Raw genomic sequence first — 52403 nt, 5'->3', positions numbered from 1 at the left:
GTTGCAGCGGTTCATCGGCCGCCCGGACGACATCGACGCCCTGCTGCGGGACATCGAGGCGCAGAAGGCGAACATCTTCCGCTGATGGCCCCCAACAGGCGCTATTCGGCCGGGGACCGGGCCGTCATCGCGGTGGGCCTGGGCCTGGCCGTCGCCCTCGAACTGGCCCTGATCTGGGGACCGGCGCTCGCCTCCGTCGCGCTGTCCGGCACCGACTGGGACGGCATCGGCCGGCCGCGCTGGATCGGCGGCGGCAACTACGCCGACCTCGCCGCCGAATATCCGCCGTTCTGGCCCGCGGTCCGCAACAATCTGCTCTGGCTGGGCTTCCTCGCACTGGTCGCCACGCCGTTCGGGCTGCTGTGCGCGGTGCTGCTGGACCGGCGGCTGCGCCTGTCCCGGGTCTACCAGAACGCGCTGTACCTCCCGGTCGTGCTGTCCCTGGCGGTGGTCGGGTTCATCGCCCAGCTCGTCTTCTCCGCCGACTACGGCGTGCTCAACGCGGTGACCGGGCTGACCACCGACTGGCTGGGCGACTCCTCGATCAACCTGTGGGTGGTGATGCCGGCCGCGGGCTGGCGGCACACCGGCTACGTGATGATCATCTACCTGGCCGGGCTCAAGTCCGTCGATCCGGCGCTGAAGGAGGCCGCGGCCATCGACGGGGCGAGCGAGGCGCAGACGTTCTTCAAGGTCGTCTTCCCGGCGCTGCGCCCGGTCAACGTGATCGTGCTGGTGATCACGGTGATCGAGGCGCTGCGCGCGTTCGACATCGTGTACGCGATCAACAAGGGCCGCAACGGCCTGGAACTGCTTTCGGTGCTGGTCACGGAGAACATCGTGGGCGAGGCGGCGCGGATCGGCTTCGGCTCGGCCATCGCGGTGATCCTCCTGGTGATCTCCACGGGTTTCATCGTCGTCTACCTGTCGCAGATCTTCCGGGAGGACCGGTGAAGCGGGCGGCGCTGCACGCCTTTCTGGGCCTGGTCGCGCTGGGCTGGGTGTTGCCACTGGCGCTCGCGGTGTACGCTTCGCTGCGCCCGTACGCCGAGACCGCCAGGCTCGGCTACCTCTCCCCGCCCGAGTCGCTGACGCTCGACTACTACGCCCGCGCCTGGACCGAGGCCGAGCTGCCGAAGTACTACCTGAACACGCTGATCGTGGTGCTGCCCGCGCTGGCGCTCACCCTGCTGCTCGCGTCCTTCACCGCGTTCGCCGTGGCCAGGCTGCCCATCCCCGGCCGCCGGAGCCTGCTGATCGTGTTCACGGCGGGCAACCTGCTGCCCCCGCAGGTGCTCATCACCCCCCTCTACAGCCTCTACACGCTGGTCCCGCTGCCCTGGTGGCTGTCGGACTCGATGTCGCTCTACGACTCCTACCTTGGGCTGATCCTCATCCATGTGGCCTTCCAGTTCGGGTTCTGCGTGTTCGTGATGGCCAACTTCATGCGCACGATCCCGATCGAGATCACCGAGGCCGCGCTGGTGGACGGGGCCGGGGTGTGGCGGCGCTACTGGCGGCTGACCCTCCCGCTGTGCCGCCCGGTGCTGGCCGCGCTCGGCACCTTGCAGTTCACCTGGATGTACAACGACTTCCTGTGGGCGCTGGTGCTGATGACCTCCGGCGACAAGCTGCCGATCACCTCGGCGCTGAACAACCTGCGCGGCCAGTTCTTCACGGACTACAACCTGCTGGCCGCCGGTTCGCTGCTGGTGGCGCTGCCCACGCTGGTGGTCTTCCAACTGCTGCACAAGCACTTCCTGGCCGGGCTCACCCTTGGCGCCGCGAAGGGCTGAGCCGCTGGTTGCTGGGGGCGGCGGCCACCAGGCCCTTGATCAGCAGGTCGAGTGCGTACTCGAAGTCGGCCTGCGGGTCCACGCCCTCCCGAGTGCCGTGCATCAGCCTGCTGAAGTGCGGCAGCCGTTCGGGGTCGAGCCTGCGGACGTACGCGCTGGCGCTCGGCTCGCCCGCGTGCCGGGCGGGATCCCCGGTGAATCCGCCGGTGGACAGCAGCAGCGAGCCGTACACCAGGCTGTTGACCGCGCTCAGCGCCCGCCACGCCCCCTGCTCGTCGAACCCGGCCGAGAACAGCGCGCCGACCAGGTCGTCCAGCGGCTTCAGCGAGCGTTCGGTGGAGGGGTTGGACTGGTCGGTGACCAGGGCCATCGGCACGGCGGGGTGGCTGCGGAAGACCCGGTACATGCCCAGGGCCAGCGTGCGGATCTGCTCCGGCCAGGGCAGGCGCGGGTCGGCCGGCTCGATCTGGCCGAAGACCCGATCGGCGATGCCGTCGAGCAGGTCGGACTTGCTGGCGACGTGGTTGTAGAGGGACATCGCCTCGACGCCGAGCACCTTGGCGAGCCGCCGCATGGACAGGCCGGCCAGGCCCTCGGCGTCGGTCAGGGCGAGTGCCGCGTCCAAGACCTTCTCCCTGTTCAGGGTCTCCCGCCGGGCCATGCGCGTGTCCTCTTCCGCCGGTGCCGATTGACAGAGCTTACGCCGTATGTGTTATTACTTACGACGTAAGCGTACGGTGTATGTAGGGAGAGGTCATGGCTGACGTCATCATCGTCGGCGGCGGGCCCGTGGGCCTGCTGCTGGCCTGCGAGCTGAAGCTGGGCGGGGCCGAGCCGCTGGTCCTGGAGGCCGCGACCGGCGACGGCCGGGCGGCCCGGAGCCTCGGGCTGCGTTCGCTCAACGCCCGCAGCCTCCAGTCGCTCGCATTACGCGGCCTGGCCGAGCCGATGGCGGCGGCGCAGCACGCCCTGTTCGACGAGCTGAGCAAGCTGCGTAGCCCCGGCCCGGACGACATGATCGGCCTGCTGGTGGAGTTCACCGGCAAGGGCATGATCAGGGGGCACTTCAGCGGCCTGCCGCTGTTCGACGCGTCGGGGAACGCCGAGTACGTCATGCTCAAGCAGGACGAGCTGGAGGCGATACTGGCCGCCCGCGCGGCCGGGCTGGGGGTCGAGGTCCGGCAGGGGTGCGCGGTGACCGACGTCGTCCAGGACGATTCGGGCGCGTCGGCCGTGCTCGCCGACGGGCAGGTGATCACCGGCCGCTTCCTGGTGGGGTGCGACGGCGGGCGCAGCGTGGTGCGCAAGCGGTCCGGGTTCGCGTTCACCGGTACGCCGCCCACGATGACCGGGCGGACCGCCATCGCCGAACTGACCGACCCGGGCCAGATCACCTCATCGATCCGCGCCCCCGGCGGGCTGGTCACCCCGTCGCTGGTGCCCGGCGAGATCTCCACCTTGGAGTTCGGCGGCGGGCCGGACGACCGCGACGAGCCGATGACGGCCGCCGAGCTGGCGGGAAGTCTGAGCCGGGTGACCGGGCTCGACGTACGGGTGGCCAAGCTCACCACGGGCATCCGCTTCAGCGACAACACCCGCCACGCGGACACCTACCGCAGGGGCCGCGTCCTGCTCGCGGGCGACGCGGCGCACGTCCACTCGCCGATCGGCGGGCAGGGCCTCAACCTGGGCCTCCAGGACGCGATGAACCTGGGCTGGAAGCTCGCCCTGGTGGCGGCGGGGCGGGCCGCCGACGCGCTGCTGGACACCTACACTGCCGAACGCCACCCGGTGGCGGCAAAGGTCCTGCGTAACACGCGCGCTCAGGTGGCGCTCATGCGCCCGGGCCCGCAGGTGGACGCGCTGCGCGAGGTACTTGCGGAGACCCTGCGGCTGCCCGAGGCCCACGAACACTTCGCCACGATGATGGACGGCACCGCCGTGGACTACGCCCCCGGCACCCCCGTCGGCCGCTTCGCCGGCGCTCACGACCTCACCGACGGACGCGCCCTCCTCCTGAACGCCGGCCCGGTCCCCGTGGGCTACGAGGACCGCGTCCGCGCGGCGGTCTCTGACGAGGAGCAGGAGGTACTGGTACGCCCGGACGGCTACGTCGCCTGGACCGCCGGGCACGGCGACCTGGGCGAAGCGCTCGCCACCTGGTTCGGCGAGGGTGGCATGCTGGGAGCCTGACGATCACCAGGAGCTCAGCGATGACCAACCCCGTCAACACACGGCGCACCCCGCTCTCCGCCGACGAACGGCCCCGCGCGGAGGCCACCTTCACGGCGCTTGTGGCGGAGACGCTGACCACCAAGGGCCGATTCCGGGTGACGGCCGATACTCCGGACATGATCGAGCTGTTCCAGACGGCGGCCCGCCGGACGGGCGAGAGCCTGGGACGGCCGGTGGTCAGCTACGCCAACGGCCGGGACATCGTGATCACCTTCGCCGACGACGCCTGAACACTATTCGCCCGCGAATACTCGCGGAAAAGGCAGAGTAGCGAACACGGTTTTGCCGGGGGCTCCGTCTGAATAGTGGTAACCCGTCTCTTTGGCGATGGATCGAACGATGAAGAGCCCCCGGCCGCTCTCGGCCTCGAAAGGGACTTCGGTGGGGGGTTCGGGGAGGCGGGGGTGGGAGTCCCATACGTTGATGGTGAGGGAGTCGTGGTGTTCTGAGAGGGTGATGCGGATAAGGGAATCTTTGGCGAGTAGCGTGCGGGTTGCGGGAGGGTTGTCCGCGTATCCGAGGGCTTGGATGGAGTTGGTGATCAGCTCCGACGCGATGAGCTGGGCGTCCTCGATGAAGGCGGCGGCTCGGTGACCCCAGCCACGCAGGACGGCCGCCGTATGCGCCCGGCCGATCCAGACCGCACTGGGCAACGCGACCAGCATGAGCGTGTCGGTACGGAGATTATCCTCGTTTTTAGGCGTCATGTGAGCCCCAAATTTGATATGTCGCCAATATCCGCTTTGGCTAGATCCTGCCTTTGCCGAATTTTGAATTCCGGCTGCTTCGCGACAAGACTGCCGTGCATACTGCGCCCAGCGGGAAGTTGTGCCGCGACCGTTGGCGACGGAATGCGACCTCGGGCAGGTCTCCAGGAGGAGAGATGGCGCAGGAGCACGAGTTCGGAAAGCGTGCGACACAGGTATACGCTGCCGAGCTGGCCAGGCTTAGGCAGGAGAAGGGGTTCATCCAGGCTTCTCTAGCTACTCGCCTGCGAGTACACCGCTCGATGATCTCGCATATCGAGCATGAGAGGAAACTTCCCACTAGGGCCATATCTGAGCAGCTTGACCAAGTCTTCGGATTGACGGCCACCAAGCACTTTGTGACCCTGTACGAGCGCATCGTCCAGGCCCGCGCTTCACTCAAGTGGTTCGTCGAATGGCTGGAGGCCGAAGAACGGGCCGTCATGTTGCAGTCGTGGGACCCGCTGCAAGTCAGCGGCCTGCTCCAGACCCTGAACTACGCCCGGGCGGTCATCGGTTTCAACCCGCTGCTCAGCCCGGAGGAGGTCGAGATGCACGCGCAGAAGCGCGTGGCTCGACGGTCCATCCTGAACAGGACATCGCCCCCCGCCGTATGGATTCTCCTCGACGAGAGCGTGCTCCACCGCCCCATCGGAGGAGCACAGGTGCTCGCCGAGCAGCTTCGCTATCTGCTCGACCTCGCCCAGAACCCCCGGCTGACCATACAGATCGTGCCCACCAAGGCTGGGAACGCCGCCGGCCTGATGACCGGATTCCATATCGCCCGGCTACCGAACGGCGTAGAGGTCGTGTCGACCGACTCCATCTTCTCCGGGCAGACCTCTGCCGACACAGATCTGGTCGCAAAAGCGAAAATGTGGTACGAAGCTATAAAAGCGGATGCATACCCACAAGGTGTCTCGATACAGCTCATAGAGGATGCACTCAGCCGATGGCAGAAGGAGTAAACCTGGAAGGCGCCGACTGGCGCAAAGCACGCGCCTCCGGTTCCAGTGCTGCACACTGCGTCGAGGTCGCCACAAACCTCCCCGGCCTGATCGCCATCCGCGACAGCAAGGACCCCAACGGCCCCAGCCTCCGCTTCACCCCCACCGAGTGGACAACCTTCCTCCACAGGATCAAAGAAGGCAAGCCTACACATACCCCGAAGGCCGACCATTACAGTTCATCGAGGATGCCCTGAGCTGATGGATGGCGATCTAGCCCATGACCTGACCGGATGGCGCAAAGCACACTCATCCACCGCTAACGGCGAACAATGTGTCGAGGTCGCCATAAGCCTCCCCGGCCTGGTCGCCATCCGCGACAGCAAGGACCCCAACGGCCCCACCCTCCGCTTCACCCCCACCGAGTGGACAACCTTCCTCCACAGGATCAAAGAGGGCACCTAAATGATCATTAGTGGCTGCTGTAGTTGATGGTCAGGATGACCACGACCGGATGCGGATCTCCTTCAGGGCCAGTCGTGTACGTATCGCAATACTGGTAGTCGATACGCGCGGAACTACTAACCCTGTAGTGAAACGTCCGCGACCACCCCTCCCCCTTCGGACGTCCGGCGCGCCCCTTGAGCAGGCTGATCGACGCGATCGGGTCCGGGCTGCCCGGAGTACGCGAAACGTGGTCCCAGAACTGCTGGGCCTGCTTGAGCCCGACCCGCTCGACCAGTTCGCCCCAATGTCCGAGGTACTGCCGGTGGACGAGGACCCGATACCGGGGCGCCTCCTCCGGCCTGCCGCCCGGCCGGCGGGCCGGGCGATGCGGGTCGTACGCGCTACCCTTGCTCATCCGGCTCGCTGACCTCGGCATAGTCCCCTGGGCGGTGTTCTCCCAAAAGCACCGAACGCCGTAGCGGATCTTCCAGCTGACGCGCGGTGTTCCGCCACGCCGCGACACACTCATCCAGAATGGCCGTGTCCTCATCCGCGCTGGCCGCGACCAAAGCATCGTTGAGCTCCCCTAGAAACTCGGTCAGGTCATCCCGATCGAACGTACGCAGCCAGGCCAGCTCACCCAGCTCACCGGCCTTGGGCAGATCCTTCCGGCGCAGCAGCCGCTCAAGCTTCATGTACGCCTCCCACCACTTGCTGAGCGTCTCCAGGAGCCGCAAGCGACTCTCAGGCAACATCACCAAGCTGGTCCCGTCCTTGTCGCGGAGTCGCGCTTGCCCCTTCCGGGCGGCTTCAAGGAACTCCGTACGCCGGTTGGCCAGATCAGTAGGAAGGAAGATTATGTCTGACATCACGCTCTCCACTACTAGGATCGTGCCTAGAATCCTACCCACGATCCTGGCCGACGTACACCTCGACCGGGTGTGATCCAAAAGGACAAGGCCGGTTGGACCACAACAAACCCTTCGACGCACAGGAGTGGTATCTCTGCGATGCCCAGAACGGCGACCCTCAGCGGTGGCGGACGGTGAGCCTTGTGACCGCGATGATGGGCATTCTGACGCGGGGCCCGCACTTCCTGGACACCGCACTCCAGAGGGATCAACGGGTGATCCGCGCCGTTGCGCGCGAACTGTCGGCCAGGGGTCTGGATGCGCTGTCGCTGGCCAGGTACGGCATGAGATCAGAAGTAGCCGAGATCGTCATCGGCATACTGATGATCAAGGCGGTGTATCAGGGGAGGATGGGAGTCTTGCCGGGCGTGGACATCGCCCGCTGGCATGCCGCACTCGGGGTGCCGCCTCTCCAGGATGCCCCTGGACTTCCCGCCGAACGCTCTATTCTGGCCTACTTCGAGAAGCAGGTCCTTCCCGCGATCCCTCGAATCCACCAGTGGATCGAGACGGCCCCGTTGGACGATCTTGTCTCGCTCACCCCGCCCCACAACGGCGAACTGCCCCGAGCGACCGAGGGAACAGCCGATCATGGGCTCAATGAGCACTACACCTGGGCCGTGGACCACTTCGCGACCACCTTCTACACCGGCTGGCGGACGAAGTCGCTGCACCTCGCGCTGCGCTGGCTGGACGGCGAAGCAGTACCGCCGTGCCCCGAAGAGCTGATGCGCGACCGCCCCACCTCGCGAAGCGAGACCGAAGCGGAGATCGCGAAGCGGGCGGTCTACGGGGAACAAGATGCTGCCTCGTCAGAGGCTTCTCTGGCACATGAGATGACCCGCCATGCGGTCGGATTACTGCGGCAGGGAAGATACCGCGAGGCCGCAGCCGTCTTCGAGTTCGGTACCCGGCACCGCCCTGACGACCCGACATTGCGCAACAACCTGGGACTCTGTCTGATCCCGGAAGATCCCCGGGAGGCTCTGCGCCATCTTCAGACCGCTGAGGACATGGGATACAAAGCACCCCTCACCAACGCCTACAACCAGATGTGCTGCTTTGCGAGCATCGGCCGCTCCCGCGCCGCCCTCAATGTGGCCGAATCGGCCTGGAACCTTCCAGTGGCTCGCCACACGCCAGGCGTACAGCTTTGGCGGCGCAAGGACGAAGGCGGCTGGGAGCTGTTCGACTGCGACGACACCCGGTCCTGTCTCGCCGGGCTCGCGGCGTCCATCGCCGCTGAGGAAGGGTGGAGCGACGAGGAGGCCACCTGGCGGGCCCGGGCGGCCGATCGACCCGCCGTTTCATAGCGCCCATCAGCCCGCGCCGAACCAGTTGGGCATGTCGAGCCGGAACAGGTCCGATGGGGTGACCTTGCGTAGGTCCGTTTCCAGGGCTTGGAGGCGGTCCGCTCCCAAGATCTCTGACCAGTGGGCGCGGATGCGGTCGAAGGACTGTGCGGACTTCGCCAGGGCGTCGAAGGCGTGGGGTGTCAGGTGGATGGTTTTGCGGCGGGCGTCCTCAGGGTCAGGGGTGCGTTCGACGTAGCCGAGGTGTTCCAGGGTGTCGACCATCTTGCCGGCCGCCTGTTTGGATACGCCCAGTCTGCGGCCCAGTTCGACCGCCGTGGTGCCCGAGGGGCCGATGGCCTGGAAGACGAAGCCGTGCAGGGGCCGCATGTCCGGGTGACCCTGTTGAGCCAGTTCGGCGTGGACCTCGTCGATGATCACACGGAAGCCGAGCAGCAGGCGCAGGGGCAGCTCGAATCCCGGGGCGTCGCTTGACATTAAAGACAACCTCATTGACTATATGGACAACCTCGTTGACCATCTTAGGGAGAGCAGCCCATGCCCGTCATCCGTCACACCGAACGCCGCCGTACCGAGACCCCCAACGGCGTGATGACCACCCTCGCCACCCCCAGCCAGGGCGGTACGGCCGGGCTGGCCGTCTGGCATGTGGAGTTCGCGCCGGGCAGGCGGGGTCCCGAGCATGCCTTCGACACCGAGCAGGTGTGGACCTTCGTGGCCGGGACCGCGACCGTCGATCTACCGACGGGGACGCTCACCGTCGAGGCCGGGGACACGCTGGTCATCCCCGCCGACCAGTTCCGGCAGATGACCGCCGACCCCGAGCGCGGCTTCACCGCCATCGTCGCCGCGCCCGCCGGTACGCGCGTGTACACCCCCGCCGACGAGCGGATCGTCCCTTTGTGGGCGAGGTGACAGCAGGCTCACAACCGCTCGGTCAGGAAGTCCTCCCAGGTACGCGTGCCCAGGTCGGCCCCCGAGAGGGTCAGGTTCGCCCCCTCCCGGTACAGGCGGCCGACCCGGCCGGGCATCGGTACCGGCAGCAGTGCCCGCCGCCGCCCGCGCGCCCGCAGGTACGTGCGTGCGAGGTCGGTCATGCCGTACACCCTCGGCCCGGCGAGGTCGGCGACCAGGCCGGCGGGCTCGCCCAGCGCCAGGGTGAGCATCCGGTCGGCGACGTCACGCGTGTCCACCGGCTGTAGCCGCACCGCGCCCGGCACCGGCATGACCGGCAGCTTCGTCATCGTGCCGAGCACCGCCAGCACGAGATCGTGGAACTGCGCCGCGCGCAGCGTCGTCCACGGCACGCCTGACTCGGCCACCGCCCGCTCGGCGTCCAGCTTCGCGCGGAAATAGCCAAGCGGCAGCCGATCCGCCGCGATGACCGAGATGTGCACGAAGTGCTCCACCCCGGCCCGCGCCGCCGCCCGCGTCAGGTGCCCCGCCGCGACATCATCGCCCTTGGCCGCGCCCGCCAGGTGCACGACGGTCTCGACGCCCTTGACCGCGCGCTCGATCCCCTCGTCCTTGACCAGGTCGCCGGTCAGGTACTCGACGTCGGCGAGCGGCGCGCGGGCACCACTGCGGCTGAGCACCCGCACCCGGCGGCCCGCGTCGAGCAACATCGGCACCAGCAGCCGCCCCAATCGGCCCGTACCCCCGGTGACCAGTACAGTTTCCGGCATAATCGCTCCCCGCCCTTCGGTCGGTCTGTGTGGCTCTACGGTTACGACCCCGGGCATGGAAGGAACGTGACGACGGTGGACGACGAGGCCGAACGGCTGGCCGCCCGGTTCGAGCGGGATCGGGGGCATCTGCGGGCGGTGGCCTACCGGATGCTCGGTTCGCTGAGCGAGGCCGACGACGCCGTCCAGGAGACGTGGCTGCGGCTCAGCCGTACCGACACCCGCGACGTCGCGAACCTCACCGCCTGGCTCACCACGGTCGTCGCCCGGGTCTGCCTCAACCTGCTGCGTTCCCGCGAACGGCGGCGCGAAGACCCCCTCGATGACCGGCCGCTGGAGACGGGCGGCGGCGATCCGGAGCAGGAGGCGGTGCTCGCCGACTCGGTGGGCGTGGCGCTGCTGGTCGTGCTCGACACGCTCGCCCCGGCCGAACGGCTGGCGTTCGTGCTGCACGACATGTTCGCCGTGCCGTTCGAGGACATCGGCCCCATGATCGACCGGTCCGCCACGGCGGCCAGGCAGCTCGCCAGCCGCGCCCGCCGCCGGGTCAAGGGCGCCGCCGCCCCGGCCCCCGACCAGGCCCGTCGCCGCCATGTCGTGTCCGCGTACCTCGCGGCCACCCGCACCGGTGATTTCGCGGCCCTGATCAGCCTGCTGCACCCCGACGTCGTGCTACACGCCGACGCGCTTGCTGTACCCACGGCCCGGCCCGTTGTCGTCCGTGGTGCCCAGACTGTCGCCAAGAGTGCCGCGGCGGCGGCTAGCCGTGCCCAGTTCACCGGCCTCGCCCTGGTCAACGGCCTGCCGGGGCTGGCGATGCTCCGGCACGGCCGGCTCTGCCTGGTGCTGACGTTCACCGTCACGGACGGCCTGATCACCGAGATCGACGTGATCGGCGATCCCGCCCGGCTGGCCGCGCTCGACCTCGCCGTGCCGGAGGCATGAGGTGTCGATCGTCGCGGAGACCGGCGCGCGGGTGCGTGAGGTGCTGCGCAGGTGCGAGGGCGGCTTCCTCGAGTCGGTCGGCTTCGGCACGACCGGGGAAGAGGACCACGTTGACATCCAGATCAGCCAGGCACAGGGGTGGGAGCTGGTCACGGTACGGCTGCACGGCGTCCGGCACTTCGCGATCGGCAAGGGACCGGACATCATGGGGTCGTTCGTGGACGAGGTGTCGGCGGTGCCGCTACCGGCAGGCGACCCGGTGTGGCCGGTGGAGGTCAGCGGGCTGATCACGCGTTTTCCGGGGCTGCCCGACCTGTACTGGGTGCGTGTCGTGGGTCCCACGGAACTGATCTGCCTGGCCACCGTCCTGACGGTGTCGGTATCGGCTTGACGACACGAACGCGGAGCGCGTCCGGGTCCGGCCACAGTGCGGTTAAATGCCGATCATGGATGACTCGGCACGCATGTGGATCACCGCGGTTCCACCGTTCGGCCCGGACGACATCGGGGTACTGCTCGCGCTCGACCTCACCTCGCAGGACCCTGGCGAGCGCATGGTCTCGGTACTGCTCAACCGGGGTCACGAGGGTGAGGAGGGCGTCTTCTACCTGCTCCCGGCCGACCTGTCGGCCCGCTACGAACGTACCGGCGAACGCCTCGCGGTCAGCCTCACAGCCTCCCGCAAGGTACTCGACCACGACCTCACCGACCGCGCCGACTCCCTGCGCGACCACCTGGCCGGGCTTCCGTCCGACGCCGACGACGACGACCGGGTCACCCTGCTTCGCCGCGAGCTGGTGACCGACTTCGTCCCGGAGGTGGTGGACGGGGAGAAGCAGGCGGTCCTCCTGATCGACCACGCGGGCCCTGCCCCGCTCGACGAACTCCTCTCCGAATTCGACCAGGGCGAGGCCAGCCTCGCCGTCCTCTACGCCGAGTGACGTCATTAAGGGTCACCTACGACGCGAAGGCCAATGCCGCTTACATCTATCTGAACCAGGACGACACGGAGGCGCGGTTCGGCTGGATGTATCCCTGCGACCCGGTGGCCGTGGACGGCATGATCAACCTGGACTTCGACGTATCCGGGCGACTGATCGGCGTCGAGGTCCTTGGTGCCAGGTCCAAACTCCCCGCGCATCTCCTGGACTCCGCCGAGCGAATCGACCGATGCTGACCGATCCGGCGGCCATCCGCGCGGCCCTCGCCCATTACCAGAACTTCGGGGAATGCATCATCACCGATGTCGGATGGGCGCATTACGGCACCTCGATCGAGGTGTCGTTCGATTACATCTGGGACGGGACGCGGATTCGCGACGACCTCGGTACCCGTCCTCATATCGTCGTCGTGCGGGCGGTACTCGTCCAGGAGATGCACCTCGGCAATGCGCTCAACGTGTCCATGCTCGAGCACCCGGAAAAGCTGAACTGGGGCTTGTCCGAGGTCGCCCAGGTGGTCCTGGTCGAGGACAGCGACATGGCCCGCCCGTACTCCCACCCGAGCGGACTCCAGTGTCACCACCTCGCAATAAGGTGGGAAGCGAAGCGCCGCATCGACATGGTGGCCTTCGGCTTCGAGCTCGATGATCTTTCTACCAAGTGAGGTCGTACGTGCCGGTCATATCGGTATCGTCCGCTGGAATGTGGAATCCGGGTACATCTCCGCCGAGGAGAAGGCCGACGCGATCGCCTGGCTGAGCAGGTGATTCGGGTGGGGAGATAACCAGTGGCGATCGTGCCTGGAGCGTCGGTAGCGTCGCGCCGGTGATTCATGAGCATCCGCTGGCCTACGTACTCGGGCTCGAAGGCATCGCGCTGTTGCGGTCCTTCAGCGGGGAGCACGACCGGGCTTTCATCGAGCGGCGCTTCGCCGAGATCCGCAGGCTGCTCGACGATGAGGCCCTGGCCGATGCCGGGGTCGATGTCGTCCGGGTGGACACGGTCGAGGGGTACCGCATCTGGTCGGCCACCTACGACGGGCCCAACTCGGCGTTCGACCTCGACGAGCCGTACATCAAGGAGATCATCGGCCCGCTGCCGGTGGGCGACGCGCTGGACGCGGCCTGTGGCACCGGGCGGATCGCCGGGCTGCTCGGGGAGCGCGGGCACCGGGTGATCGGGGTGGACAGTTCGCCCGACATGCTGGCGCACGCCCGGACGCGGGTGCCCGGGGCCGAGTTCCGCGAGGGCGAACTGACCAGGCTTCCGGCGGCGGACGACGCCGTTGACCTGGTGGTGTGCTCGCTGGCGCTGTCCCACGTCAAGGATCTCGCCCCGGTGATGGCCGAGTTCGCCAGGGTGTTGCGCCCCGGCGGCAGCCTGGTGATCGCCGACATCCACCCGGAGGGGGTGGCGCGGGGCATCGTGCCGCCGGTACGGCTGCCGGACGGGCGGCCGGGGCGGGTGGCGAGCCATCTGCACCTGGTGGGCGACTACCTGCGGGCCGCGCTGCCGGTGGGGCTGCGGGTCGTGCGCTGCGAGGAGCCGGCGCCGCCGGTCGCCGACCGCGCCCAGCAGGGCGAGGCCCCTTCGATCGACGTGTGGGAGCTGTGGCCGTGGTCGCTCGCCGCGCTCGCCCCCGAGGCGGCGAAGGCGGCGGCGGCCGGGGTTCCGGCCATGCTGATCTGGCACTTCCAGAAGAGCTGAACCGCATTATGCCGAGGTCTTCGCCACGCTCCAGCCGCCGTCCACGGTGAGGGCCGCGCCGGTGACGAAGGAGGCCTCTGGGGCGGCCAGGAAGGCGACCGCGGCGGCCACCTCGTCCGGGCGGCCGAACCTCCCGGCGGGCGTGGCGGCCACGGTGGCCACCCGTCCGGCCTCGGCGACGCCGTTCCAGGCCGGGCTCATGATCGGGCCCGGCACGACCGCGTTCACCCGCACCTCGGGGGCGTAGTCCACGGCGAGCTGCCTGGTCAGCGACAGCAGGCCGCCCTTGGCCGCCGCGTACGCCCCGCAGCCGGGCAGCCCGACCCCCGCCTGTACCGACGACGTGATCACCATCGCGCCCCCGCCGTCCTTGGCCAGCAGCGGCAGGAACGTCCGCGCGCCCAGATAGGCGGCCTTGAGCGAGACGGCGAGCTGGAGGTCCCAGTCGGCCTCGGTCAGGTCGCCCAGCGGCAGCGCGGGCACCACCCGGCCGGGCCCGTTGGCGTGCAGTACGTCCAGCCTGCCGTACTCCGCCAGCACCCACTCCCCCGCCGCCGCCCAGTCGCCCGGCACGGACACGTCACAGTGCAGGTAGGCCGCCGCGCCCCCGGCGGCCACGATGTCCCGCGTCACCCGCTCCCCCGCCTCGTCGGCGATGTCGCACAGCAACACCCGCGCGCCCTCGTCGGCCAGCCGCCTGGCGGTGGCCGCGCCGATCCCGGACGCCGCCCCGGTGACGAACGCGACGCTCCCCTCGAACCTCATGCCTCCGTCGTTCCCCCGAGCGACGACGCCGTCACCATGTCCCGTCAGCGGAGGCCGGCGAAGAGGTCGTCCTCGTGGTCGGGGGCGGCGGCGACGCGGTTGTAGTGCCGGATGAACGCCTCGGTGCCGAGGCCGTGCCGCTGGAACTCCTCGGGCAGTTCCAGCAGGAACATGCTGTCGGTCTGGCTCTGGTGCGCCTTCAGGGCCTTGATCTTGCGTTCCACGTACGCGGTGGCGTCGACGACGGTGGTGATCAGCTCGTCGGGGGTGCCGAAGTCGTCGGGGAACTCCTCCTCCATCGGCATCCCGGCTGCCCGCATGTGCTCGATCATCCGCTTGATGCCCGAACGCGGCATCGCCCCGTAGTAGAGCTTGTCGGGGATCTGCGTCGCCTCGGTGGCGGCCACCGCGATGCGGTGGGCCTGGATGTGGTCGGGGTGGCCATAGCCGCCGTTCTCGTCGTAGGTGACCACGACCTGCGGGCGGTACTTCCGCATCAGCTCGGACAGCCGCGCGGCGGCGGTCTCCACCGGCACGTTCGCGAAGGCTCGGGGGTCGTCGTTGGCCTCCCAGCCCACCATGCCCGAGTCGCGGTAGCCCAGCGTTTCCAGGTGCGCGATGTTCAGGTGGGAGATCGACTCGCGGAGTTCGGTCAGCCGTAGGGCGGCGACCGCCTCGGGGTCGTGTCCGGGTTCGCCCGGCTTCACCCCGCCGGGCGCGTCGCCCTGTTCGCCGTTGGTGCAGGTCACCAGGACCGTGCGGATGCCTTCCTCGGCAGCGCGGAGCAGGACGCCGCCGGTGCTCAGCACCTCGTCGTCCGGGTGCGCATGTACCGCCATCAATGTCAATTCATGATCCATATTGTTTCCTCCCCGAATGACCCTACATATCGGGAGACGGCTCCGCGTCGCGCGCGAACGCCGCAGGGCGCGCCGCGTGGAGTAGGACTGGAAATCATGGACTTCAAGACGTTCTATCCGCCCGTCGAACCGCACGACTCCGGACTGCTCGACGTCGGCGGGAGCGACGCGATCCACTGGGAGATCTGCGGCGACCCCGCGGGCAAGCCGGCCCTCTTCCTGCACGGCGGTCCCGGCGGCGGGGTGATCCCCGACCATCGCAGGCTGTTCGATCCGGCGGCGTACCGGATCGTACTGTTCGACCAGCGCAACTGCGGGCGGAGCCGGCCGCACGCAGGCGACGCCGGCACCTCGCTGGCGGCCAACACCACGCCGAACCTGGTCGCGGACATCGAAAGGCTGCGCGAACACCTCGGTATCGACCGCTGGCTGGTCCTCGGCGGATCGTGGGGCAGCACGCTGGCGCTCGCCTATGCCCAAAGCCACCCCGAGCGGGTCACCGAGCTGGTGCTGCGCGGGATCTACCTGGCCAGGCCGTCGGATGAGGTGTGGTCCTTCACCGGCACCGGCGCGGCGCGGCTGTTCCCCAAGGAGTGGGCGGCCTTTCGCGACCTGATCCCGGAGGCCGAGCGCGACGACCTGCTCACCGCGTACGGCAGGCGCCTCTTCGACCCCGACCCCGAGGTGCACCTCCCGGCCGCCCGCGCCTGGACCGGGTGGGAGCTTTCGGCCAACACCCTGCTCCCGGTGCCCGACCCTGCGCTCGACGACCGGACCGTACTCGGCTTCGCCCGCATCGAGCAGCACTACTTCAGCAACGACTGCTTCCTCGGCGACGGGCTGCTGGCCGGCATCGATCGGATCAGGCACATCCCGACCGTGATCGTGAACGGCCGCTACGACATGAAAACGCCCCTGGAACAGGCCTGGGACCTGCACCTGGCCTGGCCGGAGGCGGAACTGCACATCGTGGAGAACGCCGGGCACGCCGGATCGGAACCCGGCACCCTGCACCACACGATCGCCGCCACCGACCGCTTCCGCTGATCAGTCCGGCTGATCAGCCCGGCTGATCAGCCGAAGTAGGCGAACCGGCCGAACAGCCGCACCGCGTCGTACAGCACACGGGCCTGGTCGCGGCACCAGTCGGCACCGTCGTGCCGGTCGCGGCAGATGGCCCGCATCTCGGTCAGGAACCGGGAGTCGATCCACTTGCGGCCGTCCTCCTCCGGCCACAGGGCGAGCCCGCCCCGGCCGTAGTTGCGGTAGCCGAAGTCGTGCTGCTCGCACGCCTGGCGGAACCGCCTGGCCTGGCGCGGCGGCGTCGCGGTGCAGCCGTCGGTGGTCCAGTCGAACGGCTCGGCCTGCGACTGCTCGGCGAAGTCGGCGTATCCGAGGTTCATGATCAGGTCGGCGGTCTCCCTGACCGACAGCGCGGACGCCGCGAACGCGCCGGGCGCCGGCAGGGCGAGGCCGAGCACGAGGGCCATGGCGGTGCTCACCACTCCGGCGGCCACCGCCCGAGTGGTCACCACCCCGGCGGCCACCGCCCGGATGCCGGGCAGAGGTCGATGCATCGCGATGCTCCCTTGGTCGGCGGTCGTGCTTCTTGGTGCGATCAGGGTGCTTCGCGGGGGCCGGGAACACACGCGACTTGGCATGGACACGCCAGTCACCGACGTTTTGATACTGTAACTTTACGTGGTCTAGAACTACCCTGTGTAGTGGTCGGATGGGTGATCACTGGGGGAGGGTCTTCGTGGACGGCACGCGGATATCCGGCAACGGCAGGCGGGCGGCGGCCCTCGTCTCCGCCCGCGCGCCGTCCCAGGTGGTGATGGGGTCCGCCCCGGTGGGCATCCTGATCAACCGGCTGGCCACCACGACCCGGCACGAGCTGCTGAGCATCGGCGCGCCGCTGCCGCGCGTCATGCTGCCCGGCGCCGTGGTGCGGCTGATCGCGGTCCCGGGGGAGCTCGCGGACGGCGGCGAGCGCTACGAGGGCGCGGAGGTCCGGCTGATCGACCCGCTGCCGTTCCGGATGGCCGTCTTCGACCGGGGAGCCGCCCTGCTGCCGCTCGACCTCGATTCCTTCCACAATGGCGTGCTGCTGGTGCGCGACCCGGTCGTGGTGCGCACGCTGGCAGGCGCCCACCAGGTGTGCTGGGAGCTGTCCGGCCGGGCCTCGCCGCTGGACGAGCCGCCCCCGCACCTCCAGCCGGTGCTGTCGTCACTGCTCGACGGGCTGACCGACCAGGCGGCCAGCATGCGCCTCGGCATGTCGCTGCGCACCTACAGCCGCCGGGTCACCGAGATCCTGGCCGCGCTCGGCACCACCAGCCGCTTCCACGCGGGCGTGCAGGCCGTCCGCCGGGGCTGGGCCTGAGCCGGGTCACTCCGTGGCGGGCGGCGGCGGGAAACGGCCGTCCGGCCCCTTGGCGTACGGCAGGGCCCGCACCACCGCGTCGGTGTTCAGCGGCCCGTAGATGTGCGGAAACCTGTCCGGCCGGTCCGGCACGCTCTCGTACCTCACCTGCGGCCCCACCTGGTCCTCGTCGATGACCAGCAGCACCAGGTCGTCCGCGCCGCCGTAGAAGGCGTCGGCCACCCCGGCCACCTGCCTGGCCGTGCTCGCGTGGACGAACCCGACCTCCGCCGGCGACAGCCCCAGTGTGGATACCGTGTACTCCCCCGTGCCCAGCGCCCGCTCCCACTCCGGCCGGGAGGCGATGTGGTAGATCAATCGCATGTTTCGATTGTGACGGGATGAAACGGGCATGCCGCACGCCTTGACATTGACATCGATGTCAAGGCTTACCGTGCTGGAAGCCACGGATCAGGGAGGGGGCCGCCCGATGCGGATCGGGGAGCTGGCCGAGCGTACCGGGGTGAGCACGCGTTCGCTGCGCTACTACGAGCAGCAGGGGCTGATCACGGCCCGCCGCACGGCCAACGGCTACCGGGAGTACGACGAATCGGACGTCCGGCTGGTGGCGGAGATCCGCGCGCTGCTGGCGGCCGGGTTCGCGCTGGAGGACGCCCGGCCGTTCGTCAACTGCCTGCGCGCGGGCCATCCGGCGGGCGACGCGTGCCCGGAGTCGGTCGCCGTCTACCGGCGCAAGCTCGCCGAGATCGACGCGGAGATCCACGATCTGATCAGGCGCAGAGCCGACGTGGCCGACCAACTGGCGCGGGCCTGTCCTGGCTGCGCCCTGACCAGGGAGCACAGTAATGATCACGTTGACCACGGAGAACTTCGACGAGCAGGTCCTCGGCGCGGACAAACCGGTCCTCGTCGAGTTCTGGGCTGAGTGGTGCGGCCCGTGCAAGATGGTCGCGCCGGTGCTGGAGCAGATCGAGGCGGAGTACGGTGACCGCGTGACCATCGCCAAGCTCAACGGCGACGACCACCCGGAGATCGTGCGGCGCTACGGGGTGATGGGCTTCCCCACGATGAACCTTTACCGTGACGGCGAGGTCGTCCGGCAGATCGTGGGCGCCAAGCCCAAGCGCCTGCTGGTGGCCGACCTCGAAGGCCACATCTGAAGCCCGCGCCAAAGGGGGCACCGCAAGGCCGAAGAGCCGCCCGCCGTACGGCGGGCGGCTCTTCGGCGCTCACCACGCCGCATCGGGCGCGGCGCCTCGTGCGGCGGGCCGTGCCGGGCTCACCCGTGGGCGTAGACCCGGTGGACGAACTCCGCGAGCTTGTTGTCCGGTAGTTCCTTGGCGAGGTCGGCCTCGCTGACCATCCCGACGATCCGGCGTTCATCGATCACCGGGACCCGCTTGATCTGGTGCTTGGCCATCGTCGCGAGCGCCTCTTCGATGCTGCTGTGGGCCTCCACCCACACCAGCCCTGCGGCGAGTTCGCCCGCTTCGGTCCGGTCGAGGTCCTTGCCCTCGGCACAGCACTTGATCACGATGTCCCTGTCGGTGATGATGCCCTTGAGCCGATCGTCGTCCCCGCAGATGGGCAGCGCGCCAACGGACAGGTCACGCATCATCCGCGCGGCCGTACGCAGGCTCTCGTGCTCACCGACGCACTGCGCACCCTGATGCATAACATTCTGGACCGTCTTGCCGGCACTTTCGGTGGTCATCGCTATCCCCCTGGAAGGATCGATTCGCGTTCCACGGCCCACTACCCAAAACCTCCGGCATCAGCGTATGGATTGGAAGGGATCTAGGTGGACGAGTCCGGCGGCACCCCCGCGCCCCCTGAGGGCGACGATATGGACGGCTTACGGCTGCGCACGAAAGGCCGTCTCGATCCCGTCGATCTGCGCACCGACCGGCCGCACCCGGCGCGCGTCTACGACTATCTGCTCGGCGGAAAGGACAACTTTCCCGCCGATCGTTCCGCCGCCGAACGGGGATTGGGCAAAGCCCCGGGCCTGCGTGATCTCGCGCGCGCCAACCGGGCTTTCCTGACCCGGGTGGTGCGGGCGGCGGTCGAGGCCGGAGTTCGGCAATTCATCGACCTCGGCACCGGAATTCCCACCAGCCCCAACGTGCACGAGGTCGCCGGGGGCCACACGCCCGGCGCCCGCGTCGTCTACGTGGACAACGACCCGATCGTGGCCACGCACGCGCGGGCGCTGCTGACCTCGGCGGGCGACACCGCCTTCCTGCTGGCGGACCTGCGCGACACCAAGGCCATCCTGGACTCCCCCGAGACGCGCGCCCTGATCGACTTCGATGAGCCGGTGGCGGTGCTGTGCGTCGCCCTGCTGCACCACATCCCGGACGAGGCCGGCCCCCGTGGGATCATCGAGCGCCTGACCGGCGCGGTCGCCCCCGGCAGCCTGCTGGCGCTCTCCCACCTCGGCGCCGACCTCGCCCCGGCCCAGGCGGCGGCCATCTCGGCGGGCGCCGCCCGGGACGGCGTGACGCTGATCCCCCGCGACCGCCACACGGTGAGCGCGCTCTTCACCGGCCTGGACATGCTGGAGCCCGGCCTGGTCCCGGTACCGTTGTGGCGGCCGGACACCCCGGTCTGGGACGACGAGGTCGCCCGCACCTGGATCTACGGCGGCATGGCCGTGAAGCCCTGACCGTCACCCTGGGCGTACGCATACACCGCGCGGCACGGGGTAGCGGGCGAGCGAGGTACGGAAGAGCCACTGTGCTCCTCGCCCCGATCGCCGGCGACCCGGCCGAACCCCACCCGGGCCGACGGCGATCGGGTGACTTCCGGACGGCGTTCCGGAAGTCACGTCGGACGCCCCCGATGGCCGTATCGGCACGGTCCTATCTCTTGTTCTTGTTCTGGTCGGTGATGACCGAGGTATAGGAAACACGGCTTATGCCGAGGCGGTACGGGTAGGCGCACTGACCGGATACCCGTGGGTGCATCGTGTCACAAGTGTAATGGCACACACCGAGGGTATAGCCGTTCATTGGGTGCTATAGTTCCGGAATCTTACGCCGAGTAGTGGAGGGACTGTGGCGAAGCGAATTGAGCAAATCTTCATAGATGATCTTGATGGTGGTGCGGCTGCCGGTACCACGAAGTTCGGGCTGGACGGCACGGACTACGAGATCGACCTGTCCGAGAAGAACGAGGAGAAGCTGCGTAAGGCTCTCGCTCCGTTCCTCACCGCGGCCCGCCCGGTGCGCCGCGAGCGGCCGGGGCGTGTTCGGCGCGGTGGCATTCGCCCCGCACGGATGAGCCGTGAGCAGTCGGCGGACATTCGCCGATGGGCCAAGCAGCACGGACTCGCGGTGAGCGAACGTGGCCGGATCCCGTCCACGGTGGTCGAGCAGTACGAGGCCGCCCACTGAGCCGTAGCGCTGAATGACGGAAGCCCCCTCCCGAAGGAGGGGGCTTCCCCGTTGCCGGGCGAAACAAGAGCCGCGCGCCCGGCGGTAAGTGGCACCGGGCTAAAACCGCCGAAGGGCGAATTACCACTTCATTGATCAAGGAGCCCCGCCGGGGGTGAGATTAAGATCACGTTCCCCTTTGCGCGGGCCGCCGGACTTGTCGGTCAGGGGCGGTGGGTGGTGTCGCTGCGGTAGTCGGTGTGGGTGTACGGGTTGTCGAGGATCTTGGTCGCGGGAATGTCAGGGTTCATGCCCTTTTCCCATGCTTCCTCCCCCATTGCCGCTCTTAGGTATTCGACGGTGCGCTCGACCTGCACGCGGGCCGCGGCGAGGTCGATGCCGACCAGCCGGTGCGCGTGCTTGACCACCCGCCCGTTGACCAGCACGGTGTGCACGTCGCCGCGCTGGGCCTGGAACACGACGTGGCCGTACGGGTTGAGCAGCGGAAACGACACCGGCGAGGCGTCGTTCCGGATGAGCACCAGGTCGGCCTTCTGACCGGGGACGACCGTGCCGAGGTCGGCGCGCGGCGCGCAGTTCGATGGAGGGGGGGCGGGCCGGCGGCTTCGTGCCAAGGGGGTCAGAGCAGTGGGCATGGTGGCCTCGTCGCCCTTCCGGACAGCGGATGAGGGACCGGTCGATCCGACCGGTCAAGGCACTCTCCCGGGTGCCGGTGACCATTTTCCCGTCCACTCTCTACTCAATCGCGGCAAAAGCCGCCGCTGCCGGCCGTATTACGGCCGGCCGGTGGGGGTGGACCGTCGCTTTCTGGAGGTGATGACGTCGTCGATCAGGCCGTAGCCCTTCGCCTCCTCCGGCATCAGGATCTTGTCGCGGTCGAGGTCGGCGGCGACCTTGTTGAGCGGCTGGCCGGTGTGCCGGGCGAGCAGTACGTTCTGCATGTCGCGCAGCCGCAGCACCTCGCGGGCCTGGATCTCCAGGTCGCTGCCGCTGCCCCGGCCGCCTTCGATCCAGGGCTGGTGGACCAGGATGCGAGAGTGCGGCAGCGCGAACCGCTTGCCCGGCGCCCCGGCGGCCAGCAGCACCGCCGCGGCCGAGGCCGCCTGCCCGAGGACGAAGGTCTGCACCTCGGGCCGGATGTACTGCATGGTGTCGTAGATCGCCAGCATCGAGGTGAACGACCCGCCCGGCGAGTCGATGTAGATGCTGATGTCACGGTCGGGGTCCATCGACTCCAGGGTCAGGAGCTGGGCCATGACGTCGTTGGCCGAGGTGTCGTCCACCTGCACGCCGAGGAAGATGATCCGGTCCTCGAACAGCTTGTTGTACGGGCTCGTCTCCTTGACCCCGTAGGTCGTGCGCTCCACGAACGACGGGACCACGTGCCTGCTCTCGAACATGCGCCTCCTCCGATCAGGAACCGTTGGACGTCAGGTGGGTCGCCCTGGGCACGACCTCGTCGAGCAGGCCGTAGTCCTTGGCCTCCACGGCGGTGAACCAGCGGTCGCGGTCCCAGTCGGCGCGGATCTGCTCGACCGAGCGCCCGCTGTGGAAGGCGATGCGCTCGGCGAGGGTCTGCTTGACGTAGACCATCTGCTCGGCCTGGATCGCGATGTCGGAGGCGGTGCCGCCGATGCCGCCCGAGGGCTGGTGCATCATCACCCGGGTGTAGGGCAGCGAGTGGCGCTTGCCCGCGGCCCCGGCGGTCAGCAGGACCTGCCCCATCGACCCGGCGAAACCGATGGCGACGGTGGCCACGTCATTGGGAATGAACTGCATCATGTCGTAAATGGCCATCCCCGCGGTGACCGAGCCGCCCGGGGAGTTGATGTAGAGAAAGATGTCGCGCTGCGGATCTTCGGCGCTCAGCAGCAGCAATTCCGCGCAGATGCGGTTGGCGATCTCGTCGTCCACCTCCTGGCCGAGGAAGACGATGCGCTGCCGGAGCAACCGCTGGTAGGTCTCCTGGGTCAGCATCTGCGCGGGGGGCTCGGTGCTGCGCGCCCGGATGGGCGCGATGTACTCGTGGGCCGCCGGACCTGGGGTGTGCCACGGGGTGTTCATGTGCCTCACCTGCTTCTCACCATGTGCCGGGTTCAAACGAATCGACGCGCAGGAAGCGCGTGTTCAAAACGCTAACCCCAGGTCCGGCCCCGGCAGGCACTTTTTAGCTGTAGGCCAATCGCGGGACCGCCGATTCCGGCCGGCGAAATCAAGCTGGAAGCGAATTATGCCGTCGGCTAATTAACCTGTCGCTCATATATCCGAAGATAACGGTCGCCGTCACGACATCTGGACGCGCTGGGCCGTCACGTACCGGGCCTGGTGGGACGCCAGGAAGGTGATCACCTCCGCGACCTCCTCCGGCCGCGCCACGTGGTACAGCGGCCCGGTGGCGCGGACCTCCTCGGCCACCTTGGGGTTCACCCACCCGGTGTCGGTCACCGGGGGATGGACGATGTTGGCCGTCACGCCGTACCGGCCGAGTTCGTGGGCGGCGGACATCGTGTAGTTCTCCTGGGCGGCCTTGGCCGCGCCGTACGACACCTCGCCGGGGAAGCCGCCGGAGCCGCCGGAGGTCAGGCCGATGATCCGGCCCCAGGTCGCGCCCCGGGCGAGGTGGCGGCGGGCGAACTCGGCGATGAGCAGGGCGGGCGCGCGCGTGTCCACCGCGAACTGCCGCTCATGCCCCGCCAGGTCCACGAGCCGCAGGCCGCGGCCGAACCGGTCGGCCGGATCGGGCAGGAAGGTGTCGGCGAGCCAGCCGCTGGCGTTGTTGACCAGGATCTCGACCGGCCCGAAGGCACGCTCGGCCCGGTCGAACAGGACGCCCGGCGCGGCGGGGTCGGCCAGATCGGCCTCGACGGCCTCGGCCGTGCCGCCCGCGTCGCGGATCTCGCGTACGACGACGTCCGCGCTCCTCGCTCGGAGCCTGCCGTACTCCTCCGGAAAGGACGGGTCGTCGGCGTGCTCGCCCGGGTCCAGCCGCTTGTACGTCAGCAGGACGGAGGCCCCCTCGGCCGCCAGCGCCACTGCCACCGCCGCGCCGATTCCCTGGTTGGCCCCCGTGACCAGGGCGACCCGGCCGCTCAACTGTGGATCGATCATCGTTCTATCATGTAGTCGCGCAGGACCCGGTGCCAACGGCCGGCCGAGGCGTCCCGCAGCAGCGCCACCGCCAGGCAGTACTTGCTGACGCTGACCGGGCGCAGCCCCATCGCGCGCAGCGCCCGGTCGGGCGGCGCGTCGCCGCTTTCGGACTTGGACTCCACCAGCGCGTAATCGCCGCGCGCCGCGAACGCCCGCCGCCCGTCGTGGCAGACCAGCCCGGTGTCGCAGGTCAGCCGCGCCGCACCGGCCCGGTCGACCAGGGTGACCCGCCGGTAGTCGGTGGTCAGGATCGGCAGCAGCGGGTCGGGCGGGGGTGTCCGCAGGCCGCGCAGCACGACGTCGGAGACGAAGTCGCGGTCCTCGGCCGACAGCGCGCGGCCCGCCGCCCGGTGCGGGGCGCGGTGCTTGTCGGTGCCGCCCCCGCCCCTGGGCCCGCCGCTGAGCTTGACCTCCAGCCAGCGTTCGCCCGAATCGGCGTAGGCGCGGGTGCGGATCTTGAACCTGCGCCGCCTGCCCTGCCGGTGCTGACGGTAGGTGAGCAGGTCCGGCGTGTCGAAGTAGGTGGAGCTGTAGCGGAACTGCCTGCGCCGGCCGATCTGGAGCACGGCGAAGCGCTCGCCGAGCCGGTCGGCGAGGTCGGCCAGCGCGGCGGCGGGCACCAGGTACTTCCGGTCGATCCTGGACATCAGGCCGGCCGCCTCCGCCAGCCCCACCGGCGGCAGCCCGGCGGCGATCCCGGTGAGCACGACGTCGGCCGGCGTGGCCCGCCCGCCGTTCACCGGGCGGCTCCGAGCCGCGCCGGGGAGTCCTTGTAGCGGACGTTCACCACCATCAGCTCGCGTACGTAGTCGACCTCGGTGACCTCCCAGCGCAGCACCGGCACGCGCAGCCGGTTCTCCAGGTCGGCGACCAGGGAGCGAGGGTCGCTGTGCACGCGGTCCAGCGTGACGAGCTGGTGGCGGGTGCCTTCGAGCAGCCGGGGGTGGTCGGCGATGTACATCACGCCGAGCAGCACGGCGTCCAGGAACAGGGCGGTCAGCGGCCAGTCCGCGGCGATGCCGTTGACCAGGCCGAGCGCGATGGCGACGAAGTAGTACGCGATCTCGCCCTGGGTGATCTCGTTGGACCGTAACCGGATGATCGACAGCACGCCGAACAGGCCGAAGCCGACCGCGAGGTCCACCCGCTGCGCCTGGAGCAGCGAGACGACGGCGAAGATGCCCACGTTCAGCGCGACGTAGGCGAACAGCAGGTCGCGGCGGTGATGCCGGCGGAAGTACAGGCCGTAGGCCAGCGCCGCTATCGCGGCGAGATCCAGCAGCAGGCCCACCACGGTCGCCGAGCGCACGATGTCCTCCCTGAGTCACTTCGGGCGATTCGATGAACAGCCTCGCCATCGCGCGTGAACTCTGGGTGAGGGGTCGGTGAGGACGCTCTCATGGAGGCGGTTTACGTGGCTTTGCGGCGCCGAGTGCTGTGCTGGAGGTCAGCCCCGGGCGGCTGCGACGAGTGCCCTGAGCCGCCCGGGGTCCCAGCCGGAATCAATCCCGCCGGAAGGACCTACGTATGGTACCGAAGTCCTGATCGGCGCGGACTCTACATGCGGTACGGGCGGCGGCGCGCGGCCGGCGGCAGCTCGAACGGCCGGTGCGGGAGGGTCTGGTACCAGTAGGCCACCGAGCTGACGTCGTCGGAACGTGGAACCGGTAGAGCGAGATGTCACCGCTCCGGTTCGGCCCCCCGGACAGGTCTCCTCCGCGGCCTTCTGTACCGACTTGCGCGGCGGCACGGTCGTCTTTGCCACCGTGCTCCGCTGGCCGTACCGGGCGGGTTCGTGTCGGTGGGGGAAAGTGCTTCGCGTGGAGGGTCGGCGGGTGACAGGCTTGGGGCATGGACTTCGTTCCGTACTTCCAGCGTGAGGTTCAGGGGTTCGAGGCCGCGGTCCGGGGGGTGGCCGGGGAGGGTGGAGCGCCGCTGACGCCGTCCTGTCCCGGATGGTCGGTGACCGACCTGGTCGCGCATCTGGGGGGCGTGCACCGTGGCGTGAGCCACATCATCAAGGACGACCTCGTCACCTGGCCCGGCATGGGCGACCTCGGCTTTCTCCGGCTGCCCGCCGAGGCGGCGGGCTGGCCCCGGCCGGAGACCGCGCCCAACCGCGGCCCGGTGCCCACCGGGATGATCGACTGGTTCGCGGAAGGGGCCGCCGAGCTGTACGCGCTGTTCCAGGACACCGACCCCGGCCGGCGGGCCTGGACGTGGTCGCGGGAGCAGACCGTCGGGTTCTGGGTGCGGGTGCAGGCGATCGAGGCCGCCGTACACCGCTGGGACGCGCAGGCCGCGACGGGCGTGCCCGAGCCGATCGACGCCGCCCTCGCCGCCGACATGGTCGCCCAGACCTTCGAGGTGATGGCCCCGGCGCGGCGGGAGTGGCGGCAGGCCCCGCCCGGGCGCGGCGAGCGGTACGCGTTCCGCGCGACCGACGGCCCATGGGCCTGGACGGCGCGCTTCGACGGCGGCGAGATCACCCTTGACGCGTCCGGCTCCGGCGATGTCGAGCTGGCCGGACCGGCCTCCGACCTGGCACTTTACCTCTGGGGCCGGGTCCCCGCCGACCGGCTCCAGGTGAGCGGCGACAAGGACGTGCTCGACCGCTACTTCACCCTGGTCCCGCCGGTCTGATCCGCGCCCGACGCGCGGGTGAGGCGGTCGCCGAGCACGCGCAGGTGGGCGATCAGCTCCGGCGGGCCGTCGACGGTGAAGTCGCAGCCCAGCCTGCCGATGCTGAAGGCCAGGTAGTCGAGCGTGTCGGCGGACGCGCGCAGGCGGCAGGCGCGGTCGTCCACAGGGGTCAGGACACCGATGCCGCCGGGCAGGCGCGGGGCGATCTGGTCGGCCGGGGCGTGCAGGGTCACGTCGGCCTCGTAGACGGGGCCGGTGGAGTAGAGCTTGGCCTTGAGGAAGGCGGCGGCGTCCGGGTCGGGGAGTTCGCGGGCGGCGGCGCGCATCCCGGTGGGGCGGACGTCCTCGATCCGGTCCACCCGGAAGATCCGCCAGTCGTCGCGGTCGGCGTCGTGGGCGATGAGGTACCAGCGCCGCCCGGTGGCGACCAGCCGGTGTGGTTCGGCCAGCCGCCTGGACGGGTCGCCCCGCGCGGATCGGTAGGCGAACCGCACCTTCTCGCGGGCGGTCACCGCGGCGGCCAGGGCGCTCAGCACCTCCGGGTCCACGGCGGGGCCGGGCGCGACCCCGAACGGGACGGTCGCCGCGCCAACGGCCGCGACCCGGTGCCGCAGGCGGGCCGGGAGCACCTGTTCCAGCTTGGCCATCGCGCGTACCGAGGCGTCCTCGATCCCCTGTACGGCCTGCGCCGTCGCGGTACGCAGCCCGACCGCGACGGCCACCGCCTCCTCGTCGTCCAGCAGCAGCGGCGGCATCGCCTTGCCCGCCACCAGCCGATAACCGCCCGCCGCCCCCAGGCTCGCCGCCACCGGGTAGCCGAGGTCGCGCAGCCGCTCGATGTCCCGCCTGATCGTGCGCGGGCTGACCGCCAGCCGTTCGGCCAGTTCGCTGCCCGGCCACTCGCGCGGGATCTGGAGCAGCGACAACAGCCGCAGCAGCCGGGCGGGGGTGTCGCTCATGGGCCAACAGCATGCCATCCGCCCACCGTGGCCAGGGCGGTCTTACCCGCTGGTCACGAAGGCCGCGATGTCCTCGACGCGGACGATCTCCCCGCGCGCTCCCCAGTTGCCCTCCGGGATTTCGTGGATGTGCACCCACGCGGTGGTGGCCTCGGCGAACCGCCCCGGCTCCGCGTCGGCGTCCGCGAGCACCTGGGTGACGCGCCGGACGATGTCCTGGCGCTTGGCGTCGTTCACCGAACCGGCCGGAACGCCCACGCGCACCACGTACCTCGGCCTCTCCCCGGCGGGCAGCCGCCGGCCGCCGATGAACCAGGCGTCGATCTCGTTCACCACCAGCCAGGAGATGGCCCTGGCCGCCTCGGTGTCCGGGGCGCCCTCCGCGACCATCACCTCGGACACCAGTCGCCCGCCGATCTTGTCGCGGCTCTCCTCGTCGAGCGAGCCCTTGGGGACGAACAACTCCACGAACGGCATGAGTCAGTCCTTTCATTGAACTCGTACAGGCCACAACGTACAGGTAGTGAGTTCAATGAATCAACCCTCTACAATGAGGGCCATGCAACGGACCAGCTTCGCGGAGATGCACTGCTCGATCGGGCAGTCCCTGGAGCGCGTCGGCGAGTGGTGGACACCGCTGATCGTGCGTGACATCCACCTCGGCCTGCACCGGTTCGACGACATCGCCGAAAACCTCGGCATCTCCCGCAACCTGCTCACCCGCCGGCTGGAGGCGCTGGTCGCCGACGGCATCGTGGCGCGCCGGGCGTATCAGGAGCGACCGCCGCGGCATGAGTACCACCTCACCGAGGCGGGACGCGACCTCGTGCCGGTGCTGATGGCGCTGATGGCCTGGGGCGACAAGTGGGTGACACCGGCGGGCGGCCCGCCGGTGCGCCTGGTCCACCGCGACTGCGGCGCGGAGTTCACCCCGCAGGTCTGCTGTTCGGGCTGCGGCCGGCCGGTGAGCGCCGCCAATGTGCGGGCGCTGCCCGGCCCGGGCGCCGCATCCGGGCCGGGGACCAGGGTGCTCGCCCGGCGCAGCGGCCTCGCGCCCGAGGAGCCGTGACCTTTACGGCTCGTCAGGGCGTGAGGTCGGTCACGCCTTTTCCGGTGGAAATGTCGAACGGGACGGAGACCTGATCGTGGGCGATCAGCCATTCACCGTCGATCTTCCGGAAGCACAACGTGGCCCGGACCCACATTCCGCTGGTCGCCGTGCCGTTTCGCAACGTGCCGCTGAGCCGGCCGAAGAAGTGCCCGTACGCCACCTCGTCGCCCACGGTGAAGGCCAGGTCGCGAACCTCGTACGCGACCTTCTCGAAGAGCGTGAAGACGTTCCGCCAGTTGTGCAGTTTCGCTTCGATCCCGACGTGCCGCAACGGCGGCTCGACGTCGAAGGACACGACGTCCGGCGTGTAAAGCCGGCGCAGCGCCTCGACGTCCTTGGCCCCGATTCCTGCGACCACCTTGCCGATGTGCCGCCGGAGTTCGGCCTCGTGCATCTCGCGTAGTGCGGTCATCGCCGCCCGTCCCTTCCGTCCGCTGTGGTGTCATGCCTTCTCGGCAGTACGACGACACGACACCCGCGAATGTCAGAGCGAGGGCAGGGCGAGCGCGTGGTCGATGCCCTGGCCCACGAAGGCGCGGGCCAGCCTGGCCCGGCGCAGCCGCCAGGCCGGTGACCTGCGGACCGGCCCGCCGTACCGCCGGTCGTAGATGTCACCGACCAGGTCGGGGTGCGCGCCCAGCTCCAGCAGCACCGGGAACGCCTCCCGCTTGGAGATCATCCCGCCGCCGCGCAGCGTGACGGTGGCCCGGCCGAGGGTCAGCACGCCGGAATCGACCCAGTCGTCGGTGAGCCACGGCCGTAGCCGGGCGGTCAGCGGACGCCAGTAGCCGTCCAGTTCGCCGCGCACGAACCGGGTCAGCTCGCCGTCGGTGACGGGCGGGATCATGCCGGTCGGGCCGGGGCCGTACAGGGTGACGCCGTCGCGGAGGAGTTCGCGCCGGATCACCGGGGAGACCGGCCGGTGGTACAGCTCGGAGAAGGCCCAGGTCAGATGCTCCCGCTCCGGGTCGTGCAGGTGGTTTTTGACCAGGTAGGAGCAGTGCAGGCGGGCGGCGAGCGGATGGTCGTCGGTGAGGCCGCGATGCACGGCGGTGAGCCGGCGGGCCTGGTCGCGGTCCGGTGTCTCGGCGATGACCGCGAGCAGGTCGAGATCGCTGCGCCTGAGCTGGAAGTCACCCGAGGCGAGCGAGCCGTGCACCCAGAGGGCGACGAGCGGAACGGCGGCCATCACCTCGGTGGCGAACCGCTCGATCAGCGCGCCCGCGACCTCCTCTGGATTCATGGTCCAACCGTCTCACGTATTTCGGACCCCGGCACCGCCCGACCGGTCTGATATGGCACTCCAGCCGTCCTGAGAATGGCATTGACACGCGGTTACCCGCGAGTAAGTATCAGCTCACGGCGCGCCGTCCCGATCCCCTGCGCACTCTCCTCCTAAGGACGGCCAAATGAGCTTACGTGTTCGCGTGAGCATGGTCTTTTTCGCCATGGTCCTAGCCATCCCGGGAACGGCGATTCCGGCCCGCGCGGTGGCCGCCGGCGATGTCGTCTCGGCGCAAAAGGTCACCCTCTACTATGACCCGGCCAGATTGCTGAAGGTGCCGGCGAAGGTGTGGAAGATCCTGTACCACTCCACGTCCGCGACGGGCGCGCCGGTCCAGGTCTCCGGGACCGTGCTCGTGCCCAAGACCCCCTACCCCGGCACCCGGCCGATCATCGGATACGCGGTCGGCACCAAGGGCCTGGGCGACCAGTGCGCGCCCTCGGCGCTTTGGCAACGCGGCAAGGACAATGAGATCGCGCTGGTCAGCCTGCTCCTGGCGCGCGGCTGGGCGGTCGCGGTCACCGACTACGAAGGGCTCGGCACACCCGGCCCGCACACCTACATGGCGGGCGTCTCCCAGGGCCATGCCGTACTGGACGCGATCAGGGCGGCGGCGCGGGTGCCGGACGCGGGGCTGTCCGCGTCGGCCGAGGTCGGCGTGCTCGGCTACTCCCAGGGCGGCGCGGCGGCGGGCTGGGCGGCCCAGCTCCAGCGCGCGTACGCGCCGGAGCTGCGGCTGCGCGGCGTCGCGGCGGGCGGCGTACCGGCCGACCTCAAGCGCGCCGCCGACCACCTGGACGGCCGCGCCCACTTCGGGCTGGCCGCGGCGGCGGGCGCCGGCCTGGACTCCGCCTACCCCGAACTCGACCTCGACGGCTACCTCACCGCCGAGGGCCGCACGCTGTTCGCCGGAATCCGCGACGACTGCACCGGCGCGATCGTCGACAAGCTGGCCGGCCGCAGGTTCTCCCAGCTCACCACGGCCGACGTGCTGAACGCCCCCGCCTGGCAGGCGCGGCTGAACGAGAACCGGCTGGGCGGGCGGACGCCCGGCGTCCCGATCTACCTGTACCACGCCGACGACGACGAGATCATCCCGATCGCGATCGGCCGGACCCTCCGCCGCGACTGGTGCGACCGGGGCGCGAAGGTCCTGTGGACCCCGCTGCCCGCGCCCAACCACACCACCGGCGCGGTCGAGGGCGCGCCGATCGCCATCGCCTGGCTGTCCAGCCGCTTCGAGGGCCTGCCCGCCCTCTCCAACTGCTGACCCAGGCGGTAACGCGTGCCGATCCCGCCAGGGCGCCCTGGCGGGATCGGCACGCGTTCGGCACGCATTTGAAGAAAGGCGGTTCAGCAGCCCTCGAACTGCGGAACGGTGACGGTCAGTTTGAGCCCGGTGGGGCCGAACCATTTGCCCAGCAGTTCCCTGGCCGTGCCGTCCAGGTACATTTCGCTGATCGCCCGGTTGATCGCCTCACAGGCGGCCACGTCGCCCTTCTTGAGGCCCACGCCGTACCGCTCGTCGGTGAACGGCGCGTTGACGAACCGGACCGACGAATTGCGCGACTCGCGGGCGAACCCGGCCAGGATCAGGTCGTCGGTGGAGACCGCGTCCAGGGAGCCGTCGGCCAGCTTGGACATGCAGTCGCTGTAGGTCTTCGTCTCGACCAGGCTCACGTTGACCTTGCGCTCCTCCTTGACCCTGCGCCAGGAGTTGGAGCCGGTGACCTGACAGAGTTTCTTGCCCGCCAGGTCGCGTACGTCGGTGATCCCGCTGTCCGCGGCGCGGACCAGGGTGTCCTGGTGGGCGACGTAGTACGGCCCGGCGAAGTCGACCTTGACCTTGCGCTCAGCGGTGATCGAGTAGGAGGCGACGATGAAGTCGAGCTGCCCCTGCTGGAGCAGCTTCTCCCGCTCGGACGACTTGGCCTCCTTGTAGACGACGTTCTTCGCGCCCAGCTTGCGGGCCAGGTAGGCGGCGACGTCCACGTCGAAGCCCTCGTTGCGGCCCTTCTTCAGCGCGCCGAGTCCCGGCTGGTCGATCTTCACGCCGACGATCATCGTCTCCTTGCCGACGATCGTGCTCGTCTGGGCGCCGGCCAGGCCGCACCCGGACACGCCGAGGACCAGGGCGGCGGCGATCACCGCGTGCCGTACGCGCATGACGGGTCTCCTTTCAGCGGTACTCGCTCAGCCGCGGCCGGACGCCGAGCAGGATCAGCACGGCGGCGGCCAGGGCGGCGCCGGGCAGCAGCCAGTCCCAGCCGCCGAGCGACGCGTCACCCTTCTTGATCTCCTCGTCGAACGTCCCGCCGTGCAACTTGATGAGGTCCACGAGCGCGTTGTCGTACGCCTGGAACCTGCGGCTCAGGTCGCCCATCCGCTCCCCGATGGCCTCCGCGCCCTTCTGGGCGTTCGCGAGCAGGCGCATCTGCCGGTCGGCCTGCTGGAAGCGCTGGTAGCCCTTCAGCACCCGCTCCAGCGCCGCCTTCTCGTCCGGGCGGTTCATGACGCTGCCGGCCTCGTCGCCGTGGAAGCCCAGGAACCCGATCGAACCGGGGTAGGCGGCCACGACCTTGTCGACGCCGACGTAGTACTTGTCCAGGCTGCCACCGGGCGTGAACAGCACCTTCTGGGAGTTGTCCAGGTAGACCTGCTCGTAGGTGTCGGCGCGCTCGGGGTCGAGCAGGTAGCGGCTCTGGTCGCCGTGCATGGTGTTGCCGATGGCGCGGGCCCGGGACATCGCGAGGACCGAGTTGAAGCCCTCCTCCTTGGCCTTGCGCAGCCCCTCGGCCCCGTTGCCGAGCAGCAGCACGGCGGTGACGGTGAGCACGCCCACCGTCACGGTGGCCACCAGCAGCGCCGGGTTGACCACCCGGCGGAACCGGCGGGCCAGGAAGACCTGGATCACCACCAGGGCGGCCAGCGTGCCGAGGCCGACGACCCCGACGACGATCCGCCCGATGTTGATCGCCAGGTACTCCTCCTCGTACGTCTGACGCACGATGGTGCCGCTCTCCAGCGTCAGGTTGTACGCCTTGGGCAGCAGGTCCAGCCGCATCAGGTCGGTCGCCTCCCGGTAGACCGAGATGACCTGGGCGGGCGGCGGGCCCGCCGGGTGCGCGGCCTGCTGGTTCAGCAGCATCGCGCGCTCGGCGAGCTGCTGGTAGCGGCCGAAGCCGTTGAGCAGCGCCTCGACCGTGCGCTTCTCCGTGGGGTCGCCCATCGCGAGGTCGCTGGCCAGCAGCAGCGCCTTGCCGACCTCCGCGCGGCGCTGCTCGTAGCGTCGCACGGCCTTGTCCTTGCCGTCGCCGAGGCTGGTCTCCCTGCCGATCAGCAGCACGTTGGCCACCTGGGCGTCCATGTCGCTGAGCGCGAAGTACATGTCGGCGGTGGCGACCACCTGCGGGCCGGCGTCCTCGCCGATGACCGAAAGGCCGTCGCGGACGTTGCCGATCGCCCAGAACGTGCCGCCGAACATCACCGCGACCGCGAACAGGCACACCGCGGCCTGCGTGCGGATGCGCCCGGGCACGGTACGGCGGCGCGGCGCCCGCGCGGGCCGGGGCGCGGGCGCCAGGCTCTGCATGGGGTCCGGCGGCGTGCCGACGACGGCCGTCGTGTTCCCCTGCGGGTGGGCGATGACGGCCGTCGCCTGCGGTTCACCGCCGGGGGCGGGCGTCAGTGGAGGCGCGGTCATGGTGCCTCACCCTTTCCGTAGCGTGATCACGGTCCACGCACCGAGCTGGATGCGGTCGCCGTCGCCGACCGGCACCGGCACGTTGGGCGGCAGCGCGTCGCGCGAGCCGTTGACGGTGGTGCCGTTGGCCGAGCCGGGATCGACGAGCATCCACGACCCGTCGGGCTGGGCGAGCAGCACCGCGTGCAGGTGGGAGACCCCCGGGTCCTGTGGCGGGCCGGTCAGGTCGATCTCAGGGCTGAGGTTGCGCGAGCGGCTGCGCCGCCCGATCCTGACCTGCGGCCCGCCCAGCGGGAAGCGCCGCTCGGGGCAGTACGGCGGGAACGGCACGCTCGCCGCGTCCGGGCCGCCCTGCCCGATGACGGTGTTGTAGTAGGCGCGGTCGGCGGTGACCACGGCCTCCCACAGGCCGGCCTGCGGCTCCGCGACCGGCGACGGCTGCGTGACAGGCGCGGGGGGCGCTTGGGACACCGGCACCGGCGGCGGCGCGGACAGCGGCGGGGGCCCCGCGAACGCGGCCGTCGCCTGCGGCGGCGACAGCCGTCCGGACTGCCCGGCCCCCCGGCCCTCCAGGATCGCCTGCACCGACTGCGCCTGCTCGGCCATCCGCACCGCGCCGGACATCTCGCTCGCGTAGTCGTAGCCGCAGTCCTCGCAGAACCGGCCCGTTCTCGGCGCGTCGCAGTCCGGGCACACCGTGCGCTCGCCCTCGCCCCCCGAGGTCGCCGCGGGGGCGGCCGGAGGAGCCGACGGCGTGGACACGACCGGGGCCGCCGCGGAGGCCGCGCCCCCCATCGCCGTCCCGCAGATGTCGCAGTAGTCCGTGGCCTCCGACTCATGGCCGGATGGACATGTCGCCATCGCTGGTGCTCCTCCTCACTCTCGGGTCTCGGGATTCGGGCCGGGCCGTCAGCCCTGGGGCTCCTTGCGCATCCGCGCCGTACGCACCGAACCGGTGTCCAGCGCGATCTCGGCGGCCTTCTCCACGTCGGGCTTGAGCCGGGCGGTACCGCTCTCCGGGTCGAAGTCGATGACCCGGTCGAGCAGCTTGGCGGTGTCACCGTTGCCGGACTGCTGGGCGATGCCCCTGGCCCGGCCGAGCCGGGCGGTCGCCAACTCCAGGTCGCCGTCCTTGCGTGCCTGGAGGCCGTCCTGGATGAGCTGGGCCAGCTCCTGCTGCCCGGTGTAGTGGGCGACCCTGGGGTTGATCCTGGTGGAGGCGACCGGGTCGGCGCTCCACTCCGCCAGCACGTTGCCCGCGGCGAGCTGCGCGCCGGTGTCGGGCACCATCACCCGCACCCACGCGGCCCGCATCTCCTGGCCGACCGTGCCCGGCTGCACCTGGATCGCCAGGTGGTACTCCCGCGACTCCGCGCCCCACGAGCCCGTCGGGTAGTCGCCGTCCAGCGGCCCCGACGCGGCGCGGCGGGCGGTGAGGTCCTCCAGCGTCGGCGAGACCTGCTTGAGGAACTTGAGCGAGGCGTTCTGCGGCGTGCGCACCCGCAGCACCACGTCGGCCACCGCCTTGCCCATCGCGGTCTGCGTCATCGCCCGGAAGTCGGCCTCCAGGTCCTTGGGGTCGGGGATGTCGCCCACCGTGCCGAGCAGCGCGGAGGCGATCTTGCGCAGCTCGGCCACCACCCAGCCGTCGCCGACGCCGCGGCAGTCGCAGACGAACTTGCCGGTGCAGTAGGCGAGGTCGGCGTCGAATTCGCGGGCGTCCTGGTGCTCGTTCTTGCCGTCGGTGAGCAGGATCGCGTGCTTGATCGCGTGCGGGAACGGCTGGAACAGGTCGGCGGCCAGCCGCAGCCAGCGGCCGATCGCGGTGCCGCCGTCGGCCTCCATCCGGCTGATCGCGGCCTTGGCCGCCTCCCGGCTGCCCCGGTCGGCGGGCACCAGGTGGCGATCGTGCGGGAAGACCATGTGCGCGTAGGCGGTGCCGGAGACGATCGCGAAGTGGACGCCGTCGCGCAGGGTGTCCACCGCGGCCATGGCCGCCTTGCGCGCCTCGTTGATCTTGCCGTAGGACATGGAGCCCGACGTGTCCACGATGATGACCTCGGCCGCCTGCTGCTCCTGCGCCAGGCGCTCCACCGGCCCCGCGGCCTCGACGGTGAGGACCGCGTGGACCTCCGTGCCGTCCATCGGGAGGTACTTGTTCTGGTCTACGCGGATGGTGAACTGCGGCTGCTCGGTCACTTGGGCGTGCTTCCCTTCTCGAACGGGATCACCAGCACGGTGATGTTGTCCCGGCCACCTGCGTCGTTGGCGAGCCGTACCAGTGACTGGGCCGTGGTCAGCGGGGCGCGGGCCGCGTCCTGGGCGGCCCTGGCCATGTCCTCGGGGGCGGGCAGATAGCCCCAAAGGCCGTCGCTGCACACCAGCACCACCCCGGGCCCGTCCGGCTCGAAGGTGCGGACCTGCGGGATCACCTCGCCGGCGTCCGCGCCCAGCCAGGCGGTCAGCATCCCGGACTCGGTGGCGTCGTCGAGGGTGAGCCTGGCCGGGGTGGCCCCCAGCCAGTACGCGCGGCTGTCGCCGACCCAGCCGATGGTGACCCGGCCCCTGCCGACCACCGCCGAGACGAACGTGCAGGCGGGCGCGTCGTGCAGGGTGCCGAGCACGGCGATGGCCTCGGCCGCCCTGGCCACCGCGGCGCGGGTGGCCTCCACCGGGCCGGTGCCGCCGCGCAGTTCCTTGACCAGGGTGACCGCGCCCGCCTCGGCGGCGGCCAGCGAGCCGTCGTCGGGGCGCGGGGAGGAGGACACCCCGTCGCATACGATGCCCGCGACGACCTCGGCGTCCACCGCGAGCAGCGCCATCGCGTCCTCGTTGCGGCTGTGCCGCTTGCCGCGGTCGCTCACCCCGGCCGCGCGGCCCGCCTCGACCTCGGCGTGGTCGCGGGCGGTCGGCTGGCGCAGGCCGCAGCGCTCGCAGTAGCCCTCGGCGTCGATGGCGGCGGCCCCGCACGCGGCGCACGCGCCGGGGACGCCGGCCTGGAGCGCCCGGCCGCACTCCTCGCAGAAGGTCTCCCCGGCCAGCACCGGATACCCGCAGTGGGGACAGTTGCCGCTCATCTCACACCCACGTTCTCGGGCGCACGGCGTTGGCCTTGTCGACGTACGCATGGCGGTCTTCGACGGCCCCCGACCCCCTGGCCAGCTCGCGGTAGACGCCTTCGAGCCGGCGCCGCACGCCGTTCTCGCTCAGCTCCGCGCCGAGCAGCGGCGGGCCCACCGTGCCCCGCTGGCCGCTCGCCGCGACCCAGCCGAGCGCGACCTCCAGCAGCTCGGCGGCCAGCCGGTTGTGCCGCCCGGGGTCGAGGTCCAGGTCGGTGAGCCGTTCGCCGGCGACCATCAGGTCGTCAGCGGGCAGCGTGTTCGGCTCGCGTCCGCGTACGGCCAGCGCCACCGCCGCCATCTGCGCCGAGATGTAGTGACTGGAGGTGGTCGGCACCTCGTCCAGCACGCGCGTCGCCGACGCCCGGTCACCGACCGCCAGGCACACCCTGGCCAGCCCGAACGCCGCGCTAACGTACGCCCGGTCGGTACGCCAGACGCCCGCGTAGTGCCGGGCGGCCTCGTGGTGGTCGCCCGCGCACTCGCGGGCGAAGGCCAGCGCCATCCGCGGCGCGCGCTCACCGGGCATCCGGTAGTAGACCTCGTCGAAGAGCCGCAGCGCCTCGGCCAGGTTGCCCCAGGCCAGCTCGCGCAGCCCGTGGTACCACAGCACCCGCCAGTCCCACGGCGCCTCGTTCGCGGCCTGCTGCAACACCTCCGCCGCCCGCGGATTGCGCTGCTCGATCAGTGCCCTGACCAGCGCCAGCCGGGTCTCCAGGGTGGCCACCGGGGCGGCGTCCAGCATGCTGACCAGGTCGTCGAGGGTGCGCGCGGTGATGCCCGCCAGGTAGCCCGCGGCCTGGTCGCCGGGATCGACCAGCGGCGTGGGCAGCGCGGCCACCGCCGAGTCGGCCGCCAGGCGGTCGAGCACCTGGCCGGTCTGCGGGCCGTCGGCGGCGAGCGTGGTGGCCGCCGCCAGGCGCTCCGGCCCGAACTCGGTGGACAGCGCCGGGCGCGGCCTGCCGTCCTCGGCCGCCCTGATCTCCCGCAGGATGCCGGTGAGCTGCTCGGACATCTCCTGGGCGCTTTGGAAGCGGCGGCTCGGCACCGGATCGGTGGCGCGGTGCAGGAAGCGGTGGAAGGACTCGTAGGCGGCGAGCAGCGGCTGGCGGTCGGGGCTGGGCAGCGGGGCCTCGCGGTTGTCCACCGCCGGGCTGAACGGCATGCACAGCACGGCCAGCATGCGCCCGACCGTGTAGAGGTCGGAACTGACCGAGGGGCCGTCCTTGGCGATCTCGGGCGCCTGGTAGCCGACCGTGCCGTAGATCGAGCTGTCCTGGTCGTCCACCCGGCGGACCGCGCCGAGGTCGATCAGCTTGAGCTGGTCTTCGACCTGGATGACGTTGGCGGGCTTGAGGTCGCAGTACAGCAGTTGCCGGTCGTGCAGGTAGTCGAACGCCTTCAGGACCTCAAGGATGTAGGCGATGGCCTGGCCGACCGGCAGCGCCTCGCGGTTGCCGGTGGCCGAAAGGCGGCCCTTCAGCATGTCCTGGAGCGACTGCCCGCCGACGTACTCCATGACGATGTAGCCGACCATCGTCCCGGTGGTCGGGTCGGGGTGCTGCACGAAGTTGAAGATCTTGACGATGTTGGCGTGGTCCACGCCGGTCAGGAACCGCCGCTCGGCCTCGGCCGCCAGCAGCGCCTCCACGTCGCCGGTGTCCAGCAGGCCCTTGAGCACCACCCACCGGCCGTCCAGGTTGAGGTCGGCGGCCAGGTAGATCCAGCCGAGGCCGCCGTGCGCCAGGCAGCCCTTGACCTCGTACTGCCCGGACACCAGGTCGCCGTCGGCGAGTTTGGGGGTGAAGGAGAAGCGGGTGCCGCAGTGCGGGCAGAAGCCTTCGGCACGGCCCGGCCGGTCGCCCTTGGCCCGGCCCACCGGTTTGCCGCACGACCCGTTGGAGCAGTAGCGCTTGTGCTCGGGGACCTGCGGGTCGCGCAGCACGACCTGGGAGGGGTCGCGGTAGGGCACCGGCGGCACCTCGACCAGGCTCGCGCCGAGCGAGCTGCGCCGCGAGCGGGTCGAACTGCTGCCACGCCCGCTCACCGGGCCGGTCGAGGGCGCGGTGCCGAGGTCGATGCCCCGGCCGCGCCAGCCCGCGGAGACGGGGGCGCTGCCGCCCTGCCAGCCGGACACCGGCGCGCTCCCCGGCCGCTGCGGCATTGACGGCGGTGCGGACTGCTGCTGAGGCGGGGGTGGAGGCGGCGGCTGGACCTGCCCGGTCTGCGGGTACGGCGGGGCGGGCTGGGCGTGCCGGCCGCCGGAGACCGGCTGCGCCGGGCCCGGGGGCGGCGGATAGGAAGGCGCGCTGCCCTGCGGCGGATATGCCGGGGCGCTGCCCGGAGGCGGATAAGCCGGGGCGCTTCCCTGCGGTGGGTACGCCGGAGCGCTCCCCGCGGGCGGATAGGAAGGCGCGCCGCCCTGCGGCGGGTACGCCGGGGGCGGGCCGCTCACCGGGGACGGGCCGCCCGGTGGGGGCGGGTAGGCGGGGCCGCTCGGCGGGGCGGCGTGCCTGCCGCCCGCGGAGCGTTCCTGCGGCGGTGCGGCCTGCGGCGCGGCGGCAGGCGGGGGCATGCCGCAGGTGTCGCAGTAACCGTCCTGCATGGTCCCGGTGCAGCCGGGCTGCATGCACGCGCTCATCCGGCCTCTCCCATCCGCTTGATCGCCCGCTGGTAGGCGGCCACCGCCACGGTGGACTGGCGCAGGTCGCACGGCGCCGTCCAGAGCAGTTCGCGCGCCTGCCGATAGAGGTAGGCCAGTGCCGAGTCCTCGCCCATGCCCAGGCGGACCGCCTTGGCACGGAACGCCTCCAGCCGGCCGCGCAGCTCGTCGCGCCGGTCCAGCAGCCCGGTGACGTGGGCGGTGGCGGCGCGGGCCTGGTCCAGGGCGGCGGCGGTGGCGCGCTCCAAGTCGGCGAGGCGTTCGGCCAGCTCGGTCCAGTCCGCCCGGCCGTACAGAGGTGTGAGCGCGGCCAGCCGGTCGGCGAGGGTGGCCGCCTGGCCGGGCAGCGCGGGCAGCACCGGAGTGGCGATCTTGACGAGCGCGTTCTCGCAGGCCGCGCGGGTCTCCGCCTCCGCCTCGGCCACCCCGGAGATGCGCATGGCCACCTCGTCGGACCGCCGCTGGTAGTCGTCCTTGATGCGCAGGGCCTGTTCGAGCACGCGGCGGCGTTCGGCCAGCTCGGCGAGCATCGCGTCGAGGGCCACCAGCTCGCACGGGTCGCCGCCGGCGTAGGCGAGCGGGTCGGCGCGGGCCTCGTCGCGCAGTCTGAGCAGGTCGGCGCCGATGCGGTCGAGTTCGTCGTCGGTGCCGCCGAGCCGGGCGAGCACGTCGCCGGCGGCCCGCAGGGCGGCCTCCGCCTCGTTCAGCCGGGGGGCGAGCACGCTCCAGGCGGCGTCGGCGGCGGCGACGGTCTGCGCGCTGCCCTGGTAGGCGGTGTCCATCCGGGCCATGACCTGGTCGAGGGTGAGCCATTCCGCGGTCGGGCGTACGAGGGAGCGCCGCTCCACGGGCACGTCCTCGACCTTCATCTCCACCGACGGGCCGCGCAGCAGGTCGGTGAGCGTTTCCAGCTCCGAGCCGCCGAGCCGCCGCCCGCCGTCGGCGATCTCCTCGGCCCGCGCCAGCACCCGGCTGTAGGCGTCGAACAGCCACCACAGCGTGGCGATGCCGGCCTGCGCCTCGTCCCAGCGGCGTCCGGTCTCCCCACCGAGCGCGGCCCCCTTGAGCAACTGGTGGCCGGGGTGCCGCTCCAGGTCGAGCAGGTCGGCGGACAGCCGGTCGCGCTCACCACGACGTCGCCGCAGGGCGTCTCGCACGTCCTCGGCGCTCATGGGCGGCCCGCTCGTGCCCACCGCTTTCCCCCGCCCCACATTTCATCGCCCCGCATCGACCGCCCCCGCTGGGTGATCTCCTCAGTCTTGGACAGTCCATGAGGCCGACTAGTTTGCCGTTTATCTCAATCTTTGTACATTGCGGTCCCGCGTGCGACCCGGTTCGTCGGCGCGCCGTACTTGTGTGACCCCTCCGTGACCCTGTCACATCACCCGCATCCCGGCATAGATCCCGCCTCCTCGGGAACGTGCCGGTACTGAGCATCCGAGCAGCGCATCTAGGGGGGAACCATGCTGCAGGGCAAGTCCATCGCCTTCCTCCTCGCGCCCGAGGGCGTCGAGCAGGTCGAACTCACCGAACCGTGGCGGGTGATCCAGCGGGCCGGCGGCACGCCACGGCTGATCTCCACCAGGGCCGGGCGGGCACAGGCGTTCAACCATCTCGACAAGGCCGACACCTTCGAGGTCGACGCGACTGTGACACAGGTCTCCCCCGCCGACTTCGACGGCCTCGTGCTCCCCGGCGGCGTCGCCAACCCCGACTTCCTGCGCACCGACCGGGACGCGGTGCGATTCGTCGGCGGATTCTTCGAGGCGGGCAAGCCGGTGGCGGCCATTTGTCACGCTCCGTGGACGCTGATCGAAGCCGACGTCGTGCGCGGGCGTACGGTCACGTCCTGGCCGAGCCTCCAGACCGACCTGCGCAACGCGGGCGCGACCTGGGTCGATGAGGAGGTCGTCATCTGCACGGACGGCCCGAACCTGCTGGTCACCAGCCGCAAGCCGGACGACCTCAAGGCGTTCGGCCAGGCCGCGGTGGACGCCATGGTGGCCGTCGAGCCCTGACCGGCCGCCGCGTCCGGTATGCGGACCGCCTGTAACGCCACGGAGTCACCGGCAGATCAACTGGTCTGACCACAGGCCAAGGGAGACTCCTGGATGCCCGATCCGTCCGCGGACCCGATCCCGCTGATCACCGCCTGGGCCGGAGGCCCGGTGACGATCACCGAGATCGAGGGCGGGCGCGGCCACCGCGTGGCCCGGGTCGAGGCGGGCGGCGGCCGGCGCTGGCTGCTGCGCGTGCTCGACCCCGGGGTGGCGGCGGCCGGGCTCGCCCTCGAACCGGAAACCGAGATCGCCAACACCCGGCAGGCGGCGGTCAGCGGCGTCGGGCCGCAGGTCGTCCACCGGCTCGCGGGACTGCCGGCGCTGCTGCTGGAGGACATCGGGGGGCGCGCGCTGGACTCCGCCGCCGTACGCGAGCCGGACCTGATCCCGGGCATCGCCCGAGCCTGCCGGCGGCTGCACGCCGGACCGGCGTTCGCGAACGATTTCTCGATCTTCGCCGAGCTGGAGGGCCTGCTGGGCCGGTGCCGGCGGCACGGGCTGCCGGTGCCGGACGGGCACGCCGACCGGCTGCCCGCCGTCGCCGACATCGAACGTGCCCTCGCGCACTGGCCGCTGCCCGCCGTGCCGTGCCACAACGGCCTGCTGCCGCAGACCCTGATCGCGGCGGACGGCGGCGAGGTGCGGATCACGGACTACCGGCTCTCCGGCAACCACGACCCGGCCTTCGACCTGGGCGACGTCGCCGCCGAGGCGGACTATCCGGCCGACCTGGTGCCCATGCTGGCCGCCGCCTACTTCGGCGGGCCCGACCGGCGGCTGTTCGCCCGGGTCGCGCTCTATCGCATCATGTCGGATCTCGTGTGCGCGCTGCGGTCGGCGGTCCGCCACGGGCTGCTGGCGGGACCGGCCGATCCCCGCGCCGAGGAAAGGACCCGCCGGGCCGTACGCGACCTGGACGACCCGGCCTTCGGACGGCTGATCGACGATGCCCGGGGGCTGCCCTCCTTCTGAACGGCCTTCTGAACGGCCTGGCTAGATGCCGGCGGTCGCCTCGAAGGCCGTGGCCACCCGCACCCGCGCCTCGTCCATGCCGGCCGGGCGGTCCTCGCGGCTCAGCGAGGTCATGTCCACGTCGGGCATGCCGCAGGCCACCGCCCACTGCCACGGGGTGAGGTCGCCATCGACGTTGAGGGCGAACCCATGGCTGGTCACGCCGCGGCTCTGGCGCATGCCGATGGAGACGATCTTGCGCCCGGTGCGGACCGTCCACACGCCGGTGAGCAGCTCCGAGCCGGGCGGGGTGTCCCGGCGCTCGGCCTCGACGCCGAGAGCCCGCAACGCGGCCACCATCCGCAGCTCGACCTCGCGGACGTAGTCGACGATGCCCTCCGTCTCACCCAGCTTGACGATCAGGTAGCCGACGAGCTGGCCGGGGCCGTGGTAGGTGAGCTGACCCCCGCGGCCCGTGGCCACGACCGGGATGTCATGGCCGTCGACGGGCAGGTGCTCCGGCAGCGTGCGCTTGCCCACCGTGTAGACGGCGGGGTGGCTGAGCAGCCAGAGCGTGTCGGGGCGCGCGTCCCGCTGCCGCTCCTCCACCAGGGCGGCCATGCGTTCCATGGCCTTTTCGTACTCGACCAGGTCGTCCTGGATCATCGACAGCGGCCGTTGCCTCATGGAGACAGCTTAGCTCCGGGATTTTCACTGGTAGTAGGGCGCGGTGGGGCTGCCCGTCACGGGGGCCTTGCGGATGAAGATCCACATGAGCAGGTAGATGATGAACTGCGGCCCCGGCAGGATGCACGAGAGCACGAACAGCAGCCGCACGAAGTTGGGCGACCAGCCCATGCGCTCGGCGATGCCGCCGCACACGCCCGCGATCACCTTGTGTCGTCTTGACCGGTACACCTTGTCCTCCCGCTGTTTTGGTCTCACCCAGGAAACGACCCGGCTGCGGATCATCGTTCCGACTCCCGCCCCTGACAAAACCCTGACCCGTCCCTGAGACCCGACCCCCCGCTACCCTGATGCCCTACGTTCCCCCGCCCAGACCTGCTAGCCACTCCCCCGCCTGCGCCACGTCCTCCCTCGTCAGCCCGCTTTCGGCGGCCACCTCGACGAGCAGGAAGTCACCCACGTCGGAGCGGGCGCGCAGATAGTCCTCATCCGCCGCCGAGACCGCGTCGTCGAACCACACGAACGGCCGCCCGGCGGCGTAGTCGGCCACGTGCGGCGTCTTGAACATCTCGCCGAAGTCGCGCCCCTGCGCGGGAACCGCCAAGGGCGGCATCGGGATCACCGGCAGCTCGGGCAGCCCGAGGCGTGGGCCGATCCAGTCGTTGGCCGCGTCTTCCCATGTCGTGGCCCAGACCAGGGCGGACCCGGTGTCTCTGGCCAGGGCGAGCAGCCAGTCTCCGTGGGCGCGATTGAGCCGGACCTTATATAACGTTCCATCGACAACGGAGTCATATGTCCGAAAATCGCCCGGTCGGTGGCCGGTCGGATTGAGCACTCCGTCCACATCTACCAGCAGCAACGGCTGTTCCGCCATGGTCGTTATGGTACGGCCGGGCAATTAGTCCGGGGGTTCTGGCGAAGCGCGGTCTGGCGGGTTAAGTTCCCCTAAGCATGCTTCGGGGGTTTGCAATCCTTACCTCGCTGGAGGAACCCTATGCGGTTATCGCTGCGCCAACGCGTGGTCCGTGCCGTCACCCTGGCCACGGCTCTCGCGTTGCCACTGGCCTTCGCGCCACCGGCGGCGGCACAGTCCGGCCCGGTGGCCGACATCTTCGCCAAACTCCTGGAGAAGAGCGTCACCGGGGCGAACGTCAAGAAGCACCTCAACGCCCTGCAGTCCATCGCCGACGCCAACGGCGGCAACCGCGCGGCGGGCACGCCGGGCTACGACGCCTCGGTCGCCTATGTCGCGGGCAAACTGCGCAAGGCCGGGTACCGGGTGAGCACCACCGATGTGCAGTTCCCCAAGAGCTGGGAGGAACTGTCCCCGCCCGTCCTGGAACAGGTCGCCCCGACACCGACCACGTACGCCACGCCCGCGGACTTCGTCACCGTGATCTCCTCGGGCTCGGGCGACGTGACCGCCGAGGTCCAGGTCGTGGATCCGACCCTGCCGCCCACGCCGACGCCGAGTTCCACGGCCGGCTGTGAGGCCGCGGACTGGGCCGGGTTCGTGCCCGGCAGGATCGCGCTCATCCAGCGCGGCACCTGCTCCTACGCGCAGAAGGCGGACAACGCCAAGGCCGCGGGCGCGGCGGCGGTGATCTTCTTCAACGAGGGACAGCCGGGCCGTACCGACGCCTACGCCTTCGACATCGCCGAGTGGCGCTACGGCTTCCCCGTGGTGTTCACCAGCTTCGCCGTCGGGTCCGACCTGGCCGACTCGCCGGGCACCCGCGTGCGCGTCCGGACCGACACCAAGGTCGAGCTGGGGACCACCAGGAACGTCATCGCCGAGACCCGTGGCGGCGACCGTGACGACGTGGTCATGGTCGGCGCGCACCTGGACAGCGTCCACGAGGGTCCGGGCATCAATGACAACGGCTCGGGCACCGCGGCCGTCCTTGAGGTCGCCCTGCGGCTTTCGCACTTCCCGGTGCGCAACAAGGTGCGGTTCGCGTTCTGGGGGGCCGAGGAACTCGGCATACTCGGCTCAGAGCAGTACGTCGCCGAACTCTCCCCGGCCGAACGCGACCGGATCAGGCTCTACCTGAACTTCGACATGGTCGCCTCGCCCAACCACGCCTACAAGCTGTACGACGGCGACAACTCCGACAACGTCGGCTCCCCGGCGGGCCCGGAGGGATCGGCGCAGATCGAGAAGCGGCTGGCGAGGTTCTTCGACCGCCGGCGCCTCGGCCACGTCGGCACCGACTTCGACGGCCGCTCCGACTACGGGCCGTTCATCGCCAACGGCATCCCGGCCGGCGGCATCTTCACCGGCGCCGAGGGCATCAAGACCGAGGCCGAGGCGAAACTGTTCGGCGGGCAGGCGGGCGTCGCCTACGACTCCTGCTACCACCAGGCGTGCGACACCATCACCAACATCAACGCGACGGCGCTGGACGTCAACGCCGACGCCATCGCGGTGGCCACCGCCACCTACGCGTTCGACCTGTCGTCCATTCCGCGGCGCGCGGCCACCGCCGCCACCGGCACCACCGTGCCGCTGAAGGGGGCCTCGGTCTCCTGACCGCACCGCGTACGACGGGCCCCGGCGCACAGCCGGGGCCCGTCCTCGTTCCCGAACGCCGACCGACATGTCTGGATACAGGGTTCGGATAACCGGTGACGAACCCCCCCGTTCCCCCCGCGAACCCTGGCCCGGTGCAACGACCGGCCGCGCGGCCTCCCAGCCTCCGCTAGCCTCGCCTTCTCACGTACTTGTCGGACCGCCGCCCTTCGGACCCGGAACGGCGCGGCATCACCGTGGAAGGTGTCTTCGCTTGATCGGCTGGTTTGAGGCGACCGTACTGGGCGTCCTGCAGGGGCTGACGGAGTTCCTGCCGATCTCCTCCAGTGCCCATATCCGTGTCGTGTCCGCCTTCTTTCATTGGCCGGACCCCGGCGCGGCCTTCACCGCGGTGATCCAGCTCGGCACCGAGGCCGCGGTGCTCATTTACTTCCGCAAGCGGATCTGGGACATCATCAGCACCTGGACCCGCTCCCTGTGGACCCCCCGCCTGCGCCAGGAGCAGGCCGCCAGGATGGGCTGGTTCGTGATCGCGGGCAGCATCCCGATCGGCGTGCTCGGCCTCGCCTTCAAAGACCAGATCGAGACCGTGGTCCGCGACCTGCGCCTGGTCGGTACCTGCCTGATCGTCTTCGGCCTGCTGCTCGCCCTGGCCGACTACATGGCCCGCAACAAGCTCACCCTGGACCAGCACCTCAACCTCCCGCACGCCGTCACCTACGGCCTGGCGCAGGCGCTCGCGCTGATCCCCGGCGTCTCGCGCTCCGGCGGCACCACGGGCGCGGGCCTGATCCTCGGCTACCGCAGGGAGGAGGCCGCCGAGTACTCCTTCCTGCTGGCGATCCCCGCCGTGCTCATGTCCGGCCTGTTCGAGCTGCGCGAGATCGACGGGGCGCACGCCCCGGCCTGGGGCCCGACGATCCTGGCCACCGTCATCTCGTTCGCGGTCGGCTACGGGATCATCGCCTGGTTCCTGCGGTTCATCAGCACCCACCGGTTCACCAGCTTCGTCATCTACCGGGTCCTGCTCGGCGTACTGGTCATCGCGCTGGTGTCCTTCGGCGTGATCCCCGCCTGATCCGCCGGGTTTCTCCTGGGTAGTCGCCTCTTGTGAGCAGGGTCCTTGTCTGGCCGCCTAAACGATAGGTTGCTATCGTTTAGGCGAAGACAAGCGTGGCCCCGAAGGTGGACGAACCCAGGAGGGAACATGAGCGAGTCTGCGGTCCTGCCGTTCCACATGCGGCGGACGGCTTTTGATCCGGTCCCGGAGCTGGCCGAGCTGCGCGACACGGACGGCGTGCGGCGAATGCAGACCCCATTCGGTGAGTTGTGGCTGGTCACCCGGTACGCGGAAGTCCGGTCGGTGTTGTCGGACCCGGTACGGTTCCCGATCATCGACACGCCTATCGAGCAGTCGGCGAACCTCTCCGCGGAGGACCTGGCGAAGTTCCGGGCGGGCAACCTGCTCGCGCACGACCCGCCCGAGCACAGCCGGCTGCGCCGGATGCTGACGCCGGAGTTCACCGTCCGGCGGATGCGCAGGCTGGTGCCGCGGGTGACGGAGATCGTGGAAGACCGCCTGGACGCGATGGAGCGGCTCGGCCCGCCGGTGGACCTCGTCACCGAGTTCGCGCTGCCCATCCCGTCGCTGGTCATCTGTGAACTGCTCGGCGTGCCGTATTCGGACAGGAACGAGTTCCACGAGCGCTCCAGCCGCATCCTGGACCTGTCGATACCGCTGGAAGAGCGGCTGACGCTGCGCGAGGAGTCGCGCGACTACATGAGCACGCTGGTCGCCCGTGCCCGGGTCGAACCTGGCGATGACCTGCTCAGCATGCTGGTACGCGAGCACGGCGACGAGCTGACCATGGAAGAGCTGACCGGCATCGGCCACCTGTTGCTGGTCGCCGGGCACGAGACCACCTCCAACATGCTCGCCCTCGGCACGCTGGCCCTGCTGCGCCATCCCGAGCAGGCCGAGCTGCTGGCCAAGGAGCCCGAGCGGGTCGAGGACGCGGTGGAGGAGCTGCTGCGCTGGCTCAGCATCGTGCACAGCGGCACCCACAAGCGGGCCGCGGCCGACACCGAGCTGTCCGGTCACACGATCCGGGCGGGCGAGCGGGTGGTGTGCGTACTGCCCGCGGCCAACCGCGATCCCGCACTGCTCTCCGGCCCGGAGAAGCTGGACATCACCCGGGAGTCCACCGGGCATGTCGCGTTCGGCCACGGTGTGCACCACTGCCTGGGCGCGCCGCTGGCCCGGATGGAGATGCGCGCCGCCTTCCCGGCCCTGCTGCGCCGCTTCCCCGGCCTGCGGCCGGTGGGCGAGCCGAAGTTCCGGGTGTTCAGCATCGTGTACGGGCTCGACGAGTTCAAGGTGGCCTGGTAGGTCCACCGGCCCCTGCTAGCGTTCGCCCTGTGCAGCAGAGGCGGACAAAGGACCAGACAACCCCCCAGACGCGACGGGCGGACGCGCAGCGCAACTTCGACAGGATCGTTCGGGCCGCGCTCGAAGCCCTGAAGGAGGACGGCCCCGCCGTACCGCTGGACGAGATCGCCCGCCGCGCCGGTGTGGGGGTGGCGACCGTCTACCGGCGGTTCGGCGACCGGGACGGCGTGATCAAGGCCGCGTTCGAGACCTACTTCGCGGAGGAGATCGAACCCGCCGTGCTCGCCGCCCGCGCGGCCGAGGACCCGAGGCGCGGGCTGGCGGAAGCGTTGACCGTGGCGGTGGAGACGTTGCCCGCGCACCGGTCGCTGCTGGCCGCCGCCCGGGAGTCGGGGGCGTTCACCGTGGAGATCGCCGAGCGGTTCATGGGGCCGCTCGGCGAGGTGCTGGCCGCCGCGCAGCGGCGTGGCCTGGTACGCGGCGACCTCATCACCCGCGATCTCGCCGCCATCGTGGTGATGACGTTGGCGACCGCCCACGAGGGCGACCGCGGGTGCGACGACCCGCGTCGCTACCTGGCCCTGCTGCTGGACGGCACCCGCCCGTCGCCCGAGCCGCTGCCCGCCCCCGCCGCCTTCCACCCTTTCACCGGGAAGGCACGAACCCCGTAGGGGGGCGTGCACACCGTCCGTCCCCGCACACACCACCGAAGTGTGCGCACACTACTGGACCGAACGCCGTTCATCGACGGGTTGACGCCGCTCGTAGAGTCCCCTGACTGGGCACGTGTGAACCGGGGATGTGGTCATGGTGGCTGAGACGTGCGCCCGGGAGGCGCGTTTCGAGGTGTCCGGCGGGCCGGAGGCGATCGGCGCGGCGCGCCGGTTCGCCGGCCGGGCGCTGGCCCGCTGGGGGCTGGCCGAACTGACCGACGACGTGACGCTGATCGTTTCCGAGCTGGTCACCAACTCCCTGGCATACGGGAAGGGGCCGATCACGCTGACCCTGCGCACCGACGGCCGTGCCGTGCGCGGGGAGGTCGGCGACCACGGCCCTGCGCTGCCCACGCTGCTGCCCGCCGACCTGTTCAACGAGCACGGCAGAGGGCTGATCCTGGTCAACGCCTACGCCGACGACTGGGGGGTCGAGCCCTGGCCGCACGGCAAGTCGGTCTGGTTCGTCCGCCACGCCGAGCCGGTGGGCGCGCTGGTGCCGCAGCCGACCTGACGCCCTCACGGATCGGGTGAGGTCGTGAGGCCGCGCAGGCCCGCGATGAGGGCCTTCGAGCCGGGCACGGCGCCGGGGTCGATGAGCGACTGGACGATGAGGCCGAGGATCAGCGCCTGGGCCGCCGCGCCGACGCTCCCGCGTTCCTCGGGGCCGACCTGGTCGCGAGGCAGGCCGAGGAGCACCGCGGCGAACGACTCACGGGCCGTGCCGCCGCCCTCGGCGAGCGCGGTCCGCATCCGCTCGTCGAACTGCGCCTGGGCGAACGCCTGGATGCTCGCCACCAGCAGGTCGCGCTCCCCCGGGATCGCGGCGAGCAGGTGGTCCAGCCACACCTCGAACCTGCGCGTCGGCTCGGTCTCGCTGGCGGCCTCGACGGCCGCTTCGATGGTGTCACCCCACTCGCCGGTGGCCTCCATGATGGCGGCGTTCATCAGGTTGTCCTTGGACCCGAAGTGGTATCCGATGGACGCCAGGTGCGCCCCGGACGCGGCGGCGATGTCGCGTGCGGTGGTCCGCGCGTAGCCCTTCTCGGCCAGGCAGCGCCGCGCGCCCGCCAGCAAGTCGTCCCGTTGGCTCATGGTGTCCGATCCTAACGTACTTGAACGTACGTACGTTTTGACGTTCGATTTGTACGTACGTACGATAATCGCCATGACCGTCGATTCCCGGGCGAGCGGCCGTACCTGGGCAGGGCTCGCCGTACTCCTCCTGCCCGCCCTGCTGACCTCGATGGACATCTCGGTGCTGTTCGTGGCCGCGCCCGCCATCGCCGAGGCGCTGCACCCGAGCGCCACCGAGTGGCTGTGGATGATGGACGTCTACGGCTTCGTGCTCGCCGGGCTGCTGATCACCATGGGCGGGCTGGGCGACCGGTTCGGCCGCAGGCGGATGCTGCTGGTCGGGGCCGTGATGTTCGGCACGGCGTCGGTGGTGATCGCGTACGCGCCGACCGCCGGGGCGCTCATCGCGGCCCGTGCGCTGCTGGGCGTGGGCGCGGCCACGCTCGCGCCGTCCACGCTCTCGCTGATCCGGCACATGTTCGCGGACGACGCGCAGCGCCGTACCGCCGTCGCGTCCTGGACGGTGGCCTTCACGGGGGGCGCGGTCGCCGGGCCGATCATCGGCGGCGCGCTGCTCGAACACTACTGGTGGGGCTCGGTCTTCCTGATCAACGTGCCGGTGATGCTGCTGCTCCTGGCCGCCGCGCCGCTGCTGATCGGCGAGTACCGGCCCCCGGGTGACAGCGGGGACGGCGGCGCGGGCTTCGACCTGCCCGGCGCGGCGGCCTCGCTGGTGGCGGTGCTGGGGCTGGTGTACGCGGTCAAACGGCTCACCGAGTACGGGCCGGACGCCGCCGGCGTGGGTGCGTTCGCGGCCGGGGTGGCCGGCGCGGCCCTGTTCGCCCGGCGGCAGCGCCGCGCCCGGCACCCGCTCATCGACCCGGCCCTCTTCCGGCGCCCCGCCTTCGGCGCGGCGCTGGGCGCGAACACCGTGATCGCGCTCGCCTCCACCGGGCTGGGGTTCCTGGCGTTCACGTTCTTGCAGACGGTCCACGGGCTCGGCCCGCTCCAGGCCGCGCTGTGGGCGACGCCGACGTTCCTCGGCACACTGGCCGGGGCCACCGCCGCCGGTCTGGCCGCCGCCCGCGTCCGCACCGGGTCGCTGATGACCTGCGGGCTGCTCGTCGGGGCCGCCGGGTTCGCGGGCATCGGCGTGTTCGGCGCGACCTCGCTGCCGCTCCTCATCGCCGGATACACGGTGCTCACGTTCGGGATCGGGATCGTCGGCGCGCTCGCCAACGACCTGGTGCTGGCCACCGCCCCGGCGGACCGCGCGGGGGCCGCGTCGGGCATCTCCGAGACCGGGGTCAAGCTGGGCGAGTCCCTGGGAATCGCGATCCTCGGCACGGTCTCGGCCCTCATCTACCGGAACGCGATGGGGCCGGGCGCGGATCCGACCGTGGCCGCGGCGCTCGCCCGCTCCCGCACGCTGGCCGAACCCGCGGCGAGCGACCTGCGACGGGCCGCGTTCGACGCCTACACCCAGGGGTTCACCGTCGCCGCCTTCACGGGCGCCGCCGTACTGACCGCCGTGGCCCTGATCACCGCGCTCCCGCTCCGCCGCCACACCCGCCCCGGCCGGACCGGAACACCCGCCCGCGAGCCGGTTCGCTGACCCGCCTCGCTACCCGGCGTGGGCGCGCAGCCACTCCAGCGCCGAGGCCGCGCCCGCGAGCGCCGAGATGTGCCCGTCACCGGGCGTGAGGCGCAGTTCGGCGGACGGGCAGCGGCGGGCCAGCCACTCGCCGTGCGCGCCGGGGGCGATCCGGTCCTGGCCGCCGTGCAGCAGCAGTACCGGGGCGCGTACCTCTGCGAGGTCCGCGCCCCAGGGGGCGACGTAGGCCAGGTCGTCGTCGATCAGGCCGGTGGACCCCGGCGCGGACCCGGCCTCGGCCACGCCGTTCAGCCACGCCCACTCACCGGCCAGCGCGGCGTGATCGGCGGGCGTGAACATCTCCGGATCGAACTCCGCCGCCGCCTCGAACCGCTCCTTGGCGGCCCGGCCCGCGACGGCCGCGCGCAGCGATGCCGCGCTCGCGGGCCCCATCCCGGCGAACCAGTCGAGGTCATCGGCATCGAACGGCGCCGGCCCGGCCACGCTGAGCACGCCGGTCACCCGATCAGGCCGGGCCGCCGCACCGGCGAGCGCGTGCGAACCGCCACCGGAATGCCCGGCCATCGCGTAGCGCTCGATGCCGAGCGCGTCGGCGACCAGCGCCGCGTAACGGCCGGCGGACGCCAGGTCGCGCCCCGGCGCGGGGGTCGATCCGCCGTAGCCG

The 52403-nt window shown here is 70.6% G+C and carries 65 protein-coding genes and 1 pseudogene (2 of these 66 only partly in view); 33 read left to right on the top strand and 33 right to left on the bottom strand.

Translation table 11 applies throughout. From position 1 onward, the window contains the following. The 3 genes in view from ACH34R_RS03950 to ACH34R_RS03940 are tightly spaced (each overlapping or abutting the next) and all read left to right on the top strand, a layout consistent with a single transcriptional unit that may run on beyond the window. Window positions 1-85 carry the final stretch of an ABC transporter substrate-binding protein gene (locus ACH34R_RS03950; RefSeq protein ID WP_397559912.1) on the top strand. Its footprint begins 1175 nt before the window's first position, so 85 of the gene's 1260 nt are visible here — the last part of the coding sequence; its start codon lies off the left edge, out of view; its stop codon occupies window positions 83-85. Continuing rightward, on the top strand, window positions 85-954 hold the full coding sequence (locus ACH34R_RS03945; protein WP_397559911.1) for a carbohydrate ABC transporter permease: 870 nt from the start codon (window positions 85-87) through the stop codon (window positions 952-954). Before ACH34R_RS03950 ends, ACH34R_RS03945 begins: the two co-directional genes overlap by 1 nt. Then, entirely contained in the window at window positions 951-1796 is an 846-nt protein-coding gene (locus ACH34R_RS03940) for a carbohydrate ABC transporter permease (protein ID WP_397559910.1), read from the top strand. Before ACH34R_RS03945 ends, ACH34R_RS03940 begins: the two co-directional genes overlap by 4 nt. On the opposite strand, the gene ACH34R_RS03935 is transcribed toward ACH34R_RS03940, so the two are convergent. After that, window positions 1771-2457 carry a TetR/AcrR family transcriptional regulator gene (locus ACH34R_RS03935; protein WP_397559909.1) on the bottom strand — a complete coding sequence of 229 codons (687 nt, stop codon included), beginning with the start codon at window positions 2455-2457 and terminating at the stop codon, window positions 1771-1773. The two genes, ACH34R_RS03940 and ACH34R_RS03935, sit on opposite strands and share 26 nt — an antisense overlap. Window positions 2458-2552: 95 nt before the next feature. On the opposite strand from ACH34R_RS03935, the gene ACH34R_RS03930 reads away from it, so the two are divergent. Then, a complete protein-coding gene (locus tag ACH34R_RS03930; protein WP_397559908.1) occupies window positions 2553-3989 on the top strand; it encodes an FAD-dependent monooxygenase in 1437 nt (478 codons plus the stop codon). Window positions 3990-4009: 20 nt separating this feature from the next. Further along, window positions 4010-4261, top strand: coding sequence for a hypothetical protein (locus ACH34R_RS03925; protein ID WP_397559907.1), 252 nt, complete (start codon window positions 4010-4012; stop codon window positions 4259-4261). 3 nt (window positions 4262-4264) lie between these two features. Here ACH34R_RS03925 and ACH34R_RS03920 read toward each other — a convergent pair whose 3' ends face one another. Beyond that, window positions 4265-4696 carry an ATP-binding protein gene (locus tag ACH34R_RS03920; protein ID WP_397559906.1) on the bottom strand — a complete coding sequence of 144 codons (432 nt, stop codon included), beginning with the start codon at window positions 4694-4696 and terminating at the stop codon, window positions 4265-4267. 218 nt (window positions 4697-4914) lie between these two features. Here ACH34R_RS03920 and ACH34R_RS03915 point away from each other — a divergent pair, with 218 nt between their 5' ends. Genes ACH34R_RS03915 through ACH34R_RS03905 form a run of 3 tightly spaced genes read left to right on the top strand, consistent with a single transcriptional unit; the run spans window position 4915 to window position 6189 of the window. Next, entirely contained in the window at window positions 4915-5745 is an 831-nt protein-coding gene (locus ACH34R_RS03915; RefSeq protein WP_397559905.1) for a Scr1 family TA system antitoxin-like transcriptional regulator, read from the top strand. After that, on the top strand, window positions 5730-5981 hold the full coding sequence (locus ACH34R_RS03910) for a DUF397 domain-containing protein (RefSeq protein WP_397559904.1): 252 nt from the start codon (window positions 5730-5732) through the stop codon (window positions 5979-5981). The genes ACH34R_RS03915 and ACH34R_RS03910 overlap by 16 nt, the downstream gene beginning before the upstream one ends. Before the next feature lie 4 nt (window positions 5982-5985). After that, entirely contained in the window at window positions 5986-6189 is a 204-nt protein-coding gene (locus ACH34R_RS03905) for a DUF397 domain-containing protein (RefSeq protein WP_397559903.1), read from the top strand. 7 nt (window positions 6190-6196) lie between these two features. Here the strand turns inward: ACH34R_RS03905 and ACH34R_RS03900 are convergent, their stop codons facing one another. Both ACH34R_RS03900 and ACH34R_RS03895 read right to left on the bottom strand, forming a co-directional pair. After that, the gene (locus ACH34R_RS03900; RefSeq protein WP_397559902.1) at window positions 6197-6586 is read right to left on the bottom strand and encodes a hypothetical protein; all 390 of its coding nucleotides are present in this window, start codon (window positions 6584-6586) and stop codon (window positions 6197-6199) included. Further along, window positions 6573-7040 (bottom strand): hypothetical protein, encoded by a 468-nt coding sequence (locus ACH34R_RS03895; RefSeq protein WP_397559901.1) that lies wholly within the window; start codon window positions 7038-7040, stop codon window positions 6573-6575. Before ACH34R_RS03895 ends, ACH34R_RS03900 begins: the two co-directional genes overlap by 14 nt. Window positions 7041-7135: 95 nt before the next feature. Between ACH34R_RS03895 and ACH34R_RS03890 the strand changes: the two genes are divergently transcribed. Then, complete coding sequence (locus ACH34R_RS03890; RefSeq protein WP_397559900.1) at window positions 7136-8395, top strand: tetratricopeptide repeat protein; 1260 nt, start codon at window positions 7136-7138, stop codon at window positions 8393-8395. A 6-nt stretch (window positions 8396-8401) separates the two neighbouring features. On the opposite strand, the gene ACH34R_RS03885 is transcribed toward ACH34R_RS03890, so the two are convergent. Continuing rightward, on the bottom strand, window positions 8402-8872 hold the full coding sequence (locus ACH34R_RS03885) for a MarR family winged helix-turn-helix transcriptional regulator (protein WP_397559899.1): 471 nt from the start codon (window positions 8870-8872) through the stop codon (window positions 8402-8404). A 60-nt stretch (window positions 8873-8932) separates the two neighbouring features. Here ACH34R_RS03885 and ACH34R_RS03880 point away from each other — a divergent pair, with 60 nt between their 5' ends. Next, window positions 8933-9310: a cupin domain-containing protein gene (locus tag ACH34R_RS03880; protein WP_397559898.1), complete on the top strand. Its 378-nt coding sequence runs from the start codon at window positions 8933-8935 to the stop codon at window positions 9308-9310. Window positions 9311-9318: 8 nt separating this feature from the next. Here the strand turns inward: ACH34R_RS03880 and ACH34R_RS03875 are convergent, their stop codons facing one another. Further along, window positions 9319-10080, bottom strand: a complete 762-nt coding sequence (locus ACH34R_RS03875; RefSeq protein ID WP_397559897.1) for an SDR family oxidoreductase — start codon at window positions 10078-10080, stop codon at window positions 9319-9321. Between the two features lie 66 nt (window positions 10081-10146). Here ACH34R_RS03875 and ACH34R_RS03870 point away from each other — a divergent pair, with 66 nt between their 5' ends. From ACH34R_RS03870 to ACH34R_RS03845, 6 genes are all read left to right on the top strand, one after another. Then, window positions 10147-11025 (top strand): sigma-70 family RNA polymerase sigma factor, encoded by an 879-nt coding sequence (locus tag ACH34R_RS03870; protein ID WP_397559896.1) that lies wholly within the window; start codon window positions 10147-10149, stop codon window positions 11023-11025. Between the two features lies 1 nt (window position 11026). Next, complete coding sequence (locus ACH34R_RS03865) at window positions 11027-11416, top strand: hypothetical protein (RefSeq protein ID WP_397559895.1); 390 nt, start codon at window positions 11027-11029, stop codon at window positions 11414-11416. A gap of 46 nt (window positions 11417-11462) precedes the next feature. Continuing rightward, the gene (locus ACH34R_RS03860) at window positions 11463-11966 is read left to right on the top strand and encodes a hypothetical protein (RefSeq protein ID WP_397559894.1); all 504 of its coding nucleotides are present in this window, start codon (window positions 11463-11465) and stop codon (window positions 11964-11966) included. Then, window positions 11963-12202 carry a DUF2283 domain-containing protein gene (locus tag ACH34R_RS03855; RefSeq protein ID WP_397559893.1) on the top strand — a complete coding sequence of 80 codons (240 nt, stop codon included), beginning with the start codon at window positions 11963-11965 and terminating at the stop codon, window positions 12200-12202. The genes ACH34R_RS03860 and ACH34R_RS03855 overlap by 4 nt, the downstream gene beginning before the upstream one ends. Beyond that, a complete protein-coding gene (locus ACH34R_RS03850; RefSeq protein WP_397559892.1) occupies window positions 12196-12630 on the top strand; it encodes a hypothetical protein in 435 nt (144 codons plus the stop codon). The genes ACH34R_RS03855 and ACH34R_RS03850 overlap by 7 nt, the downstream gene beginning before the upstream one ends. A 161-nt stretch (window positions 12631-12791) precedes the next feature. Next, on the top strand, window positions 12792-13673 hold the full coding sequence (locus tag ACH34R_RS03845; RefSeq protein WP_397559891.1) for a class I SAM-dependent methyltransferase: 882 nt from the start codon (window positions 12792-12794) through the stop codon (window positions 13671-13673). 6 nt (window positions 13674-13679) lie between these two features. Here ACH34R_RS03845 and ACH34R_RS03840 read toward each other — a convergent pair whose 3' ends face one another. Further along, entirely contained in the window at window positions 13680-14438 is a 759-nt protein-coding gene (locus tag ACH34R_RS03840) for an SDR family NAD(P)-dependent oxidoreductase (protein WP_397559890.1), read from the bottom strand. 44 nt (window positions 14439-14482) lie between these two features. Continuing rightward, window positions 14483-15298, bottom strand: coding sequence for a PIG-L family deacetylase (locus tag ACH34R_RS03835; RefSeq protein ID WP_397559889.1), 816 nt, complete (start codon window positions 15296-15298; stop codon window positions 14483-14485). A 96-nt stretch (window positions 15299-15394) separates the two neighbouring features. Here ACH34R_RS03835 and pip point away from each other — a divergent pair, with 96 nt between their 5' ends. Beyond that, window positions 15395-16345: a prolyl aminopeptidase gene (gene pip, locus ACH34R_RS03830; protein WP_397559888.1), complete on the top strand. Its 951-nt coding sequence runs from the start codon at window positions 15395-15397 to the stop codon at window positions 16343-16345. 26 nt (window positions 16346-16371) lie between these two features. On the opposite strand, the gene ACH34R_RS03825 is transcribed toward pip, so the two are convergent. Continuing rightward, window positions 16372-16875, bottom strand: a complete 504-nt coding sequence (locus ACH34R_RS03825) for a phospholipase A2 (RefSeq protein WP_397559887.1) — start codon at window positions 16873-16875, stop codon at window positions 16372-16374. Window positions 16876-17030: 155 nt separating this feature from the next. On the opposite strand from ACH34R_RS03825, the gene ACH34R_RS03820 reads away from it, so the two are divergent. Continuing rightward, a complete protein-coding gene (locus tag ACH34R_RS03820) occupies window positions 17031-17684 on the top strand; it encodes a hypothetical protein (RefSeq protein WP_397559886.1) in 654 nt (217 codons plus the stop codon). 6 nt (window positions 17685-17690) lie between these two features. On the opposite strand, the gene ACH34R_RS03815 is transcribed toward ACH34R_RS03820, so the two are convergent. Then, complete coding sequence (locus ACH34R_RS03815) at window positions 17691-18047, bottom strand: DUF952 domain-containing protein (protein WP_397559885.1); 357 nt, start codon at window positions 18045-18047, stop codon at window positions 17691-17693. A 106-nt stretch (window positions 18048-18153) separates the two neighbouring features. On the opposite strand from ACH34R_RS03815, the gene ACH34R_RS03810 reads away from it, so the two are divergent. Together ACH34R_RS03810 and trxA are read left to right on the top strand one after the other, a co-directional pair. Next, window positions 18154-18609, top strand: coding sequence for a MerR family transcriptional regulator (locus ACH34R_RS03810; protein ID WP_397559884.1), 456 nt, complete (start codon window positions 18154-18156; stop codon window positions 18607-18609). Then, window positions 18530-18844, top strand: a complete 315-nt coding sequence (gene trxA / locus ACH34R_RS03805; protein WP_113978956.1) for a thioredoxin — start codon at window positions 18530-18532, stop codon at window positions 18842-18844. The genes ACH34R_RS03810 and trxA overlap by 80 nt, the downstream gene beginning before the upstream one ends. A gap of 119 nt (window positions 18845-18963) precedes the next feature. Here the strand turns inward: trxA and ACH34R_RS03800 are convergent, their stop codons facing one another. Then, complete coding sequence (locus tag ACH34R_RS03800) at window positions 18964-19398, bottom strand: CBS domain-containing protein (RefSeq protein WP_397559883.1); 435 nt, start codon at window positions 19396-19398, stop codon at window positions 18964-18966. An 87-nt stretch (window positions 19399-19485) separates the two neighbouring features. Here ACH34R_RS03800 and ACH34R_RS03795 point away from each other — a divergent pair, with 87 nt between their 5' ends. Beyond that, a complete protein-coding gene (locus tag ACH34R_RS03795; RefSeq protein WP_397559882.1) occupies window positions 19486-20352 on the top strand; it encodes an SAM-dependent methyltransferase in 867 nt (288 codons plus the stop codon). Window positions 20353-20743: 391 nt separating this feature from the next. After that, window positions 20744-21082, top strand: coding sequence for an Lsr2 family protein (locus tag ACH34R_RS03790; protein WP_111170202.1), 339 nt, complete (start codon window positions 20744-20746; stop codon window positions 21080-21082). A gap of 203 nt (window positions 21083-21285) precedes the next feature. On the opposite strand, the pseudogene ACH34R_RS03785 reads toward ACH34R_RS03790, so the two are convergent. From ACH34R_RS03785 to ACH34R_RS03760, 6 genes and pseudogenes are all read right to left on the bottom strand, one after another. Beyond that, window positions 21286-21648 (bottom strand): annotated as a pseudogene (locus ACH34R_RS03785) (amidohydrolase); the annotation flags it as partial. Between the two features lie 207 nt (window positions 21649-21855). Beyond that, window positions 21856-22482, bottom strand: a complete 627-nt coding sequence (locus tag ACH34R_RS03780; RefSeq protein WP_397559881.1) for an ATP-dependent Clp protease proteolytic subunit — start codon at window positions 22480-22482, stop codon at window positions 21856-21858. A gap of 13 nt (window positions 22483-22495) precedes the next feature. Further along, window positions 22496-23059 (bottom strand): ClpP family protease, encoded by a 564-nt coding sequence (locus ACH34R_RS03775; protein WP_397560450.1) that lies wholly within the window; start codon window positions 23057-23059, stop codon window positions 22496-22498. A gap of 306 nt (window positions 23060-23365) precedes the next feature. Beyond that, complete coding sequence (locus tag ACH34R_RS03770) at window positions 23366-24190, bottom strand: SDR family NAD(P)-dependent oxidoreductase (RefSeq protein WP_397559880.1); 825 nt, start codon at window positions 24188-24190, stop codon at window positions 23366-23368. Then, entirely contained in the window at window positions 24187-24972 is a 786-nt protein-coding gene (locus tag ACH34R_RS03765) for a VTC domain-containing protein (protein WP_397559879.1), read from the bottom strand. Before ACH34R_RS03765 ends, ACH34R_RS03770 begins: the two co-directional genes overlap by 4 nt. Then, window positions 24969-25541, bottom strand: a complete 573-nt coding sequence (locus ACH34R_RS03760; RefSeq protein ID WP_397559878.1) for a DUF4956 domain-containing protein — start codon at window positions 25539-25541, stop codon at window positions 24969-24971. Before ACH34R_RS03760 ends, ACH34R_RS03765 begins: the two co-directional genes overlap by 4 nt. A 542-nt stretch (window positions 25542-26083) precedes the next feature. Between ACH34R_RS03760 and ACH34R_RS03755 the strand changes: the two genes are divergently transcribed. Then, window positions 26084-26875, top strand: a complete 792-nt coding sequence (locus ACH34R_RS03755; RefSeq protein ID WP_397559877.1) for a maleylpyruvate isomerase family mycothiol-dependent enzyme — start codon at window positions 26084-26086, stop codon at window positions 26873-26875. Here the strand turns inward: ACH34R_RS03755 and ACH34R_RS03750 are convergent. Together ACH34R_RS03750 and ACH34R_RS03745 are read right to left on the bottom strand one after the other, a co-directional pair. Further along, window positions 26848-27834 carry a helix-turn-helix transcriptional regulator gene (locus tag ACH34R_RS03750; RefSeq protein WP_397559876.1) on the bottom strand — a complete coding sequence of 329 codons (987 nt, stop codon included), beginning with the start codon at window positions 27832-27834 and terminating at the stop codon, window positions 26848-26850. The genes ACH34R_RS03755 and ACH34R_RS03750 overlap by 28 nt on opposite strands. 42 nt (window positions 27835-27876) lie before the next feature. After that, a complete protein-coding gene (locus ACH34R_RS03745; RefSeq protein ID WP_397559875.1) occupies window positions 27877-28311 on the bottom strand; it encodes a 4-oxalocrotonate tautomerase family protein in 435 nt (144 codons plus the stop codon). An 82-nt stretch (window positions 28312-28393) separates the two neighbouring features. On the opposite strand from ACH34R_RS03745, the gene ACH34R_RS03740 reads away from it, so the two are divergent. Next, the gene (locus ACH34R_RS03740; RefSeq protein WP_397559874.1) at window positions 28394-28903 is read left to right on the top strand and encodes a winged helix-turn-helix transcriptional regulator; all 510 of its coding nucleotides are present in this window, start codon (window positions 28394-28396) and stop codon (window positions 28901-28903) included. A 13-nt stretch (window positions 28904-28916) separates the two neighbouring features. Here the strand turns inward: ACH34R_RS03740 and ACH34R_RS03735 are convergent, their stop codons facing one another. Continuing rightward, window positions 28917-29357 (bottom strand): YybH family protein, encoded by a 441-nt coding sequence (locus ACH34R_RS03735; protein ID WP_397559873.1) that lies wholly within the window; start codon window positions 29355-29357, stop codon window positions 28917-28919. Between the two features lie 72 nt (window positions 29358-29429). Continuing rightward, window positions 29430-30188 (bottom strand): nucleotidyltransferase, encoded by a 759-nt coding sequence (locus ACH34R_RS03730; RefSeq protein ID WP_397559872.1) that lies wholly within the window; start codon window positions 30186-30188, stop codon window positions 29430-29432. Window positions 30189-30378: 190 nt separating this feature from the next. On the opposite strand from ACH34R_RS03730, the gene ACH34R_RS03725 reads away from it, so the two are divergent. After that, window positions 30379-31500 carry a lipase family protein gene (locus tag ACH34R_RS03725; RefSeq protein ID WP_397560449.1) on the top strand — a complete coding sequence of 374 codons (1122 nt, stop codon included), beginning with the start codon at window positions 30379-30381 and terminating at the stop codon, window positions 31498-31500. Between the two features lie 83 nt (window positions 31501-31583). Here the strand turns inward: ACH34R_RS03725 and ACH34R_RS03720 are convergent, their stop codons facing one another. Genes ACH34R_RS03720 through ACH34R_RS03690 form a run of 7 tightly spaced genes read right to left on the bottom strand, consistent with a single transcriptional unit; the run spans window position 31584 to window position 40886 of the window. Continuing rightward, window positions 31584-32396, bottom strand: a complete 813-nt coding sequence (locus ACH34R_RS03720; RefSeq protein WP_397559871.1) for a glutamate ABC transporter substrate-binding protein — start codon at window positions 32394-32396, stop codon at window positions 31584-31586. Between the two features lie 13 nt (window positions 32397-32409). Next, window positions 32410-33933: a hypothetical protein gene (locus ACH34R_RS03715; RefSeq protein ID WP_397559870.1), complete on the bottom strand. Its 1524-nt coding sequence runs from the start codon at window positions 33931-33933 to the stop codon at window positions 32410-32412. 6 nt (window positions 33934-33939) lie between these two features. Then, window positions 33940-34794, bottom strand: coding sequence for an FHA domain-containing protein (locus tag ACH34R_RS03710; protein WP_397559869.1), 855 nt, complete (start codon window positions 34792-34794; stop codon window positions 33940-33942). A 48-nt stretch (window positions 34795-34842) separates the two neighbouring features. Further along, the gene (locus ACH34R_RS03705; protein WP_397559868.1) at window positions 34843-36132 is read right to left on the bottom strand and encodes a VWA domain-containing protein; all 1290 of its coding nucleotides are present in this window, start codon (window positions 36130-36132) and stop codon (window positions 34843-34845) included. Beyond that, window positions 36129-37010: a protein phosphatase 2C domain-containing protein gene (locus tag ACH34R_RS03700; RefSeq protein ID WP_397559867.1), complete on the bottom strand. Its 882-nt coding sequence runs from the start codon at window positions 37008-37010 to the stop codon at window positions 36129-36131. Before ACH34R_RS03700 ends, ACH34R_RS03705 begins: the two co-directional genes overlap by 4 nt. A 1-nt stretch (window position 37011) precedes the next feature. Next, window positions 37012-39693, bottom strand: a complete 2682-nt coding sequence (locus ACH34R_RS03695; RefSeq protein WP_397559866.1) for a tetratricopeptide repeat protein — start codon at window positions 39691-39693, stop codon at window positions 37012-37014. Continuing rightward, window positions 39690-40886: a hypothetical protein gene (locus tag ACH34R_RS03690; protein ID WP_397559865.1), complete on the bottom strand. Its 1197-nt coding sequence runs from the start codon at window positions 40884-40886 to the stop codon at window positions 39690-39692. Before ACH34R_RS03690 ends, ACH34R_RS03695 begins: the two co-directional genes overlap by 4 nt. Window positions 40887-41177: 291 nt before the next feature. Here ACH34R_RS03690 and ACH34R_RS03685 point away from each other — a divergent pair, with 291 nt between their 5' ends. Continuing rightward, window positions 41178-41732, top strand: a complete 555-nt coding sequence (locus tag ACH34R_RS03685) for a type 1 glutamine amidotransferase domain-containing protein (RefSeq protein ID WP_397559864.1) — start codon at window positions 41178-41180, stop codon at window positions 41730-41732. A 93-nt stretch (window positions 41733-41825) separates the two neighbouring features. Next, on the top strand, window positions 41826-42746 hold the full coding sequence (locus ACH34R_RS03680; RefSeq protein WP_397559863.1) for a hypothetical protein: 921 nt from the start codon (window positions 41826-41828) through the stop codon (window positions 42744-42746). 21 nt (window positions 42747-42767) lie between these two features. Here ACH34R_RS03680 and lipB read toward each other — a convergent pair whose 3' ends face one another. The 3 genes from lipB to ACH34R_RS03665 all read right to left on the bottom strand — a co-directional run bounded on the left by lipB (window position 42768) and on the right by ACH34R_RS03665 (window position 44286). Beyond that, window positions 42768-43412 carry a lipoyl(octanoyl) transferase LipB gene (gene lipB / locus ACH34R_RS03675; RefSeq protein ID WP_397559862.1) on the bottom strand — a complete coding sequence of 215 codons (645 nt, stop codon included), beginning with the start codon at window positions 43410-43412 and terminating at the stop codon, window positions 42768-42770. A gap of 24 nt (window positions 43413-43436) precedes the next feature. Continuing rightward, on the bottom strand, window positions 43437-43697 hold the full coding sequence (locus ACH34R_RS03670) for a PspC domain-containing protein (RefSeq protein ID WP_397559861.1): 261 nt from the start codon (window positions 43695-43697) through the stop codon (window positions 43437-43439). A gap of 70 nt (window positions 43698-43767) precedes the next feature. Continuing rightward, window positions 43768-44286 carry an HAD domain-containing protein gene (locus tag ACH34R_RS03665; RefSeq protein WP_397559860.1) on the bottom strand — a complete coding sequence of 173 codons (519 nt, stop codon included), beginning with the start codon at window positions 44284-44286 and terminating at the stop codon, window positions 43768-43770. A gap of 120 nt (window positions 44287-44406) precedes the next feature. Between ACH34R_RS03665 and ACH34R_RS03660 the strand changes: the two genes are divergently transcribed. The 5 genes from ACH34R_RS03660 (at window position 44407) to ACH34R_RS03640 (ending at window position 49561) form a co-directional block, all read left to right on the top strand. Next, window positions 44407-45945: a M28 family metallopeptidase gene (locus ACH34R_RS03660; RefSeq protein WP_397559859.1), complete on the top strand. Its 1539-nt coding sequence runs from the start codon at window positions 44407-44409 to the stop codon at window positions 45943-45945. 253 nt (window positions 45946-46198) lie between these two features. Further along, window positions 46199-47023, top strand: a complete 825-nt coding sequence (locus ACH34R_RS03655) for an undecaprenyl-diphosphate phosphatase (RefSeq protein ID WP_397559858.1) — start codon at window positions 46199-46201, stop codon at window positions 47021-47023. Window positions 47024-47152: 129 nt separating this feature from the next. Next, window positions 47153-48334 (top strand): cytochrome P450, encoded by a 1182-nt coding sequence (locus tag ACH34R_RS03650; protein ID WP_397559857.1) that lies wholly within the window; start codon window positions 47153-47155, stop codon window positions 48332-48334. A 29-nt stretch (window positions 48335-48363) separates the two neighbouring features. Further along, window positions 48364-49005 carry a TetR/AcrR family transcriptional regulator gene (locus ACH34R_RS03645; protein WP_397559856.1) on the top strand — a complete coding sequence of 214 codons (642 nt, stop codon included), beginning with the start codon at window positions 48364-48366 and terminating at the stop codon, window positions 49003-49005. Between the two features lie 136 nt (window positions 49006-49141). Continuing rightward, a complete protein-coding gene (locus ACH34R_RS03640) occupies window positions 49142-49561 on the top strand; it encodes an ATP-binding protein (protein WP_397559855.1) in 420 nt (139 codons plus the stop codon). A 5-nt stretch (window positions 49562-49566) separates the two neighbouring features. Here ACH34R_RS03640 and ACH34R_RS03635 read toward each other — a convergent pair whose 3' ends face one another. After that, a complete protein-coding gene (locus ACH34R_RS03635; protein WP_397559854.1) occupies window positions 49567-50142 on the bottom strand; it encodes a TetR/AcrR family transcriptional regulator in 576 nt (191 codons plus the stop codon). 73 nt (window positions 50143-50215) lie between these two features. Here ACH34R_RS03635 and ACH34R_RS03630 point away from each other — a divergent pair, with 73 nt between their 5' ends. Beyond that, window positions 50216-51739, top strand: a complete 1524-nt coding sequence (locus ACH34R_RS03630; protein WP_397559853.1) for an MFS transporter — start codon at window positions 50216-50218, stop codon at window positions 51737-51739. 9 nt (window positions 51740-51748) lie between these two features. On the opposite strand, the gene ACH34R_RS03625 is transcribed toward ACH34R_RS03630, so the two are convergent. After that, a protein-coding gene (locus ACH34R_RS03625; protein WP_397559852.1) for an alpha/beta fold hydrolase crosses the window boundary here: on the bottom strand, window positions 51749-52403 show its 3' portion. It continues 212 nt past the right edge of the window; the window shows 655 of its 867 coding nt (coding positions 213-867); its start codon lies beyond the right edge, outside the window — the gene reads right to left on this strand; it ends in the stop codon at window positions 51749-51751.

It is taken from the genome of Spongiactinospora sp. 9N601, from assembly GCF_044326295.1.
Lineage (GTDB): Bacteria > Actinomycetota > Actinomycetes > Streptosporangiales > Streptosporangiaceae > Spongiactinospora > Spongiactinospora gelatinilytica.
Note: the sequence above shows the minus strand (reverse complement) of the source record. Positions and strands in the feature narration are given on the sequence as shown.

Excerpts from the sequence above, each read along its gene's own strand:
- ACH34R_RS03945 (WP_397559911.1), top strand. The coding sequence starts at position 85 with ATGGCCCCCAACAGGCGCTATTCGGCCGGGGACCGGGCCGTCATCGCG.
- ACH34R_RS03935 (WP_397559909.1), bottom strand. The coding sequence starts at position 2,457 with ATGGCCCGGCGGGAGACCCTGAACAGGGAGAAGGTCTTGGACGCGGCA.
- ACH34R_RS03930 (WP_397559908.1), top strand. The coding sequence starts at position 2,553 with ATGGCTGACGTCATCATCGTCGGCGGCGGGCCCGTGGGCCTGCTGCTG.
- ACH34R_RS03925 (WP_397559907.1), top strand. The coding sequence starts at position 4,010 with ATGACCAACCCCGTCAACACACGGCGCACCCCGCTCTCCGCCGACGAA.
- ACH34R_RS03920 (WP_397559906.1), bottom strand. The coding sequence starts at position 4,696 with ATGCTGGTCGCGTTGCCCAGTGCGGTCTGGATCGGCCGGGCGCATACG.
- ACH34R_RS03915 (WP_397559905.1), top strand. The coding sequence starts at position 4,915 with ATGGCGCAGGAGCACGAGTTCGGAAAGCGTGCGACACAGGTATACGCT.
- ACH34R_RS03910 (WP_397559904.1), top strand. The coding sequence starts at position 5,730 with ATGGCAGAAGGAGTAAACCTGGAAGGCGCCGACTGGCGCAAAGCACGC.
- ACH34R_RS03905 (WP_397559903.1), top strand. The coding sequence starts at position 5,986 with ATGGATGGCGATCTAGCCCATGACCTGACCGGATGGCGCAAAGCACAC.
- ACH34R_RS03900 (WP_397559902.1), bottom strand. The coding sequence starts at position 6,586 with ATGAGCAAGGGTAGCGCGTACGACCCGCATCGCCCGGCCCGCCGGCCG.
- ACH34R_RS03895 (WP_397559901.1), bottom strand. The coding sequence starts at position 7,040 with ATGTCAGACATAATCTTCCTTCCTACTGATCTGGCCAACCGGCGTACG.
- ACH34R_RS03885 (WP_397559899.1), bottom strand. The coding sequence starts at position 8,872 with ATGTCAAGCGACGCCCCGGGATTCGAGCTGCCCCTGCGCCTGCTGCTC.
- ACH34R_RS03880 (WP_397559898.1), top strand. The coding sequence starts at position 8,933 with ATGCCCGTCATCCGTCACACCGAACGCCGCCGTACCGAGACCCCCAAC.
- ACH34R_RS03875 (WP_397559897.1), bottom strand. The coding sequence starts at position 10,080 with ATGCCGGAAACTGTACTGGTCACCGGGGGTACGGGCCGATTGGGGCGG.
- ACH34R_RS03860 (WP_397559894.1), top strand. The coding sequence starts at position 11,463 with ATGCCGATCATGGATGACTCGGCACGCATGTGGATCACCGCGGTTCCA.
- ACH34R_RS03850 (WP_397559892.1), top strand. The coding sequence starts at position 12,196 with ATGCTGACCGATCCGGCGGCCATCCGCGCGGCCCTCGCCCATTACCAG.
- ACH34R_RS03840 (WP_397559890.1), bottom strand. The coding sequence starts at position 14,438 with ATGAGGTTCGAGGGGAGCGTCGCGTTCGTCACCGGGGCGGCGTCCGGG.
- ACH34R_RS03835 (WP_397559889.1), bottom strand. The coding sequence starts at position 15,298 with ATGGATCATGAATTGACATTGATGGCGGTACATGCGCACCCGGACGAC.
- pip (WP_397559888.1), top strand. The coding sequence starts at position 15,395 with ATGGACTTCAAGACGTTCTATCCGCCCGTCGAACCGCACGACTCCGGA.
- ACH34R_RS03825 (WP_397559887.1), bottom strand. The coding sequence starts at position 16,875 with ATGCATCGACCTCTGCCCGGCATCCGGGCGGTGGCCGCCGGGGTGGTG.
- ACH34R_RS03820 (WP_397559886.1), top strand. The coding sequence starts at position 17,031 with ATGGGTGATCACTGGGGGAGGGTCTTCGTGGACGGCACGCGGATATCC.
- ACH34R_RS03815 (WP_397559885.1), bottom strand. The coding sequence starts at position 18,047 with ATGCGATTGATCTACCACATCGCCTCCCGGCCGGAGTGGGAGCGGGCG.
- ACH34R_RS03810 (WP_397559884.1), top strand. The coding sequence starts at position 18,154 with ATGCGGATCGGGGAGCTGGCCGAGCGTACCGGGGTGAGCACGCGTTCG.
- trxA (WP_113978956.1), top strand. The coding sequence starts at position 18,530 with ATGATCACGTTGACCACGGAGAACTTCGACGAGCAGGTCCTCGGCGCG.
- ACH34R_RS03800 (WP_397559883.1), bottom strand. The coding sequence starts at position 19,398 with ATGACCACCGAAAGTGCCGGCAAGACGGTCCAGAATGTTATGCATCAG.
- ACH34R_RS03780 (WP_397559881.1), bottom strand. The coding sequence starts at position 22,482 with ATGTTCGAGAGCAGGCACGTGGTCCCGTCGTTCGTGGAGCGCACGACC.
- ACH34R_RS03775 (WP_397560450.1), bottom strand. The coding sequence starts at position 23,059 with ATGCTGACCCAGGAGACCTACCAGCGGTTGCTCCGGCAGCGCATCGTC.
- ACH34R_RS03770 (WP_397559880.1), bottom strand. The coding sequence starts at position 24,190 with ATGATCGATCCACAGTTGAGCGGCCGGGTCGCCCTGGTCACGGGGGCC.
- ACH34R_RS03755 (WP_397559877.1), top strand. The coding sequence starts at position 26,084 with ATGGACTTCGTTCCGTACTTCCAGCGTGAGGTTCAGGGGTTCGAGGCC.
- ACH34R_RS03750 (WP_397559876.1), bottom strand. The coding sequence starts at position 27,834 with ATGAGCGACACCCCCGCCCGGCTGCTGCGGCTGTTGTCGCTGCTCCAG.
- ACH34R_RS03745 (WP_397559875.1), bottom strand. The coding sequence starts at position 28,311 with ATGCCGTTCGTGGAGTTGTTCGTCCCCAAGGGCTCGCTCGACGAGGAG.
- ACH34R_RS03740 (WP_397559874.1), top strand. The coding sequence starts at position 28,394 with ATGCAACGGACCAGCTTCGCGGAGATGCACTGCTCGATCGGGCAGTCC.
- ACH34R_RS03735 (WP_397559873.1), bottom strand. The coding sequence starts at position 29,357 with ATGACCGCACTACGCGAGATGCACGAGGCCGAACTCCGGCGGCACATC.
- ACH34R_RS03730 (WP_397559872.1), bottom strand. The coding sequence starts at position 30,188 with ATGAATCCAGAGGAGGTCGCGGGCGCGCTGATCGAGCGGTTCGCCACC.
- ACH34R_RS03725 (WP_397560449.1), top strand. The coding sequence starts at position 30,379 with ATGGTCTTTTTCGCCATGGTCCTAGCCATCCCGGGAACGGCGATTCCG.
- ACH34R_RS03720 (WP_397559871.1), bottom strand. The coding sequence starts at position 32,396 with ATGCGCGTACGGCACGCGGTGATCGCCGCCGCCCTGGTCCTCGGCGTG.
- ACH34R_RS03715 (WP_397559870.1), bottom strand. The coding sequence starts at position 33,933 with ATGACCGCGCCTCCACTGACGCCCGCCCCCGGCGGTGAACCGCAGGCG.
- ACH34R_RS03710 (WP_397559869.1), bottom strand. The coding sequence starts at position 34,794 with ATGGCGACATGTCCATCCGGCCATGAGTCGGAGGCCACGGACTACTGC.
- ACH34R_RS03700 (WP_397559867.1), bottom strand. The coding sequence starts at position 37,010 with ATGAGCGGCAACTGTCCCCACTGCGGGTATCCGGTGCTGGCCGGGGAG.
- ACH34R_RS03695 (WP_397559866.1), bottom strand. The coding sequence starts at position 39,693 with ATGAGCGCGTGCATGCAGCCCGGCTGCACCGGGACCATGCAGGACGGT.
- ACH34R_RS03690 (WP_397559865.1), bottom strand. The coding sequence starts at position 40,886 with ATGAGCGCCGAGGACGTGCGAGACGCCCTGCGGCGACGTCGTGGTGAG.
- ACH34R_RS03685 (WP_397559864.1), top strand. The coding sequence starts at position 41,178 with ATGCTGCAGGGCAAGTCCATCGCCTTCCTCCTCGCGCCCGAGGGCGTC.
- ACH34R_RS03680 (WP_397559863.1), top strand. The coding sequence starts at position 41,826 with ATGCCCGATCCGTCCGCGGACCCGATCCCGCTGATCACCGCCTGGGCC.
- lipB (WP_397559862.1), bottom strand. The coding sequence starts at position 43,412 with ATGAGGCAACGGCCGCTGTCGATGATCCAGGACGACCTGGTCGAGTAC.
- ACH34R_RS03670 (WP_397559861.1), bottom strand. The coding sequence starts at position 43,697 with ATGATCCGCAGCCGGGTCGTTTCCTGGGTGAGACCAAAACAGCGGGAG.
- ACH34R_RS03665 (WP_397559860.1), bottom strand. The coding sequence starts at position 44,286 with ATGGCGGAACAGCCGTTGCTGCTGGTAGATGTGGACGGAGTGCTCAAT.
- ACH34R_RS03660 (WP_397559859.1), top strand. The coding sequence starts at position 44,407 with ATGCGGTTATCGCTGCGCCAACGCGTGGTCCGTGCCGTCACCCTGGCC.
- ACH34R_RS03650 (WP_397559857.1), top strand. The coding sequence starts at position 47,153 with ATGAGCGAGTCTGCGGTCCTGCCGTTCCACATGCGGCGGACGGCTTTT.
- ACH34R_RS03640 (WP_397559855.1), top strand. The coding sequence starts at position 49,142 with ATGGTGGCTGAGACGTGCGCCCGGGAGGCGCGTTTCGAGGTGTCCGGC.
- ACH34R_RS03635 (WP_397559854.1), bottom strand. The coding sequence starts at position 50,142 with ATGAGCCAACGGGACGACTTGCTGGCGGGCGCGCGGCGCTGCCTGGCC.
- ACH34R_RS03630 (WP_397559853.1), top strand. The coding sequence starts at position 50,216 with ATGACCGTCGATTCCCGGGCGAGCGGCCGTACCTGGGCAGGGCTCGCC.